Annotated in this window: 18 protein-coding genes and 1 pseudogene (1 of these 19 cut by a window edge); 13 read left to right on the top strand and 6 right to left on the bottom strand. The window is 72.0% G+C overall.

The features are described from left to right. Positions 1–117 precede the first annotated feature (117 nt). From ACMATS_RS37035 to ACMATS_RS37000, 8 genes are all read left to right on the top strand, one after another. A complete protein-coding gene (locus tag ACMATS_RS37035) occupies positions 118–1,494 on the top strand; it encodes a glycosyltransferase (protein WP_414170526.1) in 1,377 nt (458 codons plus the stop codon). Positions 1,495–1,572: 78 nt separating this feature from the next. Then, positions 1,573–2,631, top strand: a complete 1,059-nt coding sequence (locus ACMATS_RS37030; RefSeq protein ID WP_391153679.1) for a DegT/DnrJ/EryC1/StrS family aminotransferase — start codon at positions 1,573–1,575, stop codon at positions 2,629–2,631. Between the two features lie 29 nt (positions 2,632–2,660). Beyond that, positions 2,661–3,839: a cytochrome P450 gene (locus ACMATS_RS37025; protein ID WP_390779356.1), complete on the top strand. Its 1,179-nt coding sequence runs from the start codon at positions 2,661–2,663 to the stop codon at positions 3,837–3,839. Between the two features lie 79 nt (positions 3,840–3,918). Further along, positions 3,919–4,107, top strand: coding sequence for a ferredoxin (locus ACMATS_RS37020; protein ID WP_336413908.1), 189 nt, complete (start codon positions 3,919–3,921; stop codon positions 4,105–4,107). A gap of 179 nt (positions 4,108–4,286) precedes the next feature. Further along, complete coding sequence (locus ACMATS_RS37015) at positions 4,287–9,506, top strand: beta-ketoacyl synthase N-terminal-like domain-containing protein (protein WP_414170525.1); 5,220 nt, start codon at positions 4,287–4,289, stop codon at positions 9,504–9,506. Positions 9,507–9,593: 87 nt separating this feature from the next. Next, positions 9,594–10,586 (top strand): ATP-binding cassette domain-containing protein, encoded by a 993-nt coding sequence (locus ACMATS_RS37010; protein ID WP_391153670.1) that lies wholly within the window; start codon positions 9,594–9,596, stop codon positions 10,584–10,586. Between the two features lie 49 nt (positions 10,587–10,635). Then, positions 10,636–11,493 carry an ABC transporter permease gene (locus ACMATS_RS37005; protein WP_390779359.1) on the top strand — a complete coding sequence of 286 codons (858 nt, stop codon included), beginning with the start codon at positions 10,636–10,638 and terminating at the stop codon, positions 11,491–11,493. Between the two features lie 316 nt (positions 11,494–11,809). Continuing rightward, a complete protein-coding gene (locus ACMATS_RS37000) occupies positions 11,810–12,055 on the top strand; it encodes a DUF3761 domain-containing protein (RefSeq protein WP_390779360.1) in 246 nt (81 codons plus the stop codon). Positions 12,056–12,175: 120 nt separating this feature from the next. Here ACMATS_RS37000 and ACMATS_RS36995 read toward each other — a convergent pair whose 3' ends face one another. Then, on the bottom strand, positions 12,176–37,555 hold the full coding sequence (locus ACMATS_RS36995; protein ID WP_414170524.1) for a type I polyketide synthase: 25,380 nt from the start codon (positions 37,553–37,555) through the stop codon (positions 12,176–12,178). Between the two features lie 555 nt (positions 37,556–38,110). Here ACMATS_RS36995 and ACMATS_RS36990 point away from each other — a divergent pair. After that, the gene (locus ACMATS_RS36990) at positions 38,111–39,322 is read left to right on the top strand and encodes an alpha/beta hydrolase family protein (RefSeq protein ID WP_414170523.1); all 1,212 of its coding nucleotides are present in this window, start codon (positions 38,111–38,113) and stop codon (positions 39,320–39,322) included. On the opposite strand, the gene ACMATS_RS36985 is transcribed toward ACMATS_RS36990, so the two are convergent. Further along, on the bottom strand, positions 39,213–39,758 hold the full coding sequence (locus ACMATS_RS36985) for a transposase (RefSeq protein ID WP_414170863.1): 546 nt from the start codon (positions 39,756–39,758) through the stop codon (positions 39,213–39,215). The genes ACMATS_RS36990 and ACMATS_RS36985 overlap by 110 nt on opposite strands. Between ACMATS_RS36985 and ACMATS_RS36980 the strand changes: the two genes are divergently transcribed. Further along, on the top strand, positions 39,736–39,984 hold the full coding sequence (locus tag ACMATS_RS36980; RefSeq protein ID WP_414170522.1) for a hypothetical protein: 249 nt from the start codon (positions 39,736–39,738) through the stop codon (positions 39,982–39,984). The two genes, ACMATS_RS36985 and ACMATS_RS36980, sit on opposite strands and share 23 nt — an antisense overlap. Before the next feature lie 60 nt (positions 39,985–40,044). Here ACMATS_RS36980 and ACMATS_RS36975 read toward each other — a convergent pair whose 3' ends face one another. After that, positions 40,045–40,728 (bottom strand): response regulator, encoded by a 684-nt coding sequence (locus ACMATS_RS36975; protein ID WP_414170521.1) that lies wholly within the window; start codon positions 40,726–40,728, stop codon positions 40,045–40,047. Next, a complete protein-coding gene (locus ACMATS_RS36970) occupies positions 40,725–41,924 on the bottom strand; it encodes a sensor histidine kinase (protein WP_414170520.1) in 1,200 nt (399 codons plus the stop codon). The genes ACMATS_RS36975 and ACMATS_RS36970 overlap by 4 nt, the downstream gene beginning before the upstream one ends. A gap of 142 nt (positions 41,925–42,066) precedes the next feature. On the opposite strand from ACMATS_RS36970, the gene ACMATS_RS36965 reads away from it, so the two are divergent. From ACMATS_RS36965 to ACMATS_RS36955, 3 genes and pseudogenes are all read left to right on the top strand, one after another. After that, entirely contained in the window at positions 42,067–42,813 is a 747-nt protein-coding gene (locus tag ACMATS_RS36965) for an ABC transporter ATP-binding protein (protein ID WP_390779365.1), read from the top strand. An 82-nt stretch (positions 42,814–42,895) separates the two neighbouring features. Next, positions 42,896–45,304: an ABC transporter permease gene (locus ACMATS_RS36960; protein WP_414170519.1), complete on the top strand. Its 2,409-nt coding sequence runs from the start codon at positions 42,896–42,898 to the stop codon at positions 45,302–45,304. A 155-nt stretch (positions 45,305–45,459) separates the two neighbouring features. Continuing rightward, positions 45,460–45,755: pseudogene (locus tag ACMATS_RS36955) on the top strand (serine dehydratase beta chain); the annotation flags it as partial. 656 nt (positions 45,756–46,411) lie between these two features. Here ACMATS_RS36955 and ACMATS_RS36950 read toward each other — a convergent pair. Continuing rightward, a complete protein-coding gene (locus ACMATS_RS36950) occupies positions 46,412–56,338 on the bottom strand; it encodes a type I polyketide synthase (protein WP_414170518.1) in 9,927 nt (3,308 codons plus the stop codon). A 43-nt stretch (positions 56,339–56,381) separates the two neighbouring features. After that, positions 56,382–57,671, bottom strand: the end of a protein-coding gene (locus tag ACMATS_RS36945; protein WP_414170862.1) for a type I polyketide synthase. 5,070 nt of this gene lie beyond the right edge of the window; only the last 1,290 of its 6,360 coding nucleotides appear in the window; the start codon falls outside the window, past its right edge — the gene reads right to left on this strand; its stop codon occupies positions 56,382–56,384.

The following is a 57,671-nucleotide window of genomic DNA, read 5'->3' as shown; positions in this document are numbered from 1 at the left end:
GGGGCGAAGTCTAAGGATTTCCCGGCGTCGGGCGTGAGATCAAAGGTGGGTACGGCCAGCCGACCCACACGGGGGCGTGCCCGACGACGCCCGCCCGCCACCGCCGAAAGGGAACCCATGGACTCCGCCCAACGGCCGATCCTCTTCGTCAGCCTTCCGGAGAGCGGCCTGCTCAACCCACTGCTCGTACTGGCGGGCGAGCTCTCCCGTCAGGGGGTTGAGGACCTCTGGTTCGCCACCGACGAGCCGCGGCGCGACGACGTGAAGTCGATCGCGGAGCGCTCTCCGGTGGAGTTCGCCTCCTTGGGCGAGGTCATCTCCGAACTGTCCGCGGTGACGTGGGACGACGCCGTCTACCGCGAGGTCACCCAGTCCTCGCGCTTCAAGGCCCATCGCGCCGTCATCAGGCAGTCCTACAAGCCCGGCATCCAGGACATGAAGCTCCGCCGGCTCGAAGCCGTCGTCGACGAGGTGCAGCCGGCGCTGATGGTCATCGACTGCATCAGCGGTTTCGCGATCGACCTCGCCATCGCCCGCGGCATCCCGTTCGTGCTGAGCGTGCCGTTCGTGCCCAGCAACGTGCTGACGGCCTACACCCCGTTCGGCAGGAGCTACACCCCCAAGGGCTTCCCGGTCCCCCACACCGGGCTGTCGGCCAGGATGAACCTCGCCGAGCGCATCAGCAACGAGCTGTTCAAGATCCGGACCTTCGCGATGTTCTGCACGCCCAAGATGGGCAAGGTCTTCACCGAGGACAACCGGCGCCGCAAGGCGCTCGGCATCCCGCCGGTCAGTCCGATGACGAGAATCGACAAGGCCGAACTGGTCCTGTGCAACTCGATCGCCGAGCTGGACTACCCCTTCACCGTCCCGGAGAAGATGCAACTGGTCGGCGCGATGGTGCCGCCGCTGCCGGAGGCGCCGGACGACGAGGACCTCTCGGGATGGCTGGACGCCCAGTCGTCCGTCGTCTACATCGGGCTCGGGACCATCACCCGGCTGACCCGGGCGGAGGTCGCCTCCGTCGTCGAGGTCGCCCGTCGGCTCGAGGGCAAGCACCAGGTGCTGTGGAAGCTGGCCAAGGAGCAGCAGCACCTGCTGCCGGCCAAGGAGTCGCTGCCGGCCAACCTCCGCATCGAGAGCTGGGTCCCCTCCCAGCACGACGTCCTCGCCCACCCGAACGTGAAGGTGTTCTTCACGCACGGCGGCGGCAACGGATTCAACGAAGGCGTCTACTTCGGCAAGCCGCTCGTGATCCGGCCGCTGTGGGTGGACTGCTACGACCAGGCCGTCCGCGGCCGGGACTTCGGCATCAGCCTGACCCTGGACCGGCCCCGGTCCCTGTCCGCCGACGACGTCGTCGACAAGATCACCCGGGTGCTCGGCACCCCCTCCTTCCGCAAGAACGCCGAGCGGCTCGGGGCCCTTCAGCGCGCCGCGGGCGGCCGTGAGACCGCCGCTTCCCTGATCCTCAAGCTCCCGGCCCTGGCCTGAGCACCCGCGCCACAACGACCAGCACGACGACCAGCACGACGACAAGAACGACCAAGAACGACAAGGAAGAAGCCGACGATGCCGTTCAAGTACCCCGTGTCCAGGCCCGCCCTGGACGGCAGGGAGCTCGAGTACGTCACCGCCACCGTCAGCGACGGCTGGATATCCTCCCAGGGGCCGATGATCCAGCGCTTCGAGCGCGCCTTCGCGGACTACAACTCCGTTGCCCACGGCGTCGCCTGTTCCTCCGGGACCGCCGCCCTCACCCTCGCCCTGCGGGCCCTGGGCATCGGCCCGGGCGACGAGGTGATCGTCCCCGAGTTCACCATGGTCGCCTCCGCATGGGCGGTCACGTACACCGGTGCAACGCCCGTCTTCGTCGACTGCGCGGACGACCTCAACATCGATGTGACCCGCATCGAGGAGAAGATCACCCCGCGGACGAAGGCCATCATGCCCGTCCACATCTACGGCCGGCGCTGCGACATGGACGCGATCATGGACATCGCGTTCCAGTACAACCTGCGCGTCGTCGAGGACTCCGCCGAGGCCCACGGCATCCGCCCGGTCGGCGACATCGCCTGCTTCTCGCTCTTCGCCAACAAGATCATCACCTCGGGCGAGGGCGGCATCTGCCTCACCGACGACCCCAGGCTGGCCGGGCAGATGGAGCACCTGCGCGCCATGGCCTTCACCAAGGACCACAGCTTCCTGCACAAGAAGGTCGCCTACAACAACCGCATGACGGCCATGCAGGCCGCCGTCGCGCTGGGCCAGGTCGAGCGGCTGGACGAGATCCTCGAGATACGCCGCGCCATCGAGAAGCGCTACGACGAGGGCCTCGCCGACGTCCCGGGCATCACGCTGATGCCGCCGCGCGACGTGCTGTGGATGTACGACCTCCGGGCCGAACGCCGCGGGGAACTGCAGGAGTTCCTGGCGAGCGAGTCCATCGAGACCCGGCTGTTCTTCAAGCCGATGAGCCGGCAGCCCATGTACCTCGACCCCGTCTGGCCCTCGCTCAAGGCGAACGTCTTCGCCGAGGACGGGCTGTACCTGCCCACCCACACCGGACTGACCGCCGCCGACCAGGACTTCGTGATCAGCAAGGTCCGCGCCTTCTACGGCGTCGGCTGACCGGCCCGTCCGAAAGGGGACAACCGCACATGACGCACACCGACCCGATGGTGGTCGACTTCCCGCTGCGCAAGCCCGGCGTGCCCTTCCCGCCGCCCGGCTACGCCGACTACCGGCAGCACGAGGGGCTGGTCCTCTCGCACCTGCCCAACGGCGACCGGGTCTGGCTGGTCACCCGGCACGAGGACGTACGCTCCGTCCTGACCAACTCCAAGATCAGCTCCAACCCCGCCCACGAGGGCTTCCCGAACGTCGGGGCCACCCTGGGAGTGCCCAAGCAGGACCGGATTCCGGGCTGGTTCGTGGGCATGGACTCCCCCGAGCACGACCGGTTCCGCAAGGCGCTCATCCCGGAGTTCACCGTCCGCCGCGTCAAGGCGATGCGGCCGGCGATCGAGCAGACGGTGGAGAAGCGTCTCGACGACATGCTGGCCGCCGGGAACACCGCCGACCTCGTCGCCGACTTCGCCCTGCCCATTCCCTCCCTGGTGATCTCCGCGCTGCTCGGCGTGCCGCCCTCCGACCGCGACTTCTTCGAGTCCAGGACGCGCACCCTGGTCGCCATCCAGTCCTCGACCGACCAGCAGCGCGAGGCCGCCGCCAAGGACCTGCTGCGCTACGTCGGCCGGCTCGTGGAGATCAAGTCGAAGTGGCCCGGCGACGACCTGGTCAGCAGGCTGCTGGCCACGGGCGCGATCGCCCCGCACGAGATGCCGGGCGTGCTGATGCTCCTGCTCATCGCCGGACACGAGACGACCGCCAACAACATCGCACTCGGCGTGGTCACCCTCCTGACGAACCCCCAGTGGATCGGTGACGACCGGGCGGTGGAGGAGACCCTGCGCTTCCACTCGGTCGCCGACCTGGTGTCGCTGCGGGTGGCGGTCGAGGACGTGGAGATCGCCGGGCAGCTCGTCAAGGCGGGCGAGGGCATCATCCCCCTGGTCGCCGCGGCCAACCACGACGACACCGCCTTCGAGTGCCCCCACCGGTTCGACCCCTCCCGGTCCGCCCGTCACCACGTGGCCTTCGGCTACGGCGTGCACCAGTGCCTGGGCCAGAACCTGGTGCGGATGGAGATGGAGGTCACCTACCGCAAGCTCTTCGAGCGCATCCCGCAGCTCGAACTCGCCGTGCCCCTCGACGGACTGGCCGTCAAATACGACGGCGTGCTCTACGGCCTCAGCGAACTGCCCGTCCGCTGGTAGCCCCACCCCGCCAAGCCTGCCCGCCGGACGGTCCGAGCACCGTCCGGCGGGCCCCATTCCACCGCAGGAGAGATACACGATGCGCATCACCGCCGACGTCGACCGCTGTGTGGGAGCAGGTCAGTGCGTGCTGACCGCTCCGGAGGTCTTCGACCAGGACGAGGACGGACTGGTCACCCTCCTGGGCACCGGCGACGGTCACGAGGACCGGGTCCGGCTGGCGGCCGGTCTGTGCCCGTCCCGTTCGCTCACCGTGCACGAGGACTGACGACAGCCTGAGCGCTCCGCTGGAAGTCCGGTACTGCGGCTGCGGGCTACCCGTGGCTGATCGCGCAGTTCCCCGCGCCCCTTATGGGGCACGGAACAGCGCCGGACTCCGGCAAGTCCGCTCAGGGCGATCCGCCGGCCGCGCCCCACCGATGAAAGCGTTGAAGAGATCCGGGAGTTATGGTGCCCGTCCACACAGATGACTACACGATCGAACCGCCCACCGACACAGCCGAGGCGCTGGGCGGCTTCACGCTCCCCGGCGTGTTCGCAGCCGCCGCACGTTCCGCCCCCGACACGGTGGCCGTCGTCGACGGAGACCGCTCGTGGACGTGGCGGCAGTGGCAGGCGGACGTCTCCGCGCTGGCCCGCGGCCTGCAGGAGTCGGGCGTGGAGCCCGGCGACGTGGTCGCGGTGCGACTGCCGAACTGCGGGGAGTTCGCCACCCTGCACCTGGCCGTCGCGGCCGTCGGCGCCGTGCTGCTGCCCGTCCACCGGGGCACCACCGACACCGATCTCCACGCGCTGCTCGCCCGTGCCGAACCCGCCCTCCTCGTCCTTGCACACGAGGACCGCGACGGTCACGGCGGCAACCGGGCCGCGGCAACGGCCCGTTCACTGCTCGGCGCCCTGCCGTCGCTGCACACCGTCCTGCTCACCGGGGACGCCGCCGCCCGGGCCGGGCACTCCAGCGAGGAGGAGGAAGGCGTCGCCCCGCTGGCGGACCTGCTGACGACCTGGGCGGGCACGGCACCCCGGCCCGTGGAGATCACCCCCGGGATGCCCCTGCTGCTCCTCCCCTCCTCGGGGACGACCTCGGCGCGGCCGAAGCTGTGCGTGCACAGCCACGACGGGCTCCTGTCCAACACCGCCGCCGTCACCGCCGAAACCTCCGGCACCTTCCACGGCACCGTGCTCACGGCCTGCCCGCCGACCCACCTGTTCGGCCTCCAGAGCCTGCACGCCGCGCTGTTCACCGCCTGCACGCAGGTCCTGCTCGCCGACTGGGACCCGGACCGCTTCCTGGAGCTGGCGCGCACGCACGACCCGCGGGTCGTCTTCGCCGTGCCGGCCCAACTGCACGACGTCGTCGACCGCCTGGCCGGGACGAAGGAGGCGGCCGGTTTCCGCCCGCACGAGATACGCACGGCCGGAGCACCCGTGCCGCCCGTGCTCGCCGCGGACGTCCGGGCCGCCCTCGGCTGCGGACTCGTCGTGGTGTGGGGCATGTCCGAGCTCGGCACCGGCACCTGCTCGCGGACCGACGACCCCGACGGCAGTGTCGGCAGGCCGGTCAGCGGTTCCCGGGTGCGCGTCGTCGACGAGCACGGTACGGAGTGCCCGCCGGGCGAGACCGGTGAACTCCATTACCGCGGGCCGGGGGTGTTCCGCGGCTACTTCCGCGAGCCGGAGCTCACGCGTGCCGCACTCACCGAGGACGGCTGGCTGCGCACCGGCGACCTCGCCGGCATCGGCACGGACGGGGTGGTCGTCCTGCACGGCCGGGCGACCGAACTGATCAACGTGGGCGGCCGGAAGTTCAGCGCCACCGAGGTCCAGGCCCTGCTCGCCGGCCTGCCGGGGCTGGGCCCGCTGGCCGTGGTCGGCGCGACGGACCCCCGGCTCGGGGAGTACCCCTGCCTGGTCGTGACCGACCGCGCCGACCCGGCGACCGGGCTCGGCGACGTCACCGCGTTCCTGCGCGGACTCGGCGTCGCCGACCACAAGATCCCCCTCGACCTGGTCACCGTGCGCGCCCTGCCCCGGACGCCGGCCGGGAAGCTCGACCGCAGGGCACTGGAACGCCTGCTCGCCGGCAGCGAGATCACCCCTGCCCCGGCCCGCCCCGGCTCCGCCCCGCCGCGCACGACCGTTGAGGCGCTGGAACTGGTCCGCACGTGTGTCGCCAGGGTGCTCGGACCCGACGGCACCGCGATCCCCTTCTCCCCCGGCGAGGACTTCCGCCGGCTCGGCCTCGACTCCATCCGTGCGGTCCGCCTGCGCAACCTGCTGCGCGAGGAGACGGGCCTGCCCCTCCCCACCACCCTGGCCTTCGACTTCCCCACCCCGCAGGCCGTCGCGCAGGTACTGGCCGGCCAGGAGGACGGCACCGAGAGCGCCACCGTGCACCGCACACCGGAGCAGGACGAACCGGTGGCCATCGTCGGCATGGCCTGCCGGCTGCCCGGCGGCACCCACTCCCCGCGCGCCCTGTGGCAGTTGCTCACCGACGAGGCGCACGTCATGGGCGGCTTCCCCGAGGACCGCGGCTGGGACCTCGACCGGCTCTTCGACGACGACCCGGACCGGCCCGGAACCACCTATGCCCGCGAAGGCGGCTTCCTCGACGACGCGGGCCGCTTCGACGCCGGCTTCTTCGGCTTCTCCGACCGGGAGGCCACGGCCACCGACCCCCAGCAGCGGTTGCTGCTGGAGACGGCCTGGGAGACCTTCGAGCACGCAGGCATCGACCCGACGACCCTCAAGGCCAGCCGCACCGGCGTGTTCACGGGTGCGATGCACCGCGACTACGCCGCCAACACCGCCGTCCCCCAGGGCGACTTGGAGGGCATGCTCGCCACCGGATCCTCCGACAGCGCCGTCTCCGGGCGCATCGCCTACACCTTCGGGCTGGAGGGCCCCGCGCTGACCGTGGACACCGGCTCCTCCTCGTCGCTGGTCGCGCTGCACCTGGCGTGCCAGTCGCTCAGGTCCGGCGAGTCCTCCCTGGCGCTGGCCGGCGGCGTGACCGTCATGGCCTCCCCGGCGCCGTTCGCACAGTTCTCCCGGCTGCGCGCCCTGTCCCCCGACGCCCGGGCCAAGGCCTACGCGGACTCCGCCGACGGCTCCGCCTTCTCCGAAGGCGCGGGACTGCTGCTGCTGGAGCGGCTGAGCGACGCCCGCCGCAACGGACACCCCGTGCTGGCACTCGTGCGCGGATCCGCCGTGAACCAGGACGGCGCCTCCAACGGGCTGACCGCACCGAGCGGCCCCGCACAGCAGCGCGTCATCCGCCAGGCCCTGGCCGACGCCCGGCTGACGCCCCAGGACGTCGACGCCGTGGAGGGCCACGGCACCGGCACCCCGCTCGGGGACCCCATCGAGGTCCAGGCGCTGCAGGCCGCGTACGGCAGGGAACGCCCGGAGCAACGGCCGCTGTGGCTGGGCTCGGTGAAGTCGAACGTCGGGCACACGCAGGCAGCCGCCGGCGTCGTCGGGGTCATCAAGACGGTGCTCGCACTGCACCACGGCGTGCTGCCCAGGACCCTGCACGTGGACGAGCCGTCGTCCCGGGTGGACTGGTCCTCCGGCTCGGTACAGGTGCTGACCGAGGCCCGGCCCTGGCCGCGGGAGGACGCACGCGTGCGCCGGGCCGGCGTGTCCTCCTTCGGGCTCGCCGGCACCAACGCCCATGTGATCCTGGAGGAGGCGCCCGCCGAGAACGCGACGAACACGGCGAACACGGCGAACAGCACGGACGGCGCGGCCGGCACCGGGAGCCCGGAACCGGCCGGCGAGGTGACCGCGCCCTGGATCCTGTCCGCCCGCAGCCGGGCGGCGCTCCGCGCCCAGGCACAGCGGCTGGCCGAGTGTGTGCAGGACGACCCCGCCCTGTCCGCACAGGACGTCGCCTACTCGCTGGCCACCGCCCGCGCCCTGCACCGGCACCGGGTCGTCGTCACCGGCTCCGGCCGTGCGGAACTGCTCTCCGCCACGGCCCAGTTCGCCGACGGCAAGCGGCCCGCCGGAGTCACCGTCGAGGACTCCTCGCCCGGCGAGCTGGCCATCCTCTTCGCCGGACAGGGCGGGCAGCGGCCCGGCATGGGGCGCGAGGCGGCCGAGGCGTTCCCCGTGTTCGCGGCCGCGCTGCGCGACGTGTGCGCCGTCATGGACCCGTTGCTGGAACGGCCGCTCACCTCGGTGATGTGGGCGGATCCGGACTCCGAGGAGGCGGCCCTCCTCGACGACGGCGCCTACGCGCAACCGGCCCTGTTCGCCGTCCAGGTCGCCTTGTACCGGCTCTTCGAGTCCTGGGGCGTGGTCCCGGACCGCCTGGTGGGGCACTCCGCCGGCGAGACCGTCGCCGTTCATCTCGCGGGCGGACTCAGTCTTGAGGACGCGTGCACGCTGACGGCCGTCCGGGGCCGGCTGATGGACTCGCTGCCGGCCGGCGCGGCGATGGTGGCGGTGCGCATCTCGGAGAGCGAAGTGGCGCCGTACCTCGCCGAGTTGCCGGAGCCCGTGGCGATCGCCTCCGTCAGCGGGCCGCACTCCCTCGTGCTCGCGGGTGCGGAGGGGCCCCTGGCCCTGGTCACGGACCGGCTCAACGCCGCCGGCCACAAGTCCCGGCGGGTCGCGGTGAAGGGGGCGGGCCACTCGCCGCTCATGGACCCCATCCTGGAGGAGTTCGGCGCCGTCCTGCGCACACTGTCGTACTCCACGCCGGTCATCCCCGTGGTCTCGACCGTCACCGGCCGGCACATGACCGCCGAGGACGCCCACGATCCCGACCACTGGGTGCGGCACCTGCGGCAGGCCGTGCGCTTCAAGGACGCGGTCGACCGGCTCCGGGACGAACGCATCACCGGATTCCTGGAGCTGGGCTCCCATCCTGCCCTCACCCCGTGGGTGGACGAGTGCCTGGAGTCCGCCGACCCCGGTTACGGGGCCGCCGTGGTGCCGACGATGCGCACCGGGGAGAGCGAACGGCACGCGGTGCTCAAGGCGGTCGCCCGGATACACGCCCACGGCGTTCCCGTCGACTGGCAGGCGGTACTGCCCGGGGCACGGCCCGCTCCCCTGCCGACCTACGCCTTCCAGCAGCGGCGGTTCTGGCTGGCGTCCGGGCCTGCGGGTGCGGCGGCCGCCGGTGACGACATGGCAGAGCCGGACAACGAACTGCCGGAGCTGGCCGCCCGGTTGTCCGGTCTTGAGGATGCCGCGCAGGACGCCCTCGTGCGGGACCTGGTCCTCACCGAGGTCTCGGCCGTCCTCGGCCTCCCGGAGATGGGGAGCGACGAGGGCAAGCGGCCGTTCAAGGACATGGGCGTCACCTCGGTGCACGCGGTCGAGCTGCGCAACCGGCTGATCGCCGCCACCGGCACGCACCTTCCCGCCACGCTCGTCTACGACCGCCCCACGCCGGACGCCGTCATGCGCCTGGTGCGCGACAAACTCACGCGGGCGGCCGCGCCGGCACGGGACGCGGAGTCCGTCGTGGCGGAGCTGGAGACCCTGGTCGCAGCAGGCACGGAGCTCTCGGCGGAGACGGTGACGCGGCTGAAGGCGCTGACGGCGGGCCGGCAGACCACGGCGGGCGGTCCTGCTGCCGAGGGCGGCCTGGACCTGGACTCGGCCAGCGACGAGGACCTGTTCGCCCTGTTGGACACCCGGAGTTGACGTCGCGGGTGCGGGCCGTCCCTACGGTGGCCCGCACCCCCGATCCGTACGCGTACCACCACACATCACAACTGCAGGAGATCACCCATGAACGGGCTCGTTCGGCCCACCGCCGCCCGGACGGGCGGCGACATCATGATCGAGGCGGACAACGTCAGCAAGGTCTTCGGACCGCTGCGCGCCCTGGACTCGGTGAGCCTCTCGGCCCGCCGCGGCACCGTCCTGGGCCTGCTCGGGCACAACGGCGCGGGCAAGACCACGCTCGTCAACGTCCTCACCGCCGCGTTGCCGCCCACCGGGGGGCGCGCGACGGTCGCCGGCTTCGATGTCGTGCGCCAGGCACACGACGTGCGCAAACGCATCGGTTTGACCGGCCAGTTCGCCTCGGTCGACGCCCAGCTCACCGGGCGGGAGAACCTGGTGCTGCTGGCCCGGCTGCTCGGCGCGGACCGCAGGTCGGCCCGGAACAGGGCCGACGAGCTGCTGGAGCTGTTCGGGCTCCAGCAGTTCGCCACGCGCCGGCCGGGCACCTACTCCGGCGGCCTGCGCCGACGGCTCGACCTGGCCGCGTCCCTGGTCGGGCACCCGGACGTCATCTTCCTCGACGAGCCGACCACGGGCCTGGACCCGTCGAGCCGGCTCAACCTCTGGGAGATCGTGGAAGGCCTCGTGGCCGAGGGCACCACGGTCCTGCTCACCACGCAGTACCTCGACGAGGCGGACCGGCTCGCGGACTCCATCACCGTGCTGTCGGCCGGCAAGGTGATCGCCAGCGGCACCGCCGCCGAGCTGAAGGCCAAGGTGGGCCAGCGCACGGTGACGGTCACCCCGGACGCCGCCGCCGACCCGGCCGCGGCCTGCGCCGCCATCCGGCAGGCGGGCCTGGAACCGGTCCAGGACCACGAGAACGGCACCATCGTCGTCGTCATCGAGACCTCGAAGGACATCGCCGTCGTGATCCGGGCCCTCGACCACGCGGGGATCGAGGCCACGGAGCTGACGTTCGGGGAACCGACCCTCGACGACGTCTACCTCACCCTGGCCGGCCACACCGCCGGCTCGGCCCGTTCCGCCGCGTGAACCTCCCCTGCATCTGCACCATGCTCAGCGCCCAGACCATGGAGACCCCATGACCACACAACAACTCGCCGGACGCACCGACCCGTCCCCGCCGGCCCCCGATCGCATCGCGGGGCCGGCGCCCGCTTGGGGCGGCAGTTCGGCGCTGACCCAGATCCGCGTGCTCACCGGCCGGTCGCTGAAGGCACTGGTGACCGACCCCGGCGTGATCCTCTTCGGCCTGTTCCAGCCGGTGATCATCCTGTTCATCCTCACCCAGGTCTTCCGGGGGATGAACACCTCGGCCCACTTCCCCAAAGGGGTCGACTACCTCGACTTCGTCCTGCCCGCGGTCCTGGTGGACAACGCGGTGCAGTCCGCGATCCAGTCCGGCATCGGAGTCGTGGACGACCTGAAGAACGGCATGGTCGCCCGCCTCCGCTCGATGCCCGTCCACCCCGCCTCGCTGCTCGTCGCCCGCAGCCTGGCGAACCTGGTCCGCGCCGCGGTCCAGATCGCGATCGTCATCGTGCTGGCCATCCTCGTACTCGGCTACTCCCCCAAGGGCGGGGCACTGAAGCTCCTCACCGCGGCCGGGCTGGCCCTCTTCATCACCTGGACCCTGGGATGGGCCTTCATCGCCGCGGCCACGTGGCTGCGCCGCGCGGAGCCCATGCAGAACCTCGCGGTCGTCGTGCTCCTCCCCCTGACGTTCGCGTCGAGCGCCTACGTCCCGATCGACGACATGCCCACGTGGCTGGGCATGGTCGCCAAGGTCAACCCGCTGACGTACGCGATCGACGCGACGCGCGCCCTCGCACTCGACCTGCCCGGCGTCGGAGCCGTGATCCCCGCGATCGTCATCAGCGGGTGCATCGCCGTCGCGGGCAGTGTCCTCGCGGTGGTGGGCTTCCGCCGGCCGCTCTGATTCCTCTCCGTTCCTCAACGACTCCGCCCCGCTGGTCATCCAGCGGGGCGGAGTGCGTTGGCCGCCTCCGGAGCGGCGGGCCGCACCTGCTCGGCGCTCTCCTGCGTCGGCTCGTCGGCCTCCCCCTCCGCAGACCGGGAAGATCCACAGCAAAGGCGTTCGGAGAAATCGGCCAAGACCTGCCTTGATTCGCACACTCGATCACACTGCGGTCTCATGCATGTCAGCCTGGTAACCGGCAGTCCGGTCAGACCGGTTCGGCAAGAACAGCGCGTCATGCTCACTCCCCTCGAACCACGTTCACAGGGAGAACGCCATGCTCACCGGAATACGTATCGCAACGGCCGGCCTTGGCACGGCTGGGCTGCTGCTGACCTCGACCATCGCTGCAACAACAGCCCAAGCAGCAACCTGCGCGCGCCACACCACCGGTGTGTGCAAGGCCAACAGTCGCCATCCCCGGGGAGCCACCGCCCAGTGCAAGGACAAGACGTACTCGTACAGCGCACGCTTCAGCGGAACCTGCTCCCACCACCGGGGAGTTCTCTACTGGTACAAGTAGCATCGAGGTGGCTTGGGCGGTAGCCGCGGCCCAGGATCCGGAGCAACTGCCTCCGACAGCGGAAACCCTCAATTCTGCTTCCGGAAATTCGGGGTTTCCGCTGTCGGTGCGTGGCCGGGGTCAGGACAGGCCGAGCTCGTTGTCGAGGAGGTCGAAGACCTCTTCGTCGGAGGCGGAATCGAAGTCGAAATCCTCCTCGTCCGAGGAGTTCTCGCCGTCGGCTCCGGTGCCGGCGGTGTCCCGCAGGGCACCCCACTTCGCCCTGAGCACTTCGAGACGGCCCGCGATCTGCTCGTGGAGTTCCTCGGTGATCTCCAGTCCGCTGAACGCCTTCTCCAGCTTCTCGAGTTCGCCCAGGAGCAGGCCCGGTCCGGACGGCGCCTCCGGGGCGATCAGCCCGTGGAGGTGGCCGACGAGCTCGCCGGGGGTCGGGTAGTCGAAGAGCAGGGTCGCCGGCAGCCGCACGCCCGTGAGGGCGCTGAGCCGGTTGCGGAGTTCGACCGAGGTCAGCGAGTCGAAGCCGAGGTCCTGGAACGCCCGGTCCGGGGTGATCTCGGCGGCTCCGTCATGACCGAGCACGAGCGCGACCTGGCCGCGTACGACGTCGAGCACGGCCTCGCGGCCCTCGTCGGCGGACAGCCCGGCCAGGCGCTGCGCCAGCCCCTCCGCCGCCCCGCTGTCCGTACCGGCCACAGCCGTGCGCCGTACCTGCGTACGGATCAGGCTGCGCAGCAGGGGCAGGGGCTCGCCCTGGGCCCGCAGCGCTGCGAGGTCGAGACGGACAGGGAGGACCGACGGCTCGCCGGTGCCGAGCGCCGCGTCGAAGAGCGCCGTGCCCTCCTCCGCGGACAGCGGGGGCATGCCGGAACGTGCCATCCGCTGGACGTCGGCATCCGTGAGGGTGCCGGTCATCCCGCTGTCCTGGGCCCACGGGCCCCAGGCGAGCGATGCCGCCGGGAGGCCCTGGGCGTGCCGGTGGGCGGACAGAGCATCCAGGAAGGCATTGCCTGCCGCGTAGTTGGCCTGGCCCGCACTGCCGAAGGTGCCGGCCACGGACGAGAAGACCACGAACGCGTCGAGGTCCAGGTCCCTGGTCGCCTCGTGCAGGTTCCAGGCCGCGTCCACCTTCGGGCGCAGGACGGCGGCAAGCCGCTCCGGCGTCAGCGAACCGACCACACCGTCGTCGAGGACGCCCGCCGTGTGGACGACCGCGGTGATCGCATGCCGCGCGACCAGTCCGGCCACGGCCGCACTGTCGGTCACGTCACACGCCTCGACCATGGCATCCGCTCCGCGTTCCGCGAGCTCGGCCACCAACTCCTCGGCGCCCTCGGCCTCCAGGCCACGGCGGCTGACCAGCAGCACACTCCGCACCCCGTGCTCGGCCACCAGGTGCCGAGCCATCACACGACCCAGACCACCCGTACCACCGGTGATCAGCACCGTGCCCGACTCACTCCACGCAACAGCACCCTGAGCCTCAGCCCGCACCAGCCGCGCCGCCAGCACCTCGTCGCCACGAACCAGCAGCTGAGGCTCGTCCGTGGCCAACGCCCGTGGCAGCACGCTCACATCGGCGTCGCCGTCCAGGTCCACCAGGACAAACCGGCCCGGGCTCTCCGACTGCGCGGAACGGACCAGACCCCACACCGCAGCACCGGCGAGGTCGTCACCGGAGACGGCACCCCGCGTCACGAACACCAGACGCGTATCCGCGAACCGCTCGTCCGCCAGCCACGACTGCACCAGGCCCAACGCCCAGGCAGCAGCAGCATGCACCGACTCCACCGTGCCGGTGTCCCCGGCCTTGTACTCGACCAGTACGGCTTCGGGGGCATCCGCACCGGTCAGTGACTCCGCCTCCGCGTACGTGCCAAGAGCCACCGTCTCATCCGTGAGCGGGACGGGCGTCCAGTCCAGCGTGAAGAGCGAGTCCCGGTCCCGGGTCCGCAACTGCTCGGCAGACAGCGTGCGTACCGTCAGCGACTCCACCGTGGCCACCGGCGCGCCGGCAGTGTCGGCGATGGCGAGCGCTATGCCGCCGTCGACGGGGCGGATACGGACGCGGATATGCGAGGCGCCCGTGGCGTGCAGGGACACTCCGTTCCACGAGAACGGAACACCGGTCTCGTCGGACCCGCCCAGCATCGACGCGTGCAGTGCGGCGTCGAACAGCGCCGGGTGCAGACCGTAAGCCGCACCGTCCGTACCCTCCGGCAACCGGACCTCGGCGTAGATGTCCTCGCCGGACTTCCACGCCGCTTGCAGGCCCTGGAACGTCGGACCGTAGGCGAATCCGGCGGCTGCGAACTGCTCGTAGCAGCCTGCCGTGTCGATGGATTCAGCACCCTGCGGGGGCCACACCGACGTGTCGAACGCCGACGGCTCCGCACCCGTGGTGACCGTGCCGCTCGCGTGCAGGGTCCACGGCTCTTCACCCTCGCGCGAGTGCACCGCGACGGACCGACGACCGGAGTCGTCCGTCTCGCCGACCCACACCTGTACCTGAACGCCGGCTCCCGAGGCAGGAAGCACCAGCGGTGCGGCAAGTGTCAGCTCTTCCAGCACGTCGCAGCCGACCTCATCGGCCGCCCGCAGTACGAGCTCGACCAGCGCCGTGCCCGGCACCATGACCGTGTCCAGCACCGCATGGTCCGTCAGCCATGCATGCGATGCGTTCGACAGCCGACCCGTGAACAACAGCCCACCAGAGCCTGCCAGTTCCACCGCTGCACCCAGCATCGGGTGCTCCGCCGAACCCAGACCCGCGAACCGCACGTCACCCGCACGCCCCACGGTCCCAGACGGCCAGAACCGCTCATGCTGGAACGCATACGTCGGCAGATCCACCCGCCGGACATCGGAACCCACGAAGAACGGCGCCCAGTCGACGCTCGTACCCCGGACGTACAGCTGCGCCAGGGCACTCACGGCCGCCGATTCCTCGTCCCTGTTCCTGCGCAGGACGGGGACAAGAACGGCTTCCTCGGGCAGCGATTCCTGGGCCATGGCCGACAGCACGCCGTCCGGGCCGAGTTCCAGGAACAGGGCCACGCCTTCGGCTCGCAGGGTACGCACCCCGTCCGCGAAGCGGACCGCCTCACGGACATGGCGCACCCAGTAGTCGGCGGAGCCCAGCTGCTCCCCACTGGCCAGTGCACCGGTCAGGTTGGAGACCACCGGAACCGTCGCCTTGCCGAACGACAGCCGGGCCACCACGGCGCGGAAGTCGTCGAGCATCGGTTCCATCAGCGGCGAGTGGAAGGCATGCGAGACGCGCAGGCGGCTCGTCTTCCTGCCTTCGCCCGCGAAGTATGCACGCATGGCCTCGACAGCGGCCTCCGTGCCGGAAACCACCACCGACTGCGGACCGTTGACCGCCGCAATCGCGACGCCCTCGGTCAGCAGCGGCAGCACGTCCTCTTCGGTGGCCTGCACGGCCACCATCGCGCCGCCCGCAGGCAGCGCCTGCATCAGCTGGCCACGCGCCGCTACCAGTGCACACGCATCACCCAGCGAGAAGACCCCGGCCACATGCGCGGCCGCAACCTCACCGATCGAATGCCCGGCGACGAAGTCCGGGCGCACACCCCACGACTCCACCAACCGGAACAGGGCGACCTCGATCGCAAACAGTGCCGCCTGGGCGTACACGGTCTGGTTCAGCAGATCCGCATCCTCGCCCCAGACCACACTCCGCAGCGGACGCTCCAGATGCTCGTCCAGACCCGCGCACACCGCGTCGAAGGCCTCCGCGAACACCGGGTAACGGCCGTACAACTCCCGGCCCATACCCAGCCGCTGCGAACCCTGACCGGAGAACAGGAACGCCGACTTCCCCGGTCGGGCCACGCCTTCGGCCACGCCCGTGCCGGCCTCGCCCGTCGCGAGCGCCTTGAGGCCCCGCTCCAGGGCATCCCGGTCAGCGCCCCACACCACTGCGCGGTGAGCGAAGCGCGACCGGCCCACGGTGGACGAGTACGCCACGTCCGTGGCCCTCGCGTCGGGCATGCGGTCGATGTGGGACAGCAGCCTGGCCGCCTGGGCGCGCAGCGCGTTTGCGGACTTGCCGGACACCACCAGCGGTACGAGCTCCCCGGACGTCTCCGCAGGTTCCGGCGCGTCGGCGGGCTGGTGCGGTTCGGGCTCGGGGCACTCCAGGATGACGTGCGCGTTCGTTCCGCTGATGCCGAACGACGAGACACCTGCACGCCGCGGGCCGTTGCCCTCGGGCCAGGCCGTCTGCTCCGTGAGCAGTTCGACGGCACCGGCCGACCAGTCCACGCGCGACGACGGTGCGTCGACGTGCAGGGTGCGCGGAAGTTCACCGTGGTGCATGGCCATGACCATCTTGATCACACCCGCGACACCCGCCGCGGCCTGCGTGTGACCGATGTTGGACTTCACCGAACCCAGCAGCAACGGACGGTCCTCAGGCCGGTCCTGACCATAGGTCGCCAGCAGGGCCTGGGCCTCGATCGGGTCACCCAGCGTCGTACCCGTACCGTGCGCTTCCACCGCGTCCACGTCAGCCGTCGAGAGACCGGCACTGGCCAACGCCTGCCGGATCACGCGCTGCTGCGACGGACCGTTCGGCGCCGTCAGACCGTTCGACGCACCGTCCTGGTTGACGGCCGATCCACGGACCGTCGCCAGCACCCGGTGGCCGTTCCGACGCGCATCCGACAGACGCTCCAGCACCAGCATGCCGACGCCCTCGCCCCAGCCGACGCCGTCGGCCGCATCCGAGAACGCCCTGCAGCGGCCGTCCGGGGAGAGTCCTCGTTGCCGCGAGAACTCCACGAACGTCCTGGGCGTCGACATCACCGTCACACCGCCCGCGAGCGCCAGCGAGCACTCACCGGACCGCAGCGACTGCGCCGCCAGATGCAGAGCCACCAGCGACGACGAGCACGCCGTGTCCACCGTCACGGCCGGGCCTTCGAAGCCGAAGGTGTACGACACCCGGCCCGACGCCACGCTGCCCGCGCTGCCGTTGCCCTGGTGTCCCTCGAAGTCGGGCCCGGTCAGAAGGTTGATGTAGTCGTTGTACATGACACCGGCGAAGACGCCGGTTCGGCTGCCGTGCAGCGTGACCGGGTCGATGCCGGCCCGCTCGATCGCCTCCCACGTGGTCTCCAGCAGCAGGCGCTGCTGCGAGTCCGTCGCGAGGGCCTCCCGCGGGCTCATCCCGAAGAAGCCGGGGTCGAACTGCGCCGCTTCCTGGAGGAACGCGCCTGCACGGGTGTAGCTGGTCCCCGTGTGCTCGGGGTCGGGGTGGTAGAGCGACTCCACGTCCCAGCCACGGTCGGCCGGGAAGTCAGTGACCGCGTCCACGCCGTCCGACACCAGCTGCCACAGGTCCTCCGGCGAGGTCACGCCACCGGGGTAGCGGCAGCTCATGCCGACGATCACCACTGGGTCGTCCGCCGCGGACACCGCAACCGGCACCGGCAAGGCCTCGCCGGTCTCCTTCTCCGCGCCGAACAGTTCGTCCAGCAGGAAGCCGACCAGTACGTCTGCCGTCGGGTAGTCGAAGACCACCGTCGCCGGCAGCCGCAGACCGGTCACCGTGCCCAGCCGGTTGCGGAGTTCGACCCCGGTCAGGGAGTCGAAGCCGAGGTCGCGGAAGGCCCGCGAGGAGTCGACCTCCTCGGTTCCGGTGTGCCCGAGGACCATGGCGATCTCTCCGCGGACGGCGTCGAGCAGCTGCTCGCGCCTTGCCTCACGGGACAGGCCGGTCAGTCGCTGCACCAGCCCGGACACCGCGGCTGCGCCGGACCGGCGCGTACGGGTACGGACCAGACCGCGCAGCAGCGGCAGGGGCTCGCCCTGCGCGCGGAGCGCCGCGAGGTCCAGGCGCACGGGGAGGACCGCCGGGTTCTCCGCCCCGCGCAGGGCCGCGTCGAAGAGGGCCAGTCCCTGTTCCGCCGAGAGAGGCGGCATGCCGGAGCGGGCCATTCGTTCGACGTCGGCGTCGGTCAAGGTGCCGGTCATGCCGCTGTCCTGGGCCCACGGGCCCCAGGCGAGCGATGCCGCCGGGAGACCTTGGGCGTGCCGGTGGTGGGCCAGGGCGTCCAGGAAGGCGTTGCCGGCCGCGTAGTTGGCCTGTCCCGCACTGCCCAGCGTGCCCGCCACGGAGGAGAACACCACGAACGCGTCGAGATCCGCCTCCATGGTGGCCTCGTGCAGATGCCAGGCCGCGTCCACCTTCGGACGCAGCACTGCAGCAAGCCGCTCCGGCGTCAGCGAAGCCACGACACCGTCGTCGAGCACACCCGCCGTGTGCACCACGGCACCGACCTGGTGCCGTGCGACCAGAGCGGCCACAGCAGCGCCGTCGGTCACATCGCACGCCTCGACCACGGCGTCCGCTCCGTGGCCCGCAAGCTCGGCCACGAGGTCCTCGGCGCCCTCGGCCGCCGGGCCACGGCGGCTGACCAGCAGCAGGCTCCGCACCCCGTGCTCGGCCACCAGGTGCCGGGCCACCGCGCGTCCCAGGCCACCCGTACCACCGGTGATCAGCACCGTGCCCGACGCGCCCCAGGCGACCTCCGCCGCCGTCGAGGACTCCCTGCGGACAAGGCGGGGAACGAGGATCCGGCCTTCGCGGAGCAGGAGTTGCGGCTCGTCGGAGGCCAGGGCCTGCGGCAGCGCGGTCGTGTCACCGTCACCGTCACCGTCACCGTCACCGTCGAGGTCGAACAGGACGAACCGGCCCGGGTTCTCCGACTGCGCCGAGCGCACCAGGCCCCACACCGCCGCGGCGGCGAGGTCGTCGCCGGAGACGGCACCCCGCGTCATGAACACCAAGCGCGAGTCCGCGAAACGCTCGTCCGCCAGCCACGACTGCACCAGGCCCAACGCCCAGGCAGCAGCAGCGTGCACCGACTCCACCGTGCCGGTGTCGGTGTCGGTGCCGGTGTCCTCAGCCGAGTACTCGACCAGTACAGCCTCGGGAGCATCCGCACCAGTCAGTGACTCCAACTCCGCGTAGGAGCCAAGAGCCACCGTCCCATCCGTGAGCGGGACGGGCGTCCAGTCCAGCGTGAACAACGAGTCACGTTCCCCGGTCTGCAACTGCTCGGCAGAGATCGGCCGTACGGTCAGCGACTCCACCGAGGCCACGGGCGCGCCGGCGGCGTCGGCCATGGCGATCGACGTGCCGTCACCGACCGGCCGGATCCGAACCCGCAGCTGCGAGGCTCCGGAGGCGTGCAGGGACACGCCGTTCCACGAGAACGGAACACCCGTCCCGTCGGAACCGTCCAGCATCGGCGCGTGCAGTGCGGCGTCGAAGAGCGCCGGGTGCAGACCATAAGCCGCACCGTCCGTGCCCTCCGGCAGCCGGACCTCGGCGTAGACGTCCTCGCCGAGCTTCCAGGCCGCCTCCAGGCCCTGGAACGCCGGACCGTACGCGAACCCGGCATCGGCGAACTGCTCGTAGCAGCCCTCCACGGCCAAGGGCTCGGCACCCGCCGGAGGCCATACCGAGGTGTCGAACACGGGCAGTTCCGCACCCGTGGTCAGCGCGCCGCCGGCGTGCAGCGTCCACGGTTCCTCGCCCTCACGCGAGTGCACCGCCACCGGCCGACGGCCCGAGTCGTCGGGTTCGCCGACCCACACCTGAACCTGCACGCCCGCACCCGAAGCCGGAAGCACGAGCGGCGCGGCCAACGTCAGCTCTTCAAGCAGGTCGCAGCCGACCTCGTCAGCCGCTCGCAGCACCAGCTCGACCAATGCCGTGCCCGGCACCAGGACCGTATCCAGCACCACGTGATCCGCCAGCCATCCGGCCGACGCAGTCGACAGGCGGCCCGTGAACAACAGCCCGCCGGAACCGGCCAGTTCCACCGCAGCACCCAGCAACGGATGCTCCGCCGAACCCAGACCCGCAGACCGCACGTCACCGGACCGCGCCGCCGTGACCGGGGGCCAGAACCGCTCACGCTGGAACGCGTACGTCGGCACGTCCGTCCACCGCGCTCCGGAGCCCGAGAAGTATGCGGCCCAGTCGACGGGGACGCCGTGGACGTGCAGCTGTGCCAGGGCCGTCAGCAGCGTCGGTTCCTCGGCACGTCCCTTCCGCAGGACCGGTGCGAAGGCGGCCTCGTCCGGCGCGGACTCCGCGGCGAGTGCGGAGAGCGCTCCGTCGGGGCCGAGTTCGAGGAACACGGACACGCCCTGCTCACGGAGCGTGCTCACGCCGTCGGCGAACCGTACGGCCTCACGGACATGGCGCACCCAGTAGTCGGCGGAGCCGAGTTGTTCCGCGGTGGCCGGTTCGCCAGTGAGGTTCGAGACGATCGGGATGCCCGGCGTGCCGTACGCCACGTTCGCGGCGACGGCGCGGAAGTCGTCGAGCATCGGCTCCATCAGCGGCGAGTGGAAGGCATGCGAGACCCGCAGGCGGCTCGTCTTCCTTCCCTCACCCTCGAAGTGCGCCCGCACCGCCTCGACAGCAGCCTCCGTACCGGAAACCACCACCGACTGCGGACCGTTGACCGCCGCAATCGCGACGTCCTCGGTCAGGTGCGGCAGCACCTCTTCCTCGCTTGCGCGGATTGCCGCCATGGCGCCGCCCGCGGGCAGGGCCTGCATCAGCCGGCCGCGCGCCGCCACCAGCGCACACGCGTCCGCGAGCGAGAAGACGCCCGCCACGTGCGCGGCCGCGATCTCGCCGACCGAGTGCCCCAGCAGTTGGTCCGGGCGGGTGCCCCATGACTCCACCAGGCGGAACAAGGCGACCTCGATGGCGAACAGCGAGGTCTGCGCGTACAGGGTCTGGTTCAGCAGTTCCGCGTCCTCGCCCCAGACCACATCCCGCAGCGGACGGTCCAGGTGCTCGTCCAGACCCGCGCACACCGCGTCGAAGGCCTCCGCGAACACCGGGTAGCGAGCGTGCAGCTCCCGGCCCATGCCCAGACGCTGCGAACCCTGACCGGAGAACAGGAACGCACGCCGGCCCGAACCGGCTTCGCCCACCGCGGCGATGTCCGTGTCGCTCCCGCCCTCGGCGAGCGCGGCAAGAGAGCGCAGCAGGTCGTCACGGCCGGCGGCCAGGAGAACCGCGCGGTGCTGGAAGCCCGCGCGGCCCGTCGCCAGCGAGCAGGCGACGTCCACGAGCCGCTGTCCGGGCTCGCGTTCGAGGTGCGCCAGCAGCTGTGCCGCCTGGGCCTGCAGAGCCTTCTCGTTCCGGCCGGAGAGCAGCACGGGCACCAGGCCGTCGAATGCAGCCGCTTCGGGCTCCGCGGCCACCGGCTCCGGCCGCTCCAGGATCACGTGTGCGTTCGTCCCGCTGATGCCGAAGGCGGAGACGCCCGCGCGCCGCGGCCGGCCAGTCTCGGGCCAGGTCGCGGCCTGCGTCAGCAGTTCCACTGCGCCGACGCTCCAGTCGACGTGCGTCGAGGGCGCGTCGACGTGCAGGGTGCGCGGAAGCTCGCCGTGGTGCATGGCCATGACCATCTTGATCACACCCGCGACACCCGCCGCGGCCTGTGCGTGACCGATGTTGGACTTCACCGAACCCAGCAGCAGCGGACGGTCCTCAGGCCGGTCCTGACCGTAGGTCGCCAGCAGGGCCTGGGCCTCGATCGGGTCGCCCAGGGTGGTGCCCGTGCCGTGCGCCTCCACCGCGTCCACGTCAGCCGTCGAGAGACCGGCGCCGGCCAGCGCCTGCCGGATCACGCGCTGCTGCGACGGGCCGTTCGGCGCCGTCATGCCGTTGGAAGCGCCGTCCTGGTTGACGGCCGAGCCACGGACCGTCGCCAGCACCCGGTGGCCGTTCCGGCGCGCATCCGACAGACGTTCCAGTACAAGGATGCCGGCGCCTTCGGACCAGCCGACGCCGTCGGCGGCTTCGGCGAACGCCTTGCAGCGTCCGTCCTCGGAGAGCCCGCCCTGGCGGGAGAACTCCACGAACGTCAGCGGGGTGGCCATCACCGTCACGCCGCCCGCGAGCGCCAGCGAGCACTCACCGGACCGCAGCGACTGCGCCGCCAGGTGCAGAGCCACCAACGACGAAGAGCACGCCGTATCCACCGTCACCGCAGGACCCTCGAAGCCGAAGGTGTACGACACCCGGCCCGAGGCCACACTGCCCGCGCTGCCACTCCCCTGGTATCCCTCGAACTCGCGCCCGGCGAGGAGTTGCGAGTAGTCGTGGTACATGACGCCCGTGAAGACACCGGTACGGCTGCCGCGCAGGACGCCCGGGTCGATACCCGTGCGCTCCAGGGCCTCCCAGGACGTCTCCAGCAGCAGTCGCTGCTGGGCGTCGGTGGTCAGTGCCTCCCGGGGGCTCATCCCGAAGAAGCCGGGGTCGAACTCCGCCGCGTCGTGGAGGAATCCGCCGGAGCGGGTGGCGATGGCGCCCTCGCGCTCGGGGTCGTAGGTGTCGTCGATCTCCCAGCCGCGGTCGGTCGGGAAGCCGGAGACGGCGTCGCCGCCCTCGGACACCAGCCGCCACAGGTCCTCCGGCGAGCTGACGCCGCCGGGGAAGCGGCAGCTCATGCCGACGATGACGACCGGGTCGTCCGCCAAGGACGGGAGGGCGGACACGGGGAGCAGTTCCTCGGTGTCCGTGCCGAACAGCTCGTCGTGGAGGTGGTCCGTCAGCGCGTCGGCCGTCGGGTAGTCGAACACGGCCGTGGCCGGCAGCCGCACGCCGGTGGACTTGCCCAGCTTGTTGCGGAGTTCGATCGCGGTCAGGGAGTCGAAGCCAAGGTCCTGGAAGGCCTTCGACGGGTCGATCGTCTCCGGGAGGGCGTGGCCCAGGACCACCGCGATCCCTTCGCGCACCAGATCCAGCAGTGCTGTGCGCCGCTCCTCCACGGGCAGCCCGGCCAGGCGCTGCACCAGTCCGGACGCAGTGGCCGAGCCTGCAGCCGCCGAGCGCCGGGCACGCGTCCGGATGAGGCCGCGCAGCAGCGGCAGGGAGTCGCCCTGCGCGCGCAGGGCCGCCAGGTCCAGGCGGACGGGAAGAGCCATGGGCTCTCCGGTGGCGAGGGCCGCGTCGAAGAGGGCCACGCCCTCCTCGACGGACAGCGGGGGCATCCCGGAACGGGCGATGCGCTGGAGGTCGGCATCCGTGAGGGTGCCGGTCATGCCGCCGTCCTGCGACCACGGACCCCACGCCAGCGACACCGCCGGAAGGCCCTGCGCCCGGCGGTGGTGCGCCAGGGCGTCCAGGAAGACGTTGCCCGCTGCGTAGTTGGCCTGGCCTGCGCCGCCGAAGGTGCCGGCCACGGAGGAGAAGACCACGAACGCGTCGAGGTCCAGGTCCTTGGTGGCCTCGTGCAGGTTCCAGGCCGCGTCGACCTTCGGACGCAGCACGGCGGCAAGGCGCTCCGGCGTGAGCGAACCGATGATGCCGTCGTCGAGGACGCCGGCCGTGTGGACGACGGCGGTGATGGTGTGCCGTGCGACGAGGTCCGCCACTGCGGTGCCGTCGGTCACGTCGCATGCCTCGACGGTCGACTCGGCGCCGTGCTCGGCCAGTTCGGCCGCCAACTCCTCGACGCCCTCGGCCTCCGGGCCACGGCGGCTGACCAGCAGCAGGCTCCGTACCCCGTGCTCGGCCACCAGGTGCCGGGCCACGACACGGCCCAGGCCACCTGTTCCACCAGTGATCAGAACTGTGCCCGACTCACTCCAGGCAACAGCCTTCTGCTCCTGCGCCTCGGCACGTGCCAGCCGCGCTGCCAGCACCTCGTCACCACGAACCAGCAGCTGAGGCTCGTCCGTGGCCAACGCCCGCGGCAGCACGCTCACATCGGCGTCGCCGTCCAGGTCCACGAGGGCGAACCGGCCCGGGCTCTCCGACTGCGCGGAACGGGCCAGACCCCACACCGCAGCACCGGCGAGGTCGTCGCCGGAGACGGCGCCCCGCGTCACGAACACCAAGCGCGTATCCGCGAAACGCTCGTCCGCCAGCCACGACTGCACCAGGCCCAACGCCCAGGCAGCAGCAGCATGCACCGACTCCGCCGTGCCGGTGTCGGTGTCCTCAGCCGAGTACTCGACCAGTACAGCCTCGGGGACATCTGCACCAGTCAGCGACTCCAACTCCGCGTACGCGCCAAGAGCCACCGTCTCATCGGTGAGCGTGACGGGCGTCCAGTCCAGCGTGAACAACGAGTCACGGTTGCCGGTCTGCAACTGGTCGGCGGAGATGGGGCGTACGGCGAGCGATTCCACCGATGCCACGAGCGCGCCGGCCGGGTCGGCGATGGCGATCGCCATGCCGCTGTCGACAGGGCGGATACGGACGCGGACGTGCGAGGCGCCCGTGGCGTGCAGGGACACTCCGCTCCACGAGAACGGAACACCGGTCTCGTCGAGCCCTCGCAGTATCGCCGCGTGCAGTGCGGCGTCGAAGAGTGCCGGGTGCAGACCGTAGGCGGAACCATCCGTGCCTTCCGGCAGCCGGACCTCGGCGTAGATCTCCTCGCCGAGCTTCCAGGCCGCCTCCAGGCCCTGGAACGTCGGACCGTACGCGAACCCGGCGGCTGCGAACTGCTCGTAGCAGCCCGCCACATCGGCCGGCTCGGCGCCCCGCGGGGGCCACACCGACGTGTCGAACACGGGCAGCTCCGCACCCGTGGTCACGGCACCGCTCGCGTGCAGCGTCCACGGCTCTTCGCCTTCGCGCGAGTGCACCGCCACTGCGCGGTGACCGGAGTCGTCGATCTCGCCGACCCACACCTGCACCTGCACACCCGCACCCGAGGCGGGGAGCAGCAGCGGCGCGGCCAGCGTCAGCTCTTCGAGCACGTCGCAGCCGACCTCGTCAGCCGCCCGCAACACCAGCTCCACGAGCGCCGTGCCCGGCACCAGGACCGTATCCAGCACCACATGATCCGTCAGCCACGCGTGCGAAGCAGTCGACAACCTGCCCGTGAACAACAGTCCGCCGGAACCGGCCAGTTCCACTGCAGCACCCAGCATCGGGTGCTCCGCCGAGCCCAGACCCGCGAACCGCACGTCACCCGCACGCCCCACGGTCCCAGACGGCCAGAACCGCTCATGCTGGAACGCATACGTCGGCAGATCCACGCGCCGGACACCGGAACCCGCAAAGACCGCCGCCCAGTCGACCGTCACACCATGGACGTGCAGTTGTGCCAGGGCGCTCAGTACGGTCGTCTCCTCCGGCCGGTCCTTGCGCAGCACGGGGGTGAACACGGCCTCTTCCTGCGCCGACTCGCGGGCCATGGCCGACAGGACGCCGTCCGGGCCGAGCTCCAGGAACCGTGTCACGCCCTCCGCTCGCAGAGCGCGTATGCCGTCCGCGAAGCGGACCGCCTCGCGGACATGACGCACCCAGTAATCGGCCGAGCAGAGCAGCTCCCCGGCGGCCGGCTCGCCCGTCAGGTTCGACACGACCGGTACCACCGGCGCACCGAACGACAGGCCTTCCACCACAGCCCTGAAGTCGTCGAGCATCGGCTCCATCAGCGGCGAGTGGAAGGCATGCGAGACGCGCAGGCGGCTCGTCTTCCTGCCTTCGCCCGCGAAGTATGCACGCACGTCCTCGACAGCGGCCTCCGTGCCGGAAACCACCACCGACTGCGGACCGTTGACCGCCGCAATCGCGACGCCCTCGGTCAGCAACGGCAGCACGTCCTCCTCCGCCGCCTGGACTGCGGCCATCGCGCCGCCCGCAGGCAGGGCCTGCATCAGCTGGCCACGCGCGGCCACCAGTGCACACGCATCACCCAGCGAGAAGACCCCGGCCACATGTGCAGCCGCAACCTCACCGATCGAATGCCCGGCGACGAAGTCCGGGCGCACACCCCACGACTCCACCAACCGGAACAGAGCCACCTCGATCGCGAACAGCGCCGCCTGGGCGTACACGGTCTGGTTCAGCAGATCCGCATCCTCGCCCCAGACCACACTCCGCAGCGGACGCTCCAGATGCTCGTCCAGACCCGCGCACACCGCGTCGAAGGCCTCCGCGAACACCGGGTAACGGCCGTACAACTCCCGGCCCATACCCAGCCGCTGCGAACCCTGGCCGGAGAACAGGAACGCGCGCCGGCCCGAACCGGTCTGTCCCTCGGCCGCGATCCCCGTGTTGCTCCGGCCCTCGGCCAGCGCCGACAGGGAGCCGAGCAGACCGTCCCGCTCGGCGGCCAGGACGACTGCGCGGTGCTGGAACCCCGAACGGCCCGTCGCCAGCGAGTACGCGACGTCCGCGAGCCGCTGTCCGGGCTCGTCCTGGACGTGCGACAGCAGGCGGGCGGCCTGGTCGCGCAGGGCCTTCTCGTTCCGGCCGGAGAGCAGCACCGGCACCAGGCCGTCGGCATCAGCCGCTTCCGGCTCCCCAGACACCTGCTCCTGGTCCGGCTGCTCAAGGATGACGTGTGCGTTCGTCCCGCTCACGCCGAAGGACGAGACACCCGCGCGGCGGCGCCCGGACACCGGCCACTCGGCCGGCTCGGCGAGGAGTTCGACGGCGCCGGTGCTCCAGTCGACGTGCGTCGAGGGGGTGTCGACGTGCAGGGTCTTCGGCAAGACGCCGTGCTGCATCGCGAGGACCATCTTGATCACACCGGCGACGCCCGAGGCGGCCTGTGCGTGGCCGATGTTGGACTTCACCGTGCCCAGCAGCAGCGGCCGGTCGTCCGGCCGGTCCTGACCGTAGGTCGCCAGCAGGGCCTGGGCCTCGATCGGGTCACCCAGCGTCGTGCCCGTGCCGTGCGCCTCCACGGCATCCACCTCTGCCGCCGAGAGTCCGGCGCTGGCCAGTGCCTGCCGGATCACGCGCTGCTGCGACGGGCCGTTCGGCGCCGTCAGACCGTTCGACGCGCCGTCCTGGTTGACCGCGCTGCCGCGTACGACGGCCAGCACCCGGTGCCCGTTCCGGCGCGCGTCCGACAGACGCTCCAGCACCAGCATGCCGACGCCCTCGCCCCAGCCGACGCCGTCGGCCGCGTCCGAGAACGCCTTGCAGCGTCCGTCCGCCGACAGCCCGCGCTGCCGCGAGAACTCCACGAACGTGGTCGGTGTCGACATCACCGTCACACCACCGGCCAGGGCCAGCGAGCACTCGCCCGAGCGCAGCGCCTGCGCCGCCCAGTGCAGGGCGACCAGCGACGAGGAGCACGCCGTGTCCACCGTCACCGCGGGGCCCTCGAAGCCGAAGGTGTACGACACACGGCCCGAAGCGATGCTGGCCGCGCTGCCGTTGCTCCGGTAGCCCTCGAACTGGTCGCCGACGAGGATCTCGCTGTAGTCGTTGTACATGACGCCGGCGAAGACGCCCGTCCGGCTGCCGCGCAGCGCGGCCGGGTCGATGCCGGCCCGCTCGATCGCCTCCCAGGTGGACTCCAGGAGCAGGCGCTGCTGCGAGTCCGTCGCGAGTGCCTCGCGCGGGCTCATCCCGAAGAACTCGGGGTCGAAGTCGCCCGCGTCGTGGAGGAATCCACCGCTGCGGGTGTACGAGGTGCCGAGCGCGTCGGGGTCGGAGCTGTAGAGCGACTCCACGTCCCAGCCGCGGTCGGCCGGGAAGTCCGAGACCGCGTCCACGCCGTCCGACACGAGCCGCCACAGGTCTTCCGGCGATGCCACGCCGCCCGGGTAGCGGCAGCTCATCCCGACGATCACCACCGGGTCGTCCGACGCGGACACCACAACCGGCACCGGCAGGGCCTCATCGGTCTCGATCTCCCCGCCGAACAGTTCGTCCAGCAGGAAGTCGACCAGTGCGCCCGCCGTCGGGTAGTCGAACACGGCGGTCGCCGAAAGGCGCAGCCCTGTCGCCTTGTTGACCCGGTTCCGCAGTTCCACCGCGGTCAGGGAGTCGAAGCCGAGTTCCTGGAACGCGCGGGTCGGGTCGACGCCGTCCGGGCTCGCGTGGCCCAGGACCACCGCGATCTGGGCCCGGACCAGGTCGAGCAGCACTTCGCGCCGTTCGACCGCCCCGAGCCCGGTCAGGCGTCCCACCAGGCCCGCCGCCACGGCCGAACCGGCGACCGCGGAGCGTCGGGCGCGGGTGCGGATCAGTCCGCGCAGCAGCGCGGGGACGTCGCCCTGCTCGCGCAGCGCGGCCAGGTCGAAGCGCACGGGGAGAACGCGTGCGTCGTCGGCGGCCAGCGCCGCGTCGAAGAGTGCGACGCCTTCTGCGGGGGTGAGTTCGGGCATGCCCATGCGGGCGATGCGCTGGAGGTCGGCGTCGGTGAGGGTGCCGGTCATGCCGCCGTCCTGCGACCACGGACCCCACGCCAGCGACACCGCCGGGAGACCCTGCGCCCGGCGCTGCTGCGCCAGGGCGTCGAGGAAGGCGTTGCCGGCCGCGTAGTTGGCCTGGCCCGCACTGCCCACTGTGCCCGCCACGGAGGAGAACACCACGAACGCGTCGAGGCCCAGGTCCTTGGTGGCCTCGTGCAGATGCCAGGCCGCGTCCACCTTCGGACGCAGCACCGCAGCAAGCCGCTCCGGCGTCAGCGAAGCCACGACACCGTCGTCGAGGACACCGGCCGTGTGCACCACGGCAGTGATCGTGTGCCGGGCCACCAGCCCGGCCACCGCCGTACCGTCCGTCACATCGCACGCCTCGACGACCGCCTCGGCGCCGTGCTCGGCCAGCTCGGCCACCAACTCCTCGACGCCCTCGGCCTCCGGGCCGCGACGGCTGACCAGCAGCAGGCTCCGTACCCCGTGCTCGGCCACCAGGTGCCGCGCCATGATCCGGCCCAGGCCACCCGTACCACCGGTGATCAGTACCGTGCCCGACTCGCTCCAGGCGACAGCCTTCTGCCCCCGGGTACGTGCCAGCCGTGCCGCCAGCACCTCACCGCCGCGCACCAGCAGTTGCGGCTCGTCCGTGGCCAACGCCCGCGGCAGCACGCTCACATCGGCGTCGCCGTCCAGGTCGACCAGGCCGAAGCGGCCGGGGTTCTCCGACTGCGCCGAGCGCACCAGGCCCCACACGGCGGCACCGGCAAGGTCCGTACCGTCGGCCGCACCCCGTGTGACGAACACCAGCCGTGCGTCCGCGAACCGCTCGTCCGCAAGCCACGACTGCACCAGGCCCAACGCCCAGGCAGCCGTGCCGTGCACGGACTCCACGGCGTCCTCGCCGCGGTCGGCGTCCACCGGCGCCAGCACCGCACTCGGCAGCGGCCGGGCCCCGGCCAGGGAGTCCAGGTCCGGGTGAGTGTCGAACGGCGCGCCGGTGAGGGTGCCGAGCATCGCGACGGTCTCGGCCGCACCGGCCGACGGCAGGCGTACGGGGGTCCACTCCAGGCGGAACAGGGAGTCGCGCCCGGCCGGGCCCGTGCCGCCCGCCAGCTGCTCGGCGGAGACCGACCGCAGGACCAGGGTCCCCACGGTGGCGACCGGCTCGCCGGTGGTGTCGGCGACGTCGACGGACAGGGTGTCCCCGCCATGCCGGACGGCCCGGACCCGGATGGCCGAGGCGCCGGAGGCGTGCAGCGAGACGCCTTCCCAGGAGAACGGGATGGCGCCGCGGTCCACTCCGTTGAAGCCGCAGACGTGCAGGGCCGCGTCCAGCAGCGCCGGGTGCAGGCCGTACGCGGCCGCGTCGTCCTCGGCGGCCTCGGGCAGGGCGACCTCGGCGAACACCTCGTCGCCCCGGCGCCACGCGGCCCGCAGGCCCTGGAAGTGCGGACCGTAGGCCAGGCCGCTCTCGGCCAGGTCCGGGTAGACGCCGGTCAGGTCGACGGGGTCGGCGTCGGCGGGCGGCCAGGCCTCGGCGTGGAAGTCGTGGCCGGGGACGGCCGGCCGGTCGCCCGTGGCGAGGATGCCGGTGGCGTGCCGGACCCACGGCCGGTCGCCCTCGCCCTCCGGGCGGGAGCGGGCGGTGAGGGTGCGGTTGCCGGACTCGTCGGCGGGGCCGACGCGCAGCTGGAGCTGTACGCCGCCGTGTTCGGGCAGGACGAGCGGGGCGGCCAGGGTCAGTTCGTCGATCCGGTCGCAGCCCACCTCGTCGGCGGCGCGGACGGCGAGTTCGACGAATGCCGTGCCCGGCAGCAGGACCGAGCCCATCACCACATGGTCGGCCAGCCACGGGTGCGACTGGAGGGACAGCCGCGAGGTGAACAACAGGCCCTCGTTGTCGGCGAGTTCCACGGCGGCGCTCAGCAGCGGGTGCCCGGCCGCGTCGAGGCCGGCGGCGCCGATGTCCCCGGCGCCGGCGGGGTCGGGGGTCGGCCAGAACCGCTCGTGCTGGAAGGCGTACGTCGGCAGGTCCACGAGGTGCGTGCCCGTACCGGCGACGAACCCTTCCCAGTCGAACGCGGTGCCGTGCACGTGCAGCTGTCCCAGGGCGGCGAGCAGTGTCGTCTCTTCGGGGCGGTCCTTGCGCAGCGCGGGCACGAGGACGGTGTCCGCGTCCTCCGGCAGTGCGGCGCGGGCCATGGCCGAGAGCGTGCCGTCGGGGCCCAGCTCCAGGAAGCGCGTGACGCCTTCCGCGTGCAGGGCCTGTATGCCGTCGGCGAAGCGTACGGCTTCGCGGACGTGGGTCACCCAGTAGTCGGGGGTGCACAGCAGGTCCCGGGCGGCCGGGCTGCCGGTCACGTTCGAGACGACGGTGAGTTCCGGCTCGGCGAAGGACAGGCCTTCCACCACGGCGCGGAAGTCGTCGAGCATCGGTTCCATCAGCGGCGAGTGGAAGGCGTGCGAGACCCGCAGGCGGTTCGTCTTCCTTCTCTCGCTCTCGAAGTGTGCACGCACGGCTTCGACGGCGGCCTCCGTGCCGGAAACCACCACCGACTGCGGGCCGTTGACCGCCGCGATCGCGACGCCTTCGGTCAGGTGCGGGAGCACCTCTTCCTCGGTGGCCTGCAGGGCCGCCATGGCGCCGCCCGCGGGCAGGGCCTGCATCAGCCGGCCGCGCGCCGCCACCAGCGCACACGCGTCCGCCAGCGAGAAGACGCCCGCCACGTGTGCGGCCGCGATCTCGCCGACCGAGTGGCCGGCGACGTACTGCGGGCGCATGCCCCAGGACTCGGCCAGGCGGAACAGGGCGACCTCGATCGCGAAGAGTGAAGTCTGCGCGTAGAGAGTCTGGTTCAGCAGCTCGGCGTCCTCGCCCCAGACCACACCCTGCAGCGGGCGCTCCAGGTGCTCGTCCAGGCCTGCGCACACGGCGTCGAAGGCGTCCGCGAACACCGGGTAGCGGGCGTGCAGTTCGCGGCCCATGCCCAGGCGCTGCGAGCCCTGGCCCGTGAAGAGGACGGCGTCCTTGCCCTCGTGGGCGGTGCCCGTGACCGCGAAAGCATCGCTCTCGCCCTCGGCGAGGGCGGTCAGGGCGCGGACCGCGGCGGCGTGGCTGTCGGCCGGGACGACCGCGCGGTGTGCGAAGGCCGTGCGCCGGGCCAGCGTGTACGCCAGGTCGGCGAGCCGTGGTGCGGGCTCGTCCTGGAGGCGGGTCAGCAGCCGGGCCGCCTGGTCCTTCAGGGCGTTGGCGCTCCGGCCGGACAGCAGGAGGGGCAGTGTGCCGTCAAGCGTGCCGTCGACGGGTGCGGCCGGGGCCTCGGGTGCTGTGGGCTCGGGCTGTTCGAGGATGACGTGCGCGTTGGTGCCGCTGATGCCGAAGGCGGAGACGGCGGCGCGGCGCGGCCGGCCCGCCTCGGGCCAGCCGGTCCGCTCGGTGAGCAGTTCGACCGCGCCCGCGGTCCAGTCGACGTGCGGGGTGGGCTCGTCGACGTGGAGGCTCTCGGGCAGCACGCCGTGCTGCATGGCCAGGACCATCTTCATCACGCCGGCCACGCCGGCTGCGGCCTGGGTGTGCCCGAGGTTGGACTTCACCGAACCCAGCAGCAGGGGACGTGCGGGGTCGCGGTCCTGGCCGTAGGTGGCCAGCAGGGCCTGGGCCTCGATGGGGTCGCCCAGCGCCGTGCCCGTGCCGTGGGCCTCGACGGCGTCCACGTCGGACGCCGACAGGCCTGCGTTGGCCAGGGCCTGGCGGATGACGCGCTGCTGTGAGGGGCCGTTGGGGGCGGAGAGGCCGTTGGAGGCGCCGTCCTGGTTGACGGCGGTTCCGCGCACGACCGCGAGGACCTGGTGGCCGTTGCGGCGGGCGTCCGAGAGCCGTTCCACGAGGAGCAGGCCGACGCCTTCGCTCCAGCCGGTGCCGTCCGCGCCCGCCGCGAACGGCTTGCAGCGGCCGTCGGGGGCGAGGCCGCGCTGGCGGGAGAACTCCACGAAGGAGGACGGGGTCGCCATCACCGTCACACCGCCGGCCAGGGCCAGCGAGCACTCGCCCGAGCGCAGCGAGTTCACGGCCATGTGCAGGGCCACCAGCGACGACGAGCATGCGGTGTCCACCGTCACCGCGGGTCCCTCGAAGCCGAAGGTGTAGGACACCCGGCCGGAGACCACGCTCAGGGCGTTGCCGATGAGTGCGTGGCCTGCGACCTCGTCCTGTGCGGCGTCCAGGACGGTGCGGTAGTCCTGGGAGTTGGTGCCCGCGAAGACGCCCGTGCTGCTGCCGCGCAGGGAGGCGGGGGCGATGCCGGCCCGTTCGAGGACCTCCCAGGAGGTCTCCAGCAGCAGCCGCTGCTGGGGGTCCATGGCGAGGGCCTCGCGGGGGGAGATGCCGAAGAAGTCCGCGTCGAAGCCCGGCGCGTCGGCGAGGAAGCCGCCCGTGCGGGCGTAGCTCGTGCCGTGGTGGTCGGGGTCGGGGTGGTAGAGGCGGTCGAGGTTCCAGCCGCGGTCGCCGGGGAAGCCGGAGATGCCGTCGGTTCCGTCGGCCAGCAGCTGCCAGAGGGTTTCCGGCGAGCTCACCCCGCCGGGGAAGCGGCAGGCCATGCCCACGATGGCCACCGGCTCGTCGAGGACGGCGGCGGCCCGCTGCACGGCGGCGGCAGTGGCGGCGGTGCCCACGATTTCGGCGTACAGGTACTCGGCGATCGCGGTGGGCGTGGGGTGGTCGAACAGGAGGGTGGCGGGCAGCAGCAGGTCCGTCGCGGCGGACAGGCGGTTGCGCAGGTCGATGGCCATCATCGAGTCGAAGCCCAGGGCGTGGAAGGGGCGTTGGGCGTCGACGGTGTCCGGTGAGCTGTGGCCGAGGGCCTTGGCGGCCTCCTCGCGGACCAGGTCGAGCAGGGCCCGTTCCTGTTCGGCGGCCGGGAGGGCGCCGAGCCGATCGCGCAGCGGGGAGCGGGCCGCGCGCGGGCCGTCGCCGGTGTCGAGGGCGCGGCGTGCTTCGGGCAGGTCGCCGATGAGGGGGCTGGGGCGGACGGAGGTCAGGACGGGGGCGTAGGCCGCCCAGTCCACGTCGGCCACCGTCACGTTCGGCGCGCCCTGGGCCAGGGCCTGGCGGAGGGCGGCGAGGGCCGGGGCGGGGTCCATGGGGAGGAGTCCGTCGCGGCTGAGCCGGTCGGCCAGGTCGCCGGTGGCCATGCCGTGGTCGGCCCAGGGGCCCCAGGCCACGGAGGTGGCGGGCAGTCCCTGGTGGTGGCGCTGTTCGGCGAGGGCGTCCAGGAAGGCGTTGGCGGCGGCGTAGTTGGCCTGTCCGGCGTTGCCCAGGACGCCGGTGACCGAGGAGAACAGCACGAACGTCTCCAGGCCGAGGCCGGCGGTGAGTTCGTGCAGGTGCAGGGCGGCGGTGGCCTTGGGGCGCAGGACGGTTGCGAACCGTTCGGGGGTGAGGGTGTCCAGGACGCCGTCGTCCAGGACGCCGGCGGCGTGCACGACGCCGGTCAGCGGCAGGTCGGCGGGGATGTCGGCGAGGACGGCGGCCAGGGCGTCGCGGTCGGCGGCGTCGCAGGCGGCGACGGTGACGCGGGTGCCGCGTTCGGTGAGTTCGGCCGCGAGTTCCCGGGCGCCGGGGGCGTCGGGGCCGCGGCGGCCGGTGAGCACCAGGTGTTCGGCTCCGGCGTCGGCGAGCCAGCGCGCGACGTGGGCGCCCAGTGCGCCGGTGCCGCCGGTGACCAGGACGGTGCCGCGGGCGGTCCAGTCGGCTCCGGTGTCGCCGCCGGGGGTGATGCGGGCCAGGCGGCGGGCGAAGCGGCCGGCCGGGCGGACGGCGACCTGGTCCTCGCGTGCGGCGAGGGTGCCCAGGAGTCCGGCGGCGATCCGTGCGTCGATGTCCTCGGGGAGGTCGACGAGCCCGCCCCAGCTGTGCGGGGACTCCAGCGCGGCCACCCGTCCGAGGCCCCACACCTGGGCCTGCGTGGGGCTGGTGACCGTCTCGCGGCGGTCGACGGCGACGGCGCCGCGGGTGGCGCACCACAGCGGGGCCTGGATGCCGGAGGTCTCCAGGGCGTGCAGCAGGGCCGCGGTGGCGGCCACGCCCCGCGGTACGGAGGGGTGGTGGGGGTGCGGCTGCTCGTCGAGGGCCAGCAGGGAGAGGACGCCGTCGACGGGTGCGCCGGGCTGCGGGAGCGTGGCGGCGGTCTCGTCGTCGGCGGGCAGCACGAACTGTTCGGTGCGCAGGCCCTGTTCGTGCAGGGTGTCGAGGAGCCGGGTGACCCACGGGTCGCCGGTGGCGCTCTCGGGGAGGACGACGAGCCAGTTCCCGCTGGTGACCAGGGTGTTGGGGGCGGGGAGGGGGGTCCAGTGCGTGCGGTAGCTCCAGCTGTCCGCGGTGGCCTGGGTCCTGCGCTTCCTGCGCCATGCCGAGAGGGTGGGCAGGAGGCTGCCGAGCGAGTCGGTGTCGCTGCCGTCGATGGCGAGGACGGCCGAGAGTCCTTCGAGGTCCTCGCGTTCGACGGCCTCCCAGAATCCGGATTCGCCGGCCACGGCGGCCGGTCCGTCGGCACCCTGTCCGTCCGGCCCGGCGGGCTCCAGCCAGTACCACTGCCGCTGGAAGGCGTAGGTCGGCAGTTCGACGGGCGCGGCGCCGGGCGTGACGGGCCAGGCGGCCCGGTCGACGGCGGCACCGTGCACGAAGGCGGTCGCGATGCCCTCGGCGAGGGTGTGTGTCTCGGGGCGGCCGGTGCGCAACAGGCCGACGACGACGGGCTGTCCGGGGCCGGCCAGGGAGTCGTGGACCATGGGGGTGAGCACGCTGCCGGGGCCGATCTCCACGAACGTGGTGACGCCCTCGGCCTCGAGGGTGCGCACGCCCGCGCAGAAGCGGACGGTGTCCCGGACCTGCCGCACCCAGTACTCGGGCGAGGACAGTTCCTCGCCGGTGGCCGTCCCGCCGGTGACGGTGGACACCACGGGGATGCGGGGGGCGTGGAACTCCAGGCTCTCGGCGACGCGCCGGAAGTCCTCCAGCATGCCGTCCATGTGCGGGGAGTGGAAGGCGTGGCTCACCCGCAGCCGCTTGGTGCGGCGTCCCTGCTCCTCCCAGTGGGCGGCGATGCGGGAGACGGCGTCCTCGTCGCCGGAGACGACCGTGGAGGTGGGGCCGTTGACCGCGGCGACGGCGACGCCGGTGTGGTCGGTCAGCCCGGCGCGGACCTCCTCCTCGGTGGCCTCGACGGCGAGCATGGCGCCGCCTTCGGGCAGCGCCTGCATGAGGGTGCCGCGTGCCGCGACGAGCCGTGCGGCGTCCTGGAGGGAGAGGACCCCGGCCACGTGGGCCGCGGCGAGCTCGCCGATGGAGTGGCCGGCGACGAACTGCGGTGTCACGCCCCACGATTCGACGAGCCGGTACAGGGCCGTCTCGAAGGCGAAGAGCGCGGCCTGGGTGTAGACGGTCCGGTCGAGCAGGTCGGCCTCGGGGGTGCCCTCCTCGGCGAAGACGACGTCGCGGACGGGGAGTTCGAGGTGGGGGTCGAGCTCGGCGCAGGCCGCGTCGAAGGCCTTGGCGAACTCGGGGTGGGTCTCGTGGAGTTCGCGTCCCATGCCGAGGCGCTGGGAGCCCTGTCCGGTGAAGAGGAAGGCGGTGGACGCCTTGGCGGCGGCGCCGCTCACGAGGCCGGCTGCGGTGCGGCCCTCGGCGAGGGCGTCCAGGCCCGCGAGGAACGCGTCGCGGTCGTCGGCGACGACGGCGGCGCGGTGCTCCATGAGGGACCTGGTGGCCGCGAGGGAGCGGGCGACGTCGGCCGGTTCGAGACCGGCGCGGGCGCGGACGTGGCCGGCGAGCCGTGCGGCCTGGGCCTGCAGGGCCTCGCCGGTGCGCGCGGACAGGATCCAGGGCAGGGCGCCGGGCCGGGCGGCCGGCGCGGGGGCCGGCCCGTCCTCGCGCGGGGGTGCCTGTTCCAGGACGACGTGGGCGTTGGTGCCGCTGATGCCGAAGGAGGAGACGGCCGCGCGACGCACCCGGTCGGCTTCGGGCCAGGGTTCGAGCTCCGCGAGGAGCCTGGCGTTGCCCTCGCTCCAGTCGGCGTGCGGGGTGGGCGCGTCCAGGTGCAGGATGCCGGGCAGCTCTCCGTGCTGCATCGCCTTGACCATCTTGATGACGCTGGCGATGCCGGACGCCATCTGGGTGTGGCCGATGTTGGACTTCATGGAGCCGATCAGCAGCGGCCGGTCGGCGGGACGGTTCTGTCCGTAGGTGGCGAGCAGGGCCTGGGCCTCGATGGGGTCGCCGAGGGTGGTGCCGGTGCCGTGGGCCTCGACGGCGTCGACGTCGGCGGCGGCGAGCCCGGCGTCGGCCAGCGCCTGGCGGATGACGCGCTGCTGGGACGGGCCGTTGGGGGCGGTAAGGCCGTTGGAGGCGCCGTCCTGGTTGACGGACGAGCCCTTCATCACCGCGAGCACGGGGTGGCCGTTGCGCAGCGCGTCGGAGAGCCGCTCGACGAGCACGACGCCGACGCCCTCGCCCCAGGCGGTGCCGTCGGCGGCGGCCGCGAACGGCTTGCAGCGGCCGTCGGGGGCCAGTCCGCGCTGGCGGGAGAACTCCAGGAACAGCTGCGGGGTGGACATCACGGTCGCGCCGCCCACGAGGGCGAGGGAGCACTCGTCGCGCCGCAGCGACTGCGCCGCCAGGTGCAGGGCGACGAGCGAGGAGGAGCACGCCGTGTCCACGGTGAGGGCCGGTCCCTCGAGGCCGAGGAGGTAGGAGATGCGGCCGGAGGCGACGCTGATGTAGTTGCCGGTGAGCAGGTGGCCGCCGACCTCGTCCACCCGCTGTCCGGCGGCCGTGTCGTAGCCGGCGTGGCCGGTGCCGACGAACACGCCGGTGCGGCTGCCCGCGAGGGACTCCGGGTCGATGCCGGCCCGTTCGAGGCTCTCCCACGCGGTCTCCAGCAGCAGCCGCTGCTGCGGGTCCATGGCGAGGGCCTCGCGCGGGGAGATCCCGAAGAAGCCGGGGTCGAACTCGCCCGCGTCGTGCAGGAATGCGCCCTCGCGGGCGTAGCTGGTGCCCTGGTGCGCGGGGTCGGGGTCGTAGAGCCCGTCGAGGTCCCAACCGCGGTTGCCGGGCAGGGCGGAGACCGCGTCGACGCCGCCCCGGAGCAGTTCCCACAGCTCTTCCGGTGAGCGGACGCCGCCGGGGAAGCGGCAGGCCATGGAGACGATCGCGATGGGCTCGCGCTGCTTCTGCTCGGTCTCGCCCAACTGCTGGCGAGTCTCCTGGAGATCCGCGATCGCGCGCTTGAGGTACTCGCGCAGCTTCGCCTCGTTCGACATCAGGATGCCAACCCCTCGTGGAATGCCGGTTCTGGGGGCACAGAGCGTCGACACTCACGTCTGACCCAATTTGCCAGGCCATCCTCATCCAAGGGGCACTGCTGGTTTCCCTAGAGCTCGGATCGGGCTCGGGTCCCCGAGGGGACGTGCACGTATGGGAAGCGACCCGGATGTGACTCCACCGGCGACCAGAGTTGCGGGCTTCCTGTGTCGGTGGTCAAGCACCGTCGCAGGGGGCCGGCCCGGTCCTGTGCGCAGCGTTCGGTGTGCCCACTGTGTCGGCATGACCGGCGCTGTCGCCCCGCACGCCGCCGCCCACCCCAACGACATGCGGGTCCGCCCCATCGTCGCCCAGTGCAACTCCATTGAGCCACGCTGGATCGTCGTAGGCCAAGACGAAGGTGGCGCTCGGCGATGCCGGCGAAGGGAACCCCGCGCCGCACGACATACTCCCGGCGGATTACTCCGGTACCTCGCGGGGGCTACGAACGACACCAGAATGCTTACATCCATGAGCTGATTCGATGCGGAGCTGCGGAACCTAGCGTCGATCCCATGAAACGCAATCGCCGTATCAGCGCCGTCGCGGCGCTGGCGCTCGCCGCCCTCGTCACCGGAACCGGCGCCGGGTTCGCCGCCACGACCACACCGTCGGCCACACCGGTGGCCACGCACGCGTTCGACACCGCACCGGCCACGGCCACGGCCACCGCACCCACGCGGTCCTTCCACGGCACGCTCCCCGCGCCGACCGGCCGCTACGCTGCCGGCGAGGACGTCATCCACCTCACCGACGCGAGCCGTCCCGACCCGTGGGTGCCGTCATCCGGCCCCCGCCGACTGACCGTCACGATGGTCTACCCGGCCGTCCCCGGGACCGGGACTCCGGCCCCTTATATGACCCTCGCCGAGGCAGCCGGACACATCCAGAAGGGGAAGATACCAGCGAGCTCCGGCATCACCCCACAGAACCTTTCCAGCGTCACCACTCACGCCTTCGACGGCGCTCGGCCGCAGCGCGGCAAGCATCCGCTGGTGGTCCTCTCACCCGGGTTCGGGGACCCGCGGATGGTGCTCACCTCGCTCGCGACCGAGCTGGCCAGTCACGGCTACGTCGTCGCGCTCGTCGGCCCCACCCACGAGGACAGCGGCGAAACGCTGGAGAACGGCGAGACGCCGCCGTGCGCGATCTGCGATGACCCGAAGCTCGACATGAACAAGGTCACCGCGAGCCGCGCGCTGGACGCGTCCTTCGTGATCGACCAGTTGACGCATGGCAATACCGCGTGGCGCCTGGCGCACCTCATCGACAAGCACGAGATCGGGACGGCCGGACACTCCATCGGCGGAGCGTCGGCCGTCGCCACGATGATCGCCGACCCGCGAGTACGGGCCGGAGTGAACATGGACGGCAAGTTCTACCCGGTCCCGATGCCCGGCCAGATCAACCGGCCGTTCCTCATGCTGGGCGAGACCGACAACCACTCGCCCAGCGGCACCGACACCACGTGGGAGAAGGCCTGGGCCAACCTCGGCGGCTACAAGAAGTGGCTGGCGGTCACCGGCGCCAACCACCCCAGCTTCACCGACGTGGACCTGCTCGAGGAGCAGGCCGGGTTCCCGACGCCGCCCCTCGACCCCGAACGTGGAATCGTGCTCACGCGTGAGTACGTGACGGCGTTCTTCGACCAGACGCTGAAGGGGATCCACCGTCCGCTGCTGGACGGCCCCTCGCCGAACAATCCGGAAGTAGTCTTCCAGCCCTAGTGCAGCGCCGCGTTGATCCTTCGGGGGTCCATGCGGCTTTGAGTGGGCTGCCGTCGTAGGTCCAGCGGTAGGGCTTGGCGTCGTGTTCGTCGCAGGCCAGGACGAAGGTGTCGATGGCCGCGGCCAGTTCGTCGCGGTAGGCGAACTGGCCGCGGCGTAGTAGACGTCGGGTCAGGGCGGAGAAGAACAGCTCGACTTGGTTGAGCCGACTGGCGTGTTCGGGGGTGTGGTGGATGTTGAAGCGGGGACGGGTGGCCGGCCATGCCTTCGTCTTCTTCGCGACGTGGGATGAGCCGTTGTCCATGACCGGGTGGATGCTGGTGCCGGCGGGGATGGACTCGTTGAGTCGGCGTAGGAAGCCGATGAATGTGTCGGCGTTGTTGCGGTCGATGCGCTCGGTGAGGACTTGGCCGGTGTGGACGTTCAGGCCGGCGATGATGGAGACGGTGCCGTGGCGGATGTACTCGAACTCCCGGCGGGTGCGCTGCGCCGGGGTGGTTCCGCCACCGGAGGCCCGGGTGGGCGGCCGGTCGGTGCCGCTGATCCCGGCCCGTGTCGGCGGTGCCGGCCCCGACGCGCTCCGGCCGGGCTACGAGCGCATCGGCCGGTCACGGCCTCTGCCCGAGGTGACCTCCGGCAGAGGCCCGGGTGCAGGTGGGTGAGCCGGCGCATCTGGCGAACGCGGCGAACTCGTGGTCGGCGATCGTTCTTCTCGTCCTGCCCTACCGTCTACGCGGCACGAGTCCGGTGTCGAAGGCGATGATCGCCAGGTGGACGCGGTCTCGGGCCTCGAGCTTGGCGAACAGACGCGCGACATGGGTCTTCGCCGTCGCCGCGCTGATCACCAGCCGCTCGGCTATCTCGGCGTTCGACAGCCCCTGTCCGACCAGTGCCAGCACCTCGCGCTCCCGGTCGGTGATCCCCGCGATGGGACTCGAGTCCGCGGCGGGCTCGGCGTCCGGTTCGGGGGCCGCGGGGCCGGACGTTCTGGCGAAGTCCGCGATCAGCCGCCGGGTCACGCTCGGCGCGATCAGCGCGTCGCCGGCCGCCACCACGCGGATCGCGTCCAGGATCGCGTCCAGGGCCATGCTCTTGAGCAGGAATCCGCTGGCGCCGGCGCGCAGTGCGCCGTAGACGTACTCGTCGTCGTCGAAGGTTGTCAGCACCAGCACCTTGGGCGGGTCCGGCTCGGCGGTCGCCTGCCGGGTCGCCTCGATCCCGTCCATGCCCGGCATCCGGATGTCCATCACCACGACGTCCGGCCGCAGCTCACGTACCAGGCGCACCGCCTCGCGGCCGTCGCCGGCCTCGCCGACCACCTCCAGGTCGTCGGTGTTGCCGATCAGGATGGCGAGCCCGACCAGCATCAGGGGTTGGTCGTCGGCCAGCAGCACTCGCACGCTCATGCCGGGAGGCTCGCCGTCACCCGGAATCCGCCTTCCGGACGCCGGCCCGCGCTGAACTGGCCGGACAGCAACGTCACTCGCTCGCACATGCCGAGCAGGCCGAAGCCGCTCCCGCCGGCCGCGGAGTGCCTCGGACGGCCCAGCCGGCCGGAACCGTCGTCCCCGTCGTCCACCACCTCGATCCTCACTCCTTCCGGCTCGTAACCGACCGCGACCCGGCACGTCCGCGCCCCGGAATGCCGCACCACGTTGGTCACCGACTCCTGGATGATCCGGAATGCCGACAGCTCGATCTCCGGCGGCAGTGGACGCCGCTCGCCCTGCCAGGTCACGTGGACCCGCACCCCGGCGTCGGCCGTGCGTTCGGCGAGCCGCGGGACGTCGGCCAGGCTGCCGCCCGGCGCCAGCGGAGCGGCCTGCGGCACGGCGTCGTCCGGCTCGGCGCGGCGTAGCGCCCCGAGCATGCGCTGCAGCCCGAGCAGCGTCTCCCGGCTGGTGGTCTCGATGCCGGTCAGAGCCCGCCGCGTCTGCTCGGGCTTGGTCTCCACGACCCGCGCCGCCGCCCCCGACAGCACCGTGATGATCCCGATGCTGTGCGCGACGCTGTCGTGCAGTTCACGGGCGATCCGCAGCCGCTCGGCCATGACGGCGCGGGCCGCCCTCTGCTCCTGCAGGGCTTCGAGGTACTCACGGCGTTTGCGATACACCCCTCCGAAGACCCACGCGACCGCGAACCACAACGCGAGCCCCCCGGTCCACTGGGCCGCGTCGCCGACGGTCTCCCCGGGGTAGCCGTGGATGTCGTTGACGAACGCGGCCGCGGCGCCCGCGACGGAGCCGACGGCGGCAGCCTTCGGCCGTCGGGCGGCGAGATACCCGCACAAGGCGACGAGCAGGACGAACACGATCAAGGGCCGCGCGCCGAAGGCCTCGCCGAGGACCGATTCGCCCAGGATCACCGCGAAGACGGTGGTCGGCAGACGGCGCACCAGCAGAACCGGAAGGGCGAGCACGACGTACAGACCCAGCATCTGGACGGGCTCGAGGTCGGGGAACCGGAACAGGCCGCCCTCAGGGGTCGGCATCGTCCAGGGGAGCAGCATCGCGTAGCAGCAGGCGGTGGCCGGCACCACGGTCTGTGACATCAGCCGGGTCACGCGCTTCGATGTCGAGAGACGCTGCAGAAGCTCTTCCATACGGAGATCGTATTCAGTGGCGTCGGCTCTGCGCGTCGCCCCGGGGATGTATGCGGGATACGCCGCCGGGCCGATGGCCTGGGGAGAGGTGACATCCGCCGGCCGACGCAATGGGTCATGCTCCGTTCCTAGGTTCATGGTCATGACGAATCCGCCGATGATCGCGCTCCAAGACGCGATGAAGAAGTACGACGACGGCCCGCCCGCGCTGGCCGGTGTGACCTTGTCTGTGGCGTCCGGTGAGTGCGTGGCGATCCTCGGCCATTCCGGCAGCGGGAAGTCCACGCTGCTGAATCTGATCGCCGGTCTGGACAAGCCTTCCAGTGGCACCGTGACCGTCGACGGCACCCGTGTCGACCAGCTCGGTGAGGCCGGTTCGGCGAAGTACCGCCGGGCCTCGATCGGCATGATCTTCCAGTTCTTCAATCTGCTCGACGACCTGACCGTGTTGGACAACGTCATGGTTCCGGCGCAGCTGGCCGGGATGGGCAAGGGCGAGGCGAAGCGGCGGGCCGTCGAGCTGCTCGGCTCGCTGGGCATCGACCGGCATGCCAAGGCCTACCCGCAGCGGCTGTCCGGCGGGCAACGGCAGCGGGTGGCGGTGGCCAGGGCCCTGATGAACAAGCCGGCGCTGCTGCTGGCCGACGAGCCCACCGGCGCGCTGGACTCGAGCTCGGCCGAGGACGTGCGCCGGCTGCTGCTGGACCTGAACAGCGAGGGCCAGACCATCTTGTTGGTGACCCACGATGTGCAGTTGGCCGCGAGCACCGCGCGCCGCACGATCGAGTTGGTGGACGGCGCGGTCGAGCGGGACGTCGTCAACGACGGCAGCGGTGCCGGCCTGGCCGCCCGCACGCCGCTGACCCGTCCGGCGGGAGCGGTCGGATGACACTGCGCAAGCCGCCGATGCTCCGGCGTCTCTTCGAGGTCGGATTCCGGGCCGTGGCCCGCACGTTGCCGGCGGTGAGCCGGTGAGCGCCCTGGGCAAGGTCGTACGCTCCGGCGTGGGCCGGCGTCGGGTCCAGTCCCTCGTCATGGCCCTGACGACGTTCGCCGCGGTGACGTCCTCAGTACTCTCCCTCGGCCTGCTGGCCGTCGTGCAGGCCCCGTTCGAGCACGCCTTCAGTGCTCGGAACGGGGCGCACCTGGCGGTCCAGTTCGACGGCTCGAAGGCCACGGCCGCGCAGGCCGCCGCCACCGCGCACGCCGCCGGCGTCACCGGGGCGGCCGGACCGTACCCGATTGCCGCCGCCCTGGACACGACCGTCGGCACGGACTGCCCCACGAAGGATTTCGCCGGTCACGACAACGGTCCGATCACCGTCACCACCCGGCCCGACCTGGGCAGCACCTCCGGGATGGACCAGCTCGTGCTGACCCAGGGGCGCTGGCCGACCGGCCCGGGCGAGATCGCCCTGCCGTGGCAGCACTATGCCACCGTCTGCTTCGGCGATTCGGTGGTGTTCTCCTCCCTGCCGGGCAAGCCGTCGTTCAAGGTCGTCGGCTTCGGCGGCTCGGTGACCAACAGCGCGACCGCCTTCGCCACCGCCGACGGTTTCGCGCGGCTCACCGCCGCCGGTGCCAAGGCCGATGTGCAGATGCTCTACCGGTTCGCCAAGGCCGGGACCGACGCCGACATCGCCACCGGCAAGCAGGCGGTGGCCGCCGCTGCGCCGGTCGGCTCGGTCGAGGGCGGACAGTCGTATCTGACCGCGGAGCAGCAGGCGACCGGCAACGCCAGGGCCTTCGTGCCGTTCCTGACCGGCTTCGGGATCCTCGGGCTGTTCATGTCGGTGCTGATCATCGCGATCGTGGTCAGCGGGGCTGTGGCCTCGGGAATCCGGCGCATCGGGATTCTGAAGTCATTGGGCTTCACCCCTTCGCAGGTGGCCCGCGCCTACACCGCACAGGCCATGATCCCGGCGACACTCGGCGTGGTGCTCGGCACGGTTTTCGGCAATCTCCTGGCTGTGCCGATCCTGGACGGGGCCACCAAGCAGCTCGGCGCGGCCGGTGCCACGATTCCGTTGTGGGTCAGCGCCGTGGTGCCGCTGGGCACCCTGCTGATCGTCGGCACCACGGCTTTGATCCCGGCACTGCGAGCCGGCCGGATGCCGACGGTGCAGGCTCTGGTGGCCGGCCGCGCCCCCAAGGCCGGGATCGGTCGGACGGCGCAGCGTCTTGCCTCGCGGCTGCCGCTGCCCCGGGCCATGTCGCTGGGTCTGGCCCAGCCGTTCGCCCGGCCGGCCCGGGCCGTACTCGTCGGTGCGGCGGTGCTGTTCGGCGTGGTGAGTGTCACGTTCGCGGTGGGGCTGGGGTCCGCGTTCGACAAGTACCTGGACACCAGTACCTCAGGCTTCAACGTCGCGGCGGAGTTCGTGATACCCACAGCCGACGTAGGCGTGCCCTGGGGGCGCTACGGGCCCAACGACCCGCGCAGGCCGCACCTGGACGCCGCCAAGGCGGCCGCCGCGCTCGCCGAGACCCCGGGCACGAAGGCCGCGTTCGGCTGGGGCGAGAGCGGCGCGACCATCGTCGGCGCCCCGCCCGGCGGCGAACCGCCGAAGGTCTTCACGATCACCGGCGACTTCTCCTGGACGAACATGGAGCTGCTGTCCGGCCGCTGGTTCTCAGCGCCCGGCGAGGCCGTGGTCGGCGACAAGCTGGCCACGACGGTGGGGATCCACGTCGGTGACAACGTCACCGTGGTGCAGCAGAACAAGCAACTGCCGCTGAAGGTCGTCGGCATCAACTTCGACACCAACGTGGGCGACTACACGGTCATGACGGATGCGGCCACCTTCACCGCCGCCGGTCTGGCCCCGCACATCGAGCAGTTCAACGTCGAACTGGCCGACAACGTCAGCGGATCGGACTGGTCCACCTCGGCCGCCGCCGCGCTGACCCCGCTGAACGCCTCGGTCCAGCCGCACTCGGACGGGGGCAAGAACATCGTGGTGATCATCATGGGCACCCTGGTGGCCACGCTCACGCTGATGATGATGGCGGTCGCCGCGCTCGGGGTGCTGAGCATGGTGGTGCAGGACACCCGGGAGCGGGTTCATGATCTGGGGATCTTCAAGGCCCTCGGGATGACACCCAAGCAGACCATTGCGATGGTGCTGACCTCGGTGTCCCTCACCGGCCTGATCGCCGGGCTGATCGGGGTCCCGCTCGGGGTCGCGGTGGAGAAGGCGACGCTGACCCCGATGGGGAACGCGATCGGCCGGCACCTGCCGCCGAGCGTGTCCCACGTCTACACCGCCGGGCTGCTCATCCCCCTGCTGGCCGGCGGGATCGTGATCGCCCTGCTCGGCGCACTGCTGCCGGCCGGCTGGGCGGCACGGACCCGGACCGCCACGGCGCTGCGGACCGAGTAGGACCGAGCAGAGCCGCCGGTCGCCGCAGCAAAAGCGTGCTGGGCACTGCACGGCGCGGCAAGAACGCCAATGCCGACCTCCCCCGGTTGACAGCCTCGGGAGGTCGGCATTCCGGCGTTCTTTCCTCAACACAAAGGCGTGAGAGGTACCCAAGTATGGCGGTCGGCGTTTTCGACCTGTTCTCGATCGGCATCGGCCCGTAGAGTTCACATACCGTCGGCCCGATACGCGCGGCCCGGGTTGCTGGGGCTGGGGGGACAGGTGCCGGCCACCGTGGACGTGCGGGGGCGTGGAGCCGGACCTGGCGCGCATCCGCGAAAGCGGCCGACTGCGACTGTTGGGCACCGAGAAGGGCGCCGAGGCCGAGATCGCCTTCACCGAGGACCACGACCTGGTGCTGCACCGGCGCAAGTCGCTGCCGTACCACTCCAATGGCATGCGGCTTTTCGCCTAAGAGACTTCATTTGAAGGGCCGACCACACTCGACGCCGTCATCAACGGCGACGACGAAGACGACTTGCAACTGTGCAGGCTCAAGGACACCGGCCACCCCGAGACGTGGGGCTTCGCTCTGTTCACCTACGGCAACGAACGCTACGAGGACAACATCCTGCCCACGGGCCTGTCCTTCGGAAGCCCCGAAGACGCCCTCGACTGCGCCGTCGGCCCCTACCTCGCGACCCCGCCAGCTGACCGGCAATCCCCGAAGGAGGGAGTGTCCAATAGACGGCGGATCCGATGATCAAGGAGTCGTCTGATGAGCGAGACCATCACCGAGCACGGGGTGGCAGAGGAGCCGGACCGCGCCGATAAGTGCGGCAACCCCCTGATCCATGAGGCAGTGTGAGCCACAAGGCGCCCCTCAGCCCAGGGACCGATCCTGATGAGATCAGGTCACCAACGTCAGCTTGGCCCGAACACTCAGGTGGAGTCGCCCAAGCGCCGGAGACTGACACCACAGTGGGCTCCGGCGCTTCGCGCCTCCAGGCCAAGGGCCCGGTTCCCCCGCCGGCCAAAGCCGGTGGTCCCCCCGAACGAGCTGAGGGAAAACGCCACGACGGGCGGCCCGAAGGCCGCCCGCCGCAGCGTGTGTCGACTACCTCGCCGTCACGCTCCCGTGACGGAGCCGAGCCAGTCCTCCACGCTCTCCGCGGCCAGGGCGGCGTCCGCCTTGACCATCGAGAGGTGGTCCGCGTCGATCCTGCGGACGTCGGCCGACGGGATCAGGGTGGTCAGCTCCTCACCGCCGGCGCCCTCGGCCCCGGCGGGGGCGGAGGCGACGCCCGAGTGCTGCCTCAGTGCCTGGAGGCTCAGCACGGGGGCCGTCGTGTGCTGCACGTCGATCCGGTTCAGCAGGCCCATCCACCGGCCCATGGCGGACAGCCTGGAGTTGGTCATCCGCACCGGGGAGACCTCGTCGACCAGGAAGTTCTGCCGCATCAGGCCGACGTAGTCGATGTCCTTGTTGCCGTCGTGCCGGATGCTGAGGGTGTCCAGCAGCACCACGGCCGTGGGCTTGATCCCCCACGTGTTCTCCAGCAGGCCCGCGGCCGCATAGGCCAGCGCTCCGCCGGAGGAGTGTCCGACCAGGACGAAGGGCTCGCCGTCGCTCGCGCGCAGCGCGCTCTCCGCGATGACGCGGACCGCGGTCTCGGAGCCGGCCGGCAGCCGCTCTCCCGCCGCGAAGCCGACCAGCGGCACGGCGCAGACGTGCCGCTTGCCCCGGAAGGATGCGGCGAACCGGGCGTACTCGTGGACACCGCCGTTGGCGGTGGGGGTGCTGATGCAGATGAGCCGCGGTGTGCCGGAGCCCTCGGCGAGCGTGGTCGGCAGCGGCAGGTCCTCCAGCTCGGCCGCGTTCTCGAAGCTCGGGCGGACCGCGCCCAGGGCCCTGAGCATGTACTGGGCCTCCGGGATCCGGTCGCCCTCCAGGGCGTCGAGGAACATCCGCTCCAGCGAGTCGATCTCCTGCCCGGCGGCCGGGCCCCTCAGGCCCGCACCCGCCGGGGACCCCTCCGGGCCCGGCTGCGCGGCGAGTTCGCTGAGCAGCCAGGTCGCGAGGCTCTCGGGGTTCTTGTTGTCGAAGACCACGGTCGCGGGCAGCTGCAGCCCGGTGGCCGCGGCGATCCGGTTGCGGAGCTCGACCGAGGTGAGCGAGTCGAAGCCCAGCTCGAAGAAGTCCCGGTGGGCCTCGACGGACCGGGCCGAGGCGTGGCCGAGGACACCGGCCACCTCCGTGCGCACCAGGTCGACGACGTGGCCGGCCCGGTCCGCCTCCGGCAGGTCCCGCAGCCGCTGGACGAAGGTGTCCGGCACGGCGAGCGTGCTCACGGCGTTCGCGGCGGAGCGCCGGGTCCAGCGCATCAGCCCGCGGTAGGGCGGGGGCACGTCGCCCTGCGCCACGGAGGCCTTGCTGCTGAACTCGCCCAGTGCCACCACGTTCGGCTCGGCGCAGCCGCGGGCGGCGTCGAACATCAGCAGACCCTGTTCGAGGGTCACCGGGGACAGGCCGCCGGCGCGCATGCGCTGCACGGAGCCCTCGGTCACCTTGCCGGCCATGCCGTCCTCGAGCTCCCAGTGGCCCCAGGCCTGCGCCTGGCCGGGCAGGCCCAGGGACGTGCGGTGCAGCGCCAGGCCGTCCAGGAAGGCGTTCGCGGCCGCGTAGTTGGCCACGCCGGGGGCGCCGAGCACGCCGGAGATGGAGGAGAACATGATGAACGCGGCCAGGTCGAGGCCCTTGGTGGCCTCGTGCAGGTGCCAGGCGGCCTCCGCCTTCGGGCTCAGCACGATCGGCAGCCGCTCGGGGTCGAGTGCGGTCACCAGGCCGTCGTCCAGGACACCGGCCAGGTGGACGACCGCGGTCAGCGGGTGCTCGGCCGGGATCGCGGCCAGCAGGGCGTCGAGCGCGTCACGGTCCACCGTGTCGCAGGCGGCGATCGTGGGAAGCGCGCCCAGCTCCCGGAGTTCACCGTCGAGCTTGTCCGCGCCGGGTGCCTCCGGGCCGCGGCGGCTGACCAGCAGCAGGTGCCGCGCGCCGTTGCCGGCCAGCCACCGGGCGAGGTGTCCGCCCAGCGCGCCGGTGCCGCCGGTGATGAGGACGGTCCCCTCGGGGTCCCAGGCCGGCTGCCGGGGGCCCGGGGCGGCGGGCAGCCAGGCCAGGCGCCCGACGCTCACCACGCCCTCGTGCACGGTGAACTGGGCGTCGTCGGAGACCGTCAGGGCCGGCAGCTTCGCGAGGAACTCCGTCAGGTCGGCGTTCTCGTCGAGGTCGGCCAGGACGAAGCGGCCTGGGTGTTCCGCGTGCGCCGCGCGCACCAGGCCCCACACCGCGGCAGCGGGGAGGTCGTCGCCGGAGAGCGCGCCGCGCGTCACGAACACCAGCCGCGATGCGCCGAACCGCGCGTCGGCGAGCCACTCCTGCAGCAGGCCCAGGGCCTGTGCCGTGGTGGCGTGCACGATCGCCGGGACGTCGTCGCCCGTGCCGTGCACGGGCACCACGACCAGGTCCGGGACGTCGGTGACGTCGGCCAGTGACGCCGTCCCGAGGGGGGCGAGCACCTGGCTGCGGACGTCCGCGGAGGCCTCCGCCTCCGGGGCCGGCACCCAGTCCAGCCGCAGCAGCCGCTCACGCCGGCGCTCGGTGACGGCAGCCGGGGTGCCCAGGGTGACGGTGTCCACCGACAGCACGGGGTCACCGGCGGCGTCGACCGCCGTGAGGCGGACGGAGTCGTCGCCGGTCCTCGCGATCCGTGCCCGCACCGACGAGGCGCCGGCGGCGTGCAGGGACACGTCCTGCCAGGAGACGGCGTGCGGGGTGCCCTCCTCGACTCCCGCGCCCAGCAGGGCGGTTGCGTGGACGAGCGCTTCGAGCAGCGCGGGGTGCAGGCCGAAGTGCTCGGAGCCGGAGGCGGTGCCGTCCGGGAGTACCGCCTCGACGAACACCTCCTCGCCGCGGACCCAGGCCGACCGCAGCCCGTGGAAGGCGGGGCCGACCCCGGCCCCGTCGTAGAAGCCGTCCAGTTCGATCCCGGAAGCGCCGAAGGGCGGCCAGACCGACGCGTCGAACTCCGCGGCGTCGGATTCCACGGGGCGTGCGCCCGTGGCCAGAGTTCCGGCCGCGTGCTCGGTCCACGCACCGTCCGGCGTGCCGTCCGGCTGCGAGAAGAACTTGATCTGCCGGGTGCCCTCCTCGTCCGCGGCGCCGACCCACACCTGTGTCACGACGGCCGTGCCGTCGGTGAGCTCCAGCGGTGTGCCGAGGGTCAGTTCGGCGACCCGGCCGCAGCCTGCCTCGTCACCGGCGCGGACGGCCAGTTCGAGGAACCCGGCGGCGGGGAAGACGGCCGTCCCGTCGACGGTGTGGTCCTTCAGCCACGGGTGGGCGGCCGTCGACAGCCGGCCCGTGAACAGCATCCCGCCGGAGTCGGCCAGCGACACGGCCGCGCCCAGCAGCGGGTGCCCGGCCGGCATGAGGCCGGCGGCGGACACGTCGCCCGTCGGGGCCGGCTGCCCGGGCCAGTACCGCTCGTGCTGGAACGCGTACGTGGGCAGGTCGGCGCGGCGGGCGCCGGTGCCGTCGAAGAGCCGGGCCCAGTGCACGTCGACGCCCGTGACGTGGAGCCGCGCGAGGGCCGTGAGGAGAGCGGTCTCCTCGGGGCGGTCCTTGCGGAGGGCCGCCACGGCCACGGAGGAGTCGTCCAGGACGTGCTGGGCCATGGCCGTCAGCACGCCGTCGGGGCCCAACTCCAGGAAGACGGAGGCGCCTTCGGCGGCGAGGGTGCGCACGCCGTCGGCGAAGCGGACCGTCTCCCGGACGTGCCGGACCCAGTACTCGGCGGAACACACCAGCTCGTCGGCGACGAGTTCGCCCGTCACGTTCGACACGACCGGGATCCGGGGGGCGCTGTAGGTCAGTTCGTCGGCGACCCGGCGGAAGTCGTCCAGCATCGGGTCCATCAGCGGCGAGTGGAAGGCGTGACTCACCGACAGCCGCCGCGTCTTGCGGCCCTCGGCGGCGAAGCCCTCGGCGATGCGCAGCACGGCCGCCTCGTCGCCCGCGAGGACGACCGCCTCGGGGCCGTTGACCGCGGCGATCGACACGCCCGTCACCAACCGGGCCGTCAGCTCGGCCTCGGTGGCCTGGACGGCGACCATCGCACCGCCTGTGGGCAGCGCCTGCATCAGGCGGGCTCGTGCGGCCACGAGCCGGCAGGCGTCCTCCAGGGAGAACACCCCGGCCACGTGCGCAGCGGCGATCTCGCCGATGGAATGACCGGCCACGAAGCCGGGACGGACGCCCCACGACTCCACGAGCCGGAACAGCGCCACCTCGACGGCGAACAGAGCGGGCTGGGTGAACCCGGTCTCGTCCAGCCGCGCCTCGTCGGTGTCGGTGAACAGCACCTCGCGCAACGCGTCGTCGAAGTGCGCCAGCACCGCGTCGAGCGCCTCGGCGAACACGGGGAAACGGGCGTGGAGTTCCCTGCCCATGCCGACCCGCTGCGCGCCCTGGCCCGAGAACAGCACCGCGAGGTCCCCCGCCGTGTCCTCGGTGAACCCGCGCGCGGCTTCCACGGTCCCCTCGTCCCCGGCCAGGAGCACCGCGCGGTGCTCGAAGCCGGCCCGGGAGGTCGCCAGCGAGAATCCGACGTCCAGAGGGGACAGGTCGCCGAGTGCGGAGAGCTGCTCCAGCTGTGCCGCCAACGCGGCCTCGGACCGCGCCGATACCGGCCACGGCACGACCGACGGCGCGACCTTCGGCTCGTCCCGGCCCGCGGGCTCCCGGTCCTCCGGAGCCTGCTCCAGGATGGTGTGCGCGTTCGTGCCGCTGATGCCGAAGGACGACACGGCCGCACGGCGCGGGTGGTCCGTCTCCGGCCAGTCGGTCTGCTCCATGAGGAGCTGGATGTCCCCGGCCGTCCAGTCGACGTGGGAGGAGGGGGTGTCGATGTGGAGGGAGCGCGGCAGCACCCGGTGGCGCATGGCCATGACCATCTTGATGACACCCGAGACACCGGCGGCCGCCATGGTGTGGCCGATGTTCGACTTGAGCGAGCCCAGCATCAACGGGCGTCCCTCGGCCCGGTCCTGGCCGTAGGTGGCGAGCAGCGCCTGGGCCTCGATCGGGTCACCGAGCGAGGTGCCGGTGCCGTGGGCCTCGACGACGTCCACCTCGCCGGTCGACAGCCCGGCGTTCGCCAGCGCCTGGCGGATGACGCGCTGCTGGGACGGGCCGTTGGGGGCGGTCAGGCCGTTGGACGCACCGTCCTGGTTGACGGCCGAGCCGCGGACGACGGCGAGGACCTCGTGCCCGTTGCGGCGGGCGTCGGAGAGGCGCTCCAGGACGAGCACACCCACGCCCTCGGACCAGCTCGTGCCGTCGGCGCTGTCGGAGAAGGCCTTGCAGCGGCCGTCCGTCGAGAGGGCGCCCTGCTTGCTGAATCCGGCGATGCTCATAGGCGTGGACATCAGCGTCACACCGCCGGCCAGGGCCAGCGAGCACTCGCCGTCGCGCAGTGCGCGGGTCGCCAGGTGCAGTGAGACGAGCGAGGAGGAGCACGCGGTGTCGACCGTGACGGCCGGGCCCTCCAGGCCGAAGGTGTAGGACAGCCGCCCGGAGAGGACGCTGCCCGCGAGGCCGGTGCTGGCGTGGGCCTGCACGTCCTCGCCCGAACTCAGCAGGATGCTGCCGTAGTCGGAGCCGCTGGTGCCGACGAAGACACCGGTCTCGGTGCCCCGCAGGGACGTCGGGTCGATGCCCGCCCGCTCGATGGCCTCCCAGGAGGTCTCCAGCATCACCCGCTGCTGCGGGTCCATGGCCATGGCCTCGCGGGGGGAGATGCCGAAGAAGGCGGCGTCGAAGTCGGCGAGTCCGTCCAGGAAGCCGCCCTTGGGCGTGGAGCTGCTGCCGTCCTCACCACCGCGCAGTATGCCCAGGTCCCAGCCCCGGTCGGTCGGGGCGTCGGAGATGCCGTCGCGCCCGTCGACGACGAGCCGCCACAGGTCCTCCGGGGAACGCACGCCGCCGGGCAGCCGGCAGGCCATGCCGACGATGACGACCGGGTCCTCGGCGGTCGCCCTGAAGGTCATGGCGGGGGCGCGGACCTCCCCGTGTTCGTCGAGGAGTACGGCGAGGAGGTGGTCGGCGAGTGCGGTGGGGTTGGGGTAGTCGAAGACGAGGGTGGCGGGCAGGCGCAGGCCGGTGGCGGTGGAGAGCCGGTCGCGCAGCTCGACGGCCGTCAGCGAGTCGAAGCCCAGGTCGTTGAACTCCCGCCGAATGTCGATCGACTTGGCCGAGGCGTGCCCGAGCACCCCGGCGGCCTCGCCGCGCACGAGGTCGAGCACGAAGGCGTTCCGGTCGTCACCGGTCAGCTCCGTCAGCTGCCGGATGAGCCGCACTGCGGCCGCGGCGCCGTGCGGGGAGCCGGCGGCCGCACGGCGGCTGCCCTTGGCCGGGCCCCGCAGCGCCGATGGCGCAGTGCCGCGGTTCCGGTCACCCGTGGCGACCGGGCCGAGGCGGGCCGCGTCGGTGGCCGACGGGCGGCGCAGGACCAGCGTCTCCGCCGACAGCACCGGTGCGCCCTCGACGTCGACGACCGCGATGGACACCGAGTCGTCACCGGTCTTCACGACGCGGGCGCGGACGACCGGGGCGCCGACGGCGTGCAGCGAGACGCCCCGCCAGGCGAAGGGCAGGAGGACGTCGTCCTCGCCGCCGACGCCTGCCGTTCGGTGCGCCTGCAACACGGCGTCCAGCAGCGCCGGGTGGATCCCGAAGGCCCCGGCCTCACCGGCGGCGTCACCCGGCAGGACGGCCTCGACGAAGACCTCGTCGTCCCGCCGCCACAGCGAGCGCAGGCCCTGGAAGGCCGGGCCGTAGTCGGTCCCGTCGTAGAAGTCCTCGATGTCGACGACCACCGCGCCCTGCGGCGGCCAGACCTGGGAGCCGAAGTCCCCGATCCGCTCCCCCGTGGACAGCGTGCCGTGCGCGTGCTGCACCCACGGCTGGTCGCCGGCCCCGTCGGGGCAGGAGTGCACGGTGATCGCGCGGGCACCCGCTTCGTCAGGGGCTCCGACCAGCACCTGGATCCGGGTGGCCGTGCCCTCCTCCAGCACCAGCGGGGCGAGGAGGACGAACTCGTCGACCCGGTCGCAGCCGACCTGGTCACCGGCGCGCAGCGCCAGCTCCAGGAAGCCGCTCGCCGGGAAGAGGACGTTTCCGCCGAGGACGTGGTCGGCCAGCCACGGGGAGGTCTGCGCCGACAGCCTGCCCGTGAAGAGCACCTCGCCGGAGTCCGCGAGCGCGAGCATGGCGCCGAGCAGCGGGTGCTCGGCCGGCATCAGTCCGGCTCCTGTGACGTCGCCCGACGCTGCGGCGGGCCGGGGCCAGTAACGCTCGTGCTGGAACGGGTAGGTCGGCAGATCGACGCGACGGGCACCCGTGCCGGCGAACCAGGCCTCCCAGTCGACCCCGACACCGGCCGCATACAGGCGCGCGAGGGCGGTGAGCAGGGCCGTCTCCTCGGAGCGGTCCTTGCGCAGGGCGGACACGGCCATCGCGGCGTCGTCCAGGCTGTGCCGGGCCATCGCCGTCAGCACCCCGTCCGGACCCAACTCCAGGAACACCGAGGCGCCTTCGGACTCCAGCGCACGCACACCGTCGGCGAACCGCACGGTCTCCCGCACGTGCCGGACCCAGTACTCCGCCGAGCACACGAGGTCTTCGGTGGCGAGCTTGCCGGTCACGTTCGACACCAGCGCAATGTCCGGTGCCTTGAACGCCAGCCCCTCGACGACCTGCCGGAAGTCCGCCAGCATCGGCTCCATCAGCGCCGAGTGGAACGCGTGACTCACCGACAGGCGCTGGGTCTTGCGCCCCTCGGCCGCCAGTTCCTCCGCGACGCGCAGCACTGCCGCCTCGTCACCGGCAATCACCACGGCCTGCGGGCCGTTGACCGCCGCGATCGACACACCGTCGACCAGCCGGCCGGACACCTCGTCCTCGGCGGCCTGGACCGCCACCATCGCACCACCGGCAGGCAGGGCGTTCATCAGCCGCGCACGCGCCGCCACCAGAGCACACGCATCCTCCAGCGAGAACACCCCGGCCACATGCGCCGCAGCAATCTCACCGATCGAATGCCCCGCCACGAAGTCCGGGCGAATCCCCCACGACTCCACGAGCCGGAACAGCGCCACCTCGATCGCGAACAGCGCAGGCTGGGTGAACCCGGTCTCGTTCAGCCGCACTTCATCAGCATCGGTGAACAGCACCTCACGCAGCTCACCGTCGAAGTGCTCCAGCACCGCATCCAGCGCCTCCGCGAACACCGGGAACCGGCCGTACAGCTCACGGCCCATCCCCACCCGCTGCGCACCCTGACCCGAGAACAGCACTGCGACGTTCCCGGCCGTGTCCTGGGCGAACCCGCGCGCGACCTCGACGATGTCGTCGCCCCCGGACAGCAGGACCGCGCGGTGCTCCAGGTGTGCCCGGGAGGTGGCCAGCGAGAATCCCAGGTCGAGAGGCGAGGCGTCGGTCGGCGCCGAGATCTGCTCCAGCCGGTCGGCCAGCGCTTCCTCGGACCGCGCGGAGACCGGCCACGGCACGGCCGACGGCACGACCGTCGGCTCGTCCCCGTCCTGCTCGCCGGGCTCCTCGGCCGGTGCCTGCTCGATGATGACGTGGGCGTTGGTGCCGCTGATGCCGAACGACGACACGCCCGCCCGCCACGGCCGGTCGACCTTGGGCCACGCCTGGGGCTCCGTCAGCAGCTCCACCGCGCCGGCCGACCAGTCCACGTGCGACGACGGCGTGTCCGCGAACAGGGTCTTCGGCAGGATGCCGTGCTGGAGCGCCAGGACCATCTTGATGAGTCCCGCGGCACCGGCCGCGGCCTGCGTGTGGCCGAGGTTGGACTTCACCGACCCGAGCAGCAGCGGCTGTTCGGGGTCGCGGCCCTGTCCGTAGGTGGCCAGCAGGGCCTGGGCCTCGATCGGGTCGCCCAGGGTCGTTCCGGTGCCGTGGGCCTCGACGGCGTCCACCTCCGGGGCCGTCAGCCCGGCACTGGCCAGGGCCTGCTGGATGACCCGCTGCTGGGACGGGCCGTTGGGCGCCATCAGGCCGTTGGACGCGCCGTCCTGGTTGACGGCCGAGCCGCGGACGACGGCCAGGATCCGGTGTCCGTTGCGGCGGGCGTCGGAGAGCCGCTCGACGACGACCATGCCCACGCCCTCGGACCATCCGGTGCCGTCGGCGTCGTCGGAGAACGGCTTGCACCGGCCGTTCGACGCCAGCCCGCCCTGGCGGGTGAAGCCGGCGAAGCCCATCGGCGTCGACATCACCGTCACACCGCCGACCAGCGCCAGCGAGCACTCACGGGTGCGCAGCGCGTGGGCCGCCAGGTGCAGCGAGACGAGCGAGGACGAGCACGCGGTGTCGACCGTGAGGGCCGGGCCCTCCAGGCCGAAGCTGTACGCCAGCCGCCCGGACAGGATGCTGCCCGCGAGGCCGGTGCTGCCGTGGCCCTCGATGTCCTCGCGGGAGTTCAGCACCGCGGTGATGTAGTCGACGCCGCTGGTTCCCACGAAGACGCCGGTGTCGCTGCCGCGCAGGGACACCGGGTCGATGCCGGCCCGCTCCAGCGCCTCCCAGGAGGTCTCCAGCAGGATGCGCTGCTGGGGGTCCATCGCCACGGCTTCGCGGGGCGAGATGCCGAAGAAGTCCGCGTCGAACGAGGCCGCGTCGACGAAGCCGCCCTCGACCGTCGCGCTGCTGCCGCTGCCTTCACCGCCGAGCATGTCGAGATTCCAGCCACGGTCCGTGGGGAATGCCCCGATGCCGTCCCGGCCCTCGCTCAGCAACCGCCAGAGGTCTTCCGGCGACTGCACTCCACCCGGCAGCCGGCAGGACATCCCGACGATGGCTATCGGTTCCTGCTTGGCGGACTCGGCTTCCCGGAGCCTTTGGCGGGTCTGGTGCAAGTCGTTCGTGACCCACTTGAGGTAGTCAACGAGCTTTTTGTCGTTCGGCATGACGGGGAAACCTTCCGTGTGGATAAGAGGGCCGGGGCCGGGCTCAGTTGTCGCTGTTCCGGCCGAGCTCGTTGTCGATGAAGGCGAAGATCTCGTCGGCGCTGGCGGCTTCGATCCGCTCGGCGACCACCGCGTCGTCCTCCTCGGCCCCGGCCCCTCGCCAGGTGTCCAGGATCTGCGCCAGGCGGCCGGCGACGGCGGCCCTGGTGCGGGCGTCGGGCTCGCTGGCGGCGAGCGCGGAGTCCAGCCGTTCGAGCTCTGCGAGGAGGTCGGGTCCGGCGGCCGCGTCGGTCACGAGCTGCGAGAGGAGGTGGTCGGCGAGTGCGGTGGGGTTGGGGTAGTCGAAGACGAGGGTGGCGGGCAGGCGCAGGCCCGTGGCGGTGGAGACCCGGTTGCGCAGCTCCACGGCCGTCAGCGAGTCGAAGCCCAGGTCGTTGAACTCCCGCCGGACATCGATCGACTTGGCCGACGCGTGCCCGAGCACTGCCGCGGCCTCGCCCCGCACGAGGTCGGTCATCAGACGCGTGCGCTCCTCCGGGCGTGCCTCGCGCACCTTCTGGACGAGCGCCGCGGCGGCTTCGGCACCGCCGGTGGAGCCGGCGGCCGCGCGGCGGCCACCCTTGACCAGACCGCGCAGCACCGGCGGCACGCTGCCGCGGTTCTGGGCACTGGTGGTGACCGGGCCGAGGGGAACGAGGTGGGTCGCGTCGGTTGCGGCGGCGGCGTCGAACAGCGCCAGGCCCTGCTCGACCGTCAGCGGCGAGGCCCCCGAAGAGGCGATCCGCTGCACATCCACGTCGGACAAGGTGGCGGTCATGCCGCCGCTCTGGGCCCAGGCGCCCCAGGCGAGGGACTGGGCGGCCAGACCCTGCGCCGCGCGGTGCCGGGCGAGCGTGTCCAGGAAGACGTTGCCCGCGGCGTAGTTGCCCTGACCGGCAGTGCCGAGAACGCCCGAGACCGACGAGTACAGGACGAACGCCGCCAGGTCGAGTTCCTTGGTGGCCTCGTGCAGATGCCAGGCCGCATCCACCTTCGGACGCAGCACGGCCGACAACTGCTCGGTCGTCAGCGACGAGATCACACCGTCGGCGAGGACTCCGGCCGTGTGGATCACGGCGGTCAGCGGGTGCTCCGCGGCAACCGAACCCACCGCTGCAGCCACGGCTTCACCGTCGGCCACGTCGCAGGCGAGGACGTTCACCTCGGCGCCCTGCTCGGCCAGTTCCGCACGCAGTTCGTCCACACCCGGCGCATCCGGACCACTGCGGCTCACCAGCAACAGGTGCCGCATGCCGCGCTCGGTCACCAGGTGGCGGGCCAGCTCACTGCCCAG

The organism is Streptoverticillium reticulum (genome assembly GCF_047456005.1).
Lineage (GTDB): Bacteria > Actinomycetota > Actinomycetes > Streptomycetales > Streptomycetaceae > Streptomyces > Streptomyces reticulum.
This window is presented reverse-complemented; position numbering and strand designations above follow the sequence as displayed.

What these genes read in the sequence shown, in the direction of transcription:
- ACMATS_RS37015 (WP_414170525.1), top strand. Translation starts at nt 4,287, where the DNA reads ATGGTGCCCGTCCACACAGATGACTACACGATCGAACCGCCCACCGAC.
- ACMATS_RS37005 (WP_390779359.1), top strand. Translation starts at nt 10,636, where the DNA reads ATGACCACACAACAACTCGCCGGACGCACCGACCCGTCCCCGCCGGCC.
- ACMATS_RS37000 (WP_390779360.1), top strand. Translation starts at nt 11,810, where the DNA reads ATGCTCACCGGAATACGTATCGCAACGGCCGGCCTTGGCACGGCTGGG.
- ACMATS_RS36950 (WP_414170518.1), bottom strand. Translation starts at nt 56,338, where the DNA reads ATGCCGAACGACAAAAAGCTCGTTGACTACCTCAAGTGGGTCACGAAC.
- ACMATS_RS37010 (WP_391153670.1), top strand. Translation starts at nt 9,594, where the DNA reads ATGAACGGGCTCGTTCGGCCCACCGCCGCCCGGACGGGCGGCGACATC.
- ACMATS_RS37035 (WP_414170526.1), top strand. Translation starts at nt 118, where the DNA reads ATGGACTCCGCCCAACGGCCGATCCTCTTCGTCAGCCTTCCGGAGAGC.
- ACMATS_RS36970 (WP_414170520.1), bottom strand. Translation starts at nt 41,924, where the DNA reads ATGGAAGAGCTTCTGCAGCGTCTCTCGACATCGAAGCGCGTGACCCGG.
- ACMATS_RS36990 (WP_414170523.1), top strand. Translation starts at nt 38,111, where the DNA reads ATGAAACGCAATCGCCGTATCAGCGCCGTCGCGGCGCTGGCGCTCGCC.
- ACMATS_RS36995 (WP_414170524.1), bottom strand. Translation starts at nt 37,555, where the DNA reads ATGTCGAACGAGGCGAAGCTGCGCGAGTACCTCAAGCGCGCGATCGCG.
- ACMATS_RS37025 (WP_390779356.1), top strand. Translation starts at nt 2,661, where the DNA reads ATGACGCACACCGACCCGATGGTGGTCGACTTCCCGCTGCGCAAGCCC.
- ACMATS_RS36975 (WP_414170521.1), bottom strand. Translation starts at nt 40,728, where the DNA reads ATGAGCGTGCGAGTGCTGCTGGCCGACGACCAACCCCTGATGCTGGTC.
- ACMATS_RS37020 (WP_336413908.1), top strand. Translation starts at nt 3,919, where the DNA reads ATGCGCATCACCGCCGACGTCGACCGCTGTGTGGGAGCAGGTCAGTGC.
- ACMATS_RS36965 (WP_390779365.1), top strand. Translation starts at nt 42,067, where the DNA reads ATGACGAATCCGCCGATGATCGCGCTCCAAGACGCGATGAAGAAGTAC.
- ACMATS_RS37030 (WP_391153679.1), top strand. Translation starts at nt 1,573, where the DNA reads ATGCCGTTCAAGTACCCCGTGTCCAGGCCCGCCCTGGACGGCAGGGAG.